Source organism: Herbiconiux ginsengi (assembly GCF_900107435.1).
GTDB classification, from domain to species: Bacteria; Actinomycetota; Actinomycetes; order Actinomycetales; family Microbacteriaceae; genus Herbiconiux; species Herbiconiux ginsengi.
Map to the genome: position 1 here is coordinate 1 of NZ_FNPZ01000002.1, position 56601 is coordinate 56601.

The following is a 56601-nucleotide window of genomic DNA, read 5'->3' on the forward strand; positions in this document are numbered from 1 at the left end:
CGACCGCGGAGAGGAGGACGGATGCGAGGGTGCCGTAGGCGAGCGAGGTCCAGAGCAGGAACGCGGCGGCGACCACGATGGTGACCACACCGGCGCGGGTCGCGAGCCTGCGTGCGCGGGCCCGGATGTCGCCGTCGGTCTTCAGCGACACGAACACGACGCCGTGGGTGAAGAACAGCAGCAGCGTCGTCAGTCCGCCCAGCAGGGCGTATGGGTTCAGCAGGTCGAAGAAGGTGCCGATGTAGTTGTGACCCTCGTCGAGCGGCACACCGCGCACGATGTTGGCGAAGGCGACCCCCCAGAGCAGGGCGGGCACGGCGGAGCCGATCACGATCATCCGGTCGAACCGCCGCTTCCACGCCGCCTCCGGCCGTTGGTGCCGGTACTCGAACGACACACCGCGGAGGATCAGAGCGACCAGGATGAGCAGCAGCGGCAGGTAGAAGCCGCTGAACAGCGTGGCGTACCACTCCGGGAAGGCAGCGAACAACGACGCCCCCGCCACGATCACCCAGGTCTCGTTGAGGTCCCAGACCGGGCCGATGGTATTGATCAGCACGCGCCGGTCGATGTCGTCACGGCCGAGGAAGGGCAGCGACATCCCGACGCCGAAGTCGAAGCCGTCGAGCACGAAGTAGCCGACGAACAAGAAGCCGACGATACAGAACCACAGAACAGTCAGATCCACCATGACTCCTAATAGACGGTCGAGGGCACGGCGGGGCCGTCGCCGGATGCGGGGGTGTGCTCGTCGTCGACCTCAGCGCCGGGTGAGAGTTCGGGGCCCTTCTGGGCGGCCCGCTTGATCAGCCCGAACTCGACGACGGCGAGGGCGCCATAGAGCAGCGTGAAGACGATGAGCGAGATCAGCACGTCGACGCCCGTGATGCCGGGTGACACCGCGTCGGAGGTCTTCAGCAGGCTGAACACGATCCACGGCTGCCGGCCCATCTCGGTGAAGATCCAGCCCATGATCATCGCCGCGAGTGGCAAGGGGAACGCCCAGATTCCCACTCTCCACAACCACCGCCGTTTCGGGCTGCGGCCTTTGCGGGTGAGGAACAGCCCCACGATCGCCGTGAGCACGGAGACGAGCCCGAGGCCGATCATCCAGCGGAACGCCCAGTAGGTGACCCAGATCGTGGGGGAGTAGTCGCCCGGGCCGTAGAGCTGCACGTACTGCGCCTGCAGGTCGTTGATGCCCTCGACCGTGCCGTCGAGCGTGTGCGTCGACAGGAACGACAGCAGGTAAGGGATGCGGATCGAGAACAGCTCGCTGGTGCCGTCGGGGGTGCCCAGTGTGAAGATCGAGAACGAGGCATCCGCCCCGGTCGAGGTCGTGTAGAGCGCTTCGGCGGCCGCCATCTTCATCGGCTGCGTCTGCACCATCGCGAGGCCCAGCTGGTCGCCGGTGAGCACGGTCAGGATGCCGGCGCCCACCATCGTCCACAGACTGAACTTCAGCAGGGGCCGCATGGTGTCGAGGTGCTGGTTGCGGTAGAGGTGGTAGCACGCCACGGCGATCAGGAGCGCGGCACTCACCATGAAGCAGGCGACGATCGTGTGCGGGAAGGCCGCGAGCGCCACTTTGTTGGTGACGACCGACCAGATGTCGGTGAGCTCCGCCCGGCCTTTGGCCTCGTTGATCTGGTAGCCCACCGGGTTCTGCATGAACGCGTTGGCCGCGATGATGAAGTAGGCCGAGAGGATCGATCCGACCGCCGTCACCCAGATGGTGACGAGGTGCAGCTTCTTGGGCAGTTTGTCCCACCCGAAGATCCACAAGCCGATGAAGGTCGCTTCGAGGAAGAAGGCCAGCAACCCCTCCATGGCCAAGGGGGCACCGAACACATCACCCACGAAGCGGGAGTAGTCGCTCCAGTTCATGCCGAACTGGAACTCCTGCACGATCCCGGTCACCACGCCCATGGCGAAGTTGATGAGGAACAGCTTGCCGATGAACCGGGTGAGCCGGAGGTACTTCTCCTTGTTCGTGCGCACCCACGCCGTCTGGAAGACGGCGGTGGTGGTGGCGAGCCCGATCGTGAGAGGCACGAACAGGAAGTGGTAGATCGTCGTGAGACCGAACTGCCACCGGGACAGGATGAGGGGATCGAGGAGATCGTGCACGAAGCCAGACTGGCGGGGCCGGCGCGAGTCGTTCGGGACTTAAGGCCTACGGGCGTCCGAGGGGCCCGAGCGCCCGGGAACACGGATGCACGAATTGCGCCGATAGCCTCGTCGCGGGAATCGTCGAGTCCCTGGGCCGCCTGAGCCGCGAGCAGGGCTACCGCCGCGCTCCGGTGGAGCGACGTCGGCGGAGGGCTACGAGCACGGCGCCGAGCGCGAAGAGGACGAGCGCCGCCTCGACGGCTGCGGCTGGATCCGACCCTGTCGCCGCCAGCGTGGCGGAGCCGCCGCTCGGAGTCGCTGCGTCGGCGGCTGGGGGAGCGGGCGGGTCCGCCGGAGGGTCGGGCACCGTGACCGGGCCCGCCGCGACCGACTGCGTCATGTAGATGCTCGCCACGACGGTGCCGTCCACTCGCCAGGTGGCGCCGAGTTCGTGGTCGCCGGGCGACAGGGGCCGAGGGAGCGTGCCGAGCACGAGGCCGTTCTGCACGATCCCCTCGAAGCGATTCGCGCTGTCGCCCGTCACCGTCACCAGCACCCGCCCGCCCTCGGGCAGCGCCGCACCACCGGGCACGAAGGCCTGCACGGCCACCACCGGCGAGGCGCCGTTCGGCGAGGGGTTCGCGCTCGACCGGATCAGCAGCTGCGGAATCGGTCGGTCCACCGTCGCGATGGAGGAGGTGAAACTGCCGCTGAAGTTCTCATCGCCCGAGTAGATGGCCCGCAGCCGGTGCTGGCCCTGCGGAACGATCTGCGTCGTGATGGATGCCGTGGAGGTGGCGACTCCCGGATGCACCTCGGCGCTTCCCAGCAGCGTCTCGCCGTCGTAGAAGGCGACGGTTCCCGTGGGTTTCAGGTCGCCGCTCGGGTAGGTGAGGGAGCCCGTGAGTTCGAAGAGCGAGCCCGAGTGGATGGGATCGGATACCGGCCGCACCACGATCGACGTGTCGAGCTTCTCGGTCGGGGCCGGGTCGGCGGGTGCCGGGTCGGCCGCATCAGCGCTCGGCCCCACGGCCGGAGCCGGGCCACTCGCCGGCTCGAGACCGCCCATCGACGTCGAACCGCTGCCCGTGAACACAGACCCGAGCGCATCCGTCGCCGGGCTGATCGTCTGGGTCGTGAACGCGCTGGCCACGACGACGCCGTCCACCTTCCAACTCGCGTCGATCTCGTGGTCTCCGGGTGAGAGCGGCCGCGCCAGGGCGCCGAGAACGAGACCGTCGTGCACGGTGCCTTCGAAACGGTTGGAACTGTCGCCGCCGTCAGTCACGAGCACCGTGCCGCCCTCGGGCAGTGTCGCCGCGCCCGCGTAGGCGGCCTGCACCGCAAACACGGGGCTCGATCCGGCTGCCGACGGGTTCGCGCTCGACCGGATGAACAGCTGCGGCAGAGCCGCCGCGACCTCGACGATCTCGAAGTCCTCGCTGCCGGCGAAGTTGTCGTCGCCCGAGTAGACGGCCCGCAGGCGATGCTGTCCCGGCGTCACGACCTGCGCAGAGATCGACGCGTTGTAGCTCGTGTCGCCCGGGTTCACGTCGCCGACTCCCAGCAGCGTCTCGCCGTCGTAGAACGAGACGGTGCCCGTGGGCTTCTGCGCGCCGTCGGCAAAACCGACGTAGCCCCAGAACGGGAACAGCGAACCGGAACGGATCGGGTCGGTCAGTGCCTTCGCCACGATGGAGGTCGCGGTCTTTCCGGGCTCAGGGTCGGGTGTCGGGGTGGGGGTGGGCGTCGGTGTGGGAGTCGGCGTCGGCGTCGGCTGCACCGGGTCGAGCCGCACGACGGTGGTGGCGAATCCGTAGATCGGCGGAGCACCCGAGGTGGTCGAGTGGGAGCTCAGAGCCCAGGTCTGCGGGCCCACCAGCTCGCTGCCCACGGCGATCGAGTACGAGTTCGACTCGTACTCGATGCAGCTCGGGACCTCGGGCACCTTCGCTCCGACGTTGCAGTCCGTCTGCGCCTCGACGATCACCGAACCGATGTAGGCCTTCGTCTCCGGCCGGTAGGCGTTGTAGACCGTGAACATCTGCGGTCCGTGATAGTTCGCCGAATTGGCGTAGGAGTAGATGGCCGTCTGGCCGCTCGTGATCGTCGGCGGTGGATCGACGCCGGCCGTGGTCGTGTGCCCCGAGAGCCAGGTGTAGCCGAGCTCGAGCGAATACGGGGTCTCGTTCTGCACGAACTGGCGCCACGCCCAGGGGACACCCCCGGTGCCGGGAGGCGGGGTGCCGGATGTCACGGGGTCCGGGTCACCCGCATCGGGCAGGTCGGCGGCGGGCTGATCGGAGTCGGGCCCCGTGACATCCGGCACCCTGCTGTCGGCGTCGGAATGCGGAATCCGCTGCAGAGTCAGGATCGTCCGCACCGCGTAGGCGTACGGCGTGCCGATGTCCAGCGCGTCGGCCACGAGCGCGTATTGGCTGTAGGCGCCGGCCAGCGGGCTCGTGTACGTGTGCTGCCACCGGTGGAAGTCGAGGCAGACCTTGATCGTGCGGGTGCAGTCGACTCCCGAGCTGAAGACCACCAGCCCTACATACGTGTCGTTGTCGTAGACGGCGTAGCTGAGCATCTGAGCCAGCCCGTGGCCGTAGGAGAAGCTCGCGCTGCGGATGTCGCCGGCGCTTTCTCCGCCGGGTGGGATCGTCTCCACCGGGCGGCGGATCCAATCCGTCATCTCGGTCTTCGACTGGTCGACCGGCCGCAGCTCGAACTGCGTGTGGTTGATCATCTGGTGCACGTTCTCCCAGTGCGTCTCGTCGCCCAGGGCCGTCGCGGGGGCAGCGGAGCCCAGGATCGCGGCCGCGGCCAGCAGCGAGACCACGGCGGACGCGGCGAGACGGATGAGGGGAACGCGCCGAGATCTCATCGGCCGCCTTCGGGGAAACGGCATGCGGGGGTGATCCTCTCGTCAGCTGCACTCTAGTGAGGAGGCCTCGCCACGCGTCACCCCCAGTACGGGCGCAGCGCTCGCCGTCGTTCGAGACGCGACGGCGGAGAGAAGCTCGCGACACGCCGACCGACCCCTGCACCCGGCGTTTAGACTTGGTACCCAAGCCGAGATAGCCGGAGAATCAGTGCCCTCGAACGACTCCTTCGTGCACCTGCACGTCCACAGCGAATACTCGATGCTCGACGGCGCGGCCCGGGTGAAACCCCTGATCGAAGCCGCGAAAGAGCAGGGCATGCCGGCCGTCGCCGTCACCGACCACGGCAACGTCTTCGGTGCCTTCGACTTCTGGAAGACGGCCACCGAGGCGGGTATCAAACCGATCATCGGCACCGAGGCCTACCTCACCCCGGGCACCCACCGCGGCGACAAGACGCGCGTGCGCTGGGGCAACGGCGGGGGCGACGACGTGTCGGGCGCCGGTGCCTACACCCACATGACGCTGCTCTCCGAGACCACCGAGGGCATGCACAACCTCTTCCGCCTGAGCAGCAAGGCGAGCATCGAGGGCTACTACTTCAAGCCGCGCATGGATCGCGAGCTCCTCTCCACCTACGGCAAGGGCCTCATCGCGACCACCGGATGCCCGTCGGGCGAGATCCAGACGCGCCTGCGACTCGGGCAATACGACGAAGCGGTCAAAGCGGCATCCGATTTCCGCGACATCTTCGGCAAAGAGAACTTCTTCTGCGAGATCATGGACCACGGTCTCGAGATCGAGCGTCGCATCATGGGCGACCTCATCCGCCTCGCCAAGCAGCTCGACCTCAAGCTCGTCGCCACCAACGACCTGCACTACACGCACGCGCACGACGCGACCTCCCACGCCGCGCTGCTCTGCGTGCAGTCGGGCTCGACGCTGAGCGACCCCAACCGGTTCAAGTTCGACGCCGACGAGTTCTACCTCAAGAGCGCCCAGGAGATGCGGCAGCTGTTCCGCGACTACCCGGATGCCTGCGACAACACGCTGCTCATCGCCGAGCGCTGCGAGGTCGCCTTCGACACCAGCGCCAACTACATGCCGCGCTACCCGGTTCCGGAGGGGGAGACCGAGGCCACCTGGTTCGAGAAGGAGGTCGAGGCCGGCCTCAAGGAGCGCTACCCGAACGGCATCACCCAGGAGGTGCGCGAGCGCGCCGACTACGAGGTGGGCGTCATCAAGGGCATGGGGTTCCCGGGCTACTTCCTCGTGGTGGCCGACTTCATCAACTGGTCGAAGCGCAACGGCATCCGCGTCGGCCCCGGTCGTGGATCGGGTGCCGGGTCGATGGCCGCCTACGCCATGAAGATCACCGACCTCGACCCGCTCGTGCACGGCCTCATCTTCGAGCGGTTCCTCAACCCCGACCGCGTGAGCATGCCCGACTTCGACGTCGACTTCGACGACCGTCGCCGCGGCGAGGTCATCAAGTACGTCACGGAGAAGTACGGCGACGAGCGCGTGGCGCAGATCGTGACCTACGGCACCATCAAGGCCAAGCAGGCGCTGAAAGACTCGGGGCGCGTGCTCGGCTTCCCGTTCAGCATGGGGGAGAAGCTCACCAAGGCGATGCCGCCGCCCATCATGGGAAAAGACATCCCGCTCTCCGGCATCTTCGACAAGGCCCACCCGCGCTACAAAGAGGCCGTCGACATCCGCACGGTCATCGAGATGGACCCGGAGGCCCGCACGGTCTTCGACACCGCCCTCGGCATCGAGAACCTGAAGCGGCAATGGGGCGTGCACGCGGCCGGCGTCATCATGTCGAGCGACCCGCTGATCGACATCATCCCCATCATGAAGCGGGAGCAGGACGGCCAGATCGTCACCCAGTTCGACTACCCGGCGGCCGAGTCGCTCGGCCTCATCAAGATGGACTTCCTGGGGCTGCGCAACCTCACCATCATCGACGACGCGCTCGACAACATCCGCTCCAACCGGGGTGAGAACCTCGTGCTCGAAGATCTCGCGCTCGACGACAAGGCGTCGTACGACCTGCTCGCCCGCGGCGACACCCTGGGTGTGTTCCAGCTCGACGGCGGGCCGATGCGGGGCCTCCTGCGCCTGATGAAGCCCGACAACTTCGAAGACATCTCGGCCGTGCTCGCGCTCTACCGGCCGGGCCCGATGGGCGCCGACTCGCACACCAACTACGCGTTGCGCAAGAACGGCATCCAGCCGATCACGCCCATCCACCCCGAGCTCGAAGAGCCGCTGCGCGAAGTGCTCGGCGGCACCTACGGCCTCATCGTCTACCAAGAGCAGGTCATGTCGATCGCGCAGAAGCTGGCCGGCTTCACGCTCGCCCAGGCCGACCTGCTGCGCCGCGCGATGGGTAAGAAGAAGAAGAGCGAACTCGACAAGCAGTACGAGGGCTTCTCGAAAGGCATGCACGACAACGGCTACTCCGAGGCCGCGGTCAAGACGCTGTGGGACATCCTGCTCCCCTTCTCCGACTACGCCTTCAACAAGGCGCACTCCGCCGCCTACGGGGTCATCTCTTACTGGACCGCCTACCTCAAGGCCCACTACCCGGCCGAGTACATGGCGGCGCTGCTCACGAGCGTCGGCGACTCGAAAGACAAGATGGCGCTCTACCTCAGCGAGTGCCGCCGCATGGGCATCAAGGTGCTGCCACCGGATGTGAACGAGTCGATCGGGTTCTTCACCGCCGTCGACACCGACATCCGCTTCGGCATGGGTGCGGTGCGGAACGTCGGGATGAACGTGGTCGAGCTGATCCGTCAGGCCCGGGAGGAGAAGGGCACGTTCACCTCCTTCGGCGACTTCCTGAAGAAGATCCCTTTGCAGGCCACGAACAAGCGCACCATCGAATCGCTCATCAAAGCGGGTGCATTCGACTCGCTCGGATCGACCCGCCGCGCCCTCATCGAGGTGCACGAGGCGATGATCGACAACGCGGTGTCGGAGAAGCGCAACGAGGCCAACGGCCAGGTGGGCTTCGACTTCGACTCGCTGTGGGATGCGCCCGAAGAGGTGCACGACATCCCGGTGCGACCCGAATGGGCCAAGCGCGACAAGCTCGCGTTCGAGCGCGACATGCTGGGGCTCTACGTGTCGGATCATCCGCTCGCCGGGCTCGAGATCCCCCTCGCGAAGGTCGCGTCGACCTCGATCCTCGATCTGCTCGAGAGCGAGCACACGCAAGACGGCGATCAGGTGACGGTGGCCGGGCTCATCACGAGCGTGCAGCACCGGGTGGCCAAGAACTCGGGCAACCAGTACGGCATGATCACGGTCGAGGACTTCAACGGCGAGATCACCGCGATGTTCATGGGCAAGACCTACCAGGAGTTCGGTCCGGCCCTCACGAACGACACCATCGTGGTGGTGCGCGGGCGCGTGTCGCTGCGCGACGACGGCATGAACCTGCACGCCTTCAGCATGTTCCAGCCCGATCTCGGGCAGGTGGGCACGGCGGGCCCGCTGCAGATCTCGCTGGCCGAGACGCGGGCCACCACCGACACGGTGCAGGCGCTGAACGACGTGCTCATCCGTCACGCTGGCGACACCGAGGTGCGGTTGAAGCTCATCAAGAACGACAACGTGCGCATCTTCGAGGTGCCGTTCGGCGTGAACGTGACGGCCGACCTCTACGGCGAGCTGAAGTCCTTGCTCGGGCCCAACTGCCTCGTGTAGGGATCGGAGCCGCCGGTCCGGAGACGGGCCGTCACCCGCCGCTCGTCAGCAGGTCGCGCACCGTGCGTGGTTCGCGGCCCAGCAGAGTGCCGAGCAGCGGATCGACCCCGGCGAAGAAGCCCTGGCCGGCGGCCTGGTACATGCCGAGGACAAAGCGCGACCGGAACTCCGGCTGACCCGAGGCGAGCTGTGCCGCGATCCACTCGTCCTCGCCCACGAGCACGTGCTCGACGGTCTTGCCGGTGACCTCCGCTGCCATCACCGCCACCTCGTCGAACGTCGGAGCGCTCGCGGCGGTGAGGGTGACCGGGCCCTCGTAGGCGCCGTCGGACTCCAGGATGATCGCAGCCGCCTCGGCCGCATCCTCCCGCGCCGTCCACGAGACCGGCCCGTCGGCCGGCACGGCGATCACGCCGGTCTCGCGCCACGGACCGGCCAGCCAGGTGAGGCTGTGGGCGTAGAAGCCGTTGCGCAGCGACGTCCAGGGGATTCCCGATTCGGCGAGCAGCTGCTCGGTCATCGCGTGATCGACGGCCGGGCGGAACGGCGTGTCGAGGGATGCGCCCTGATGGCTGGTGTAGAGGATGCGCCCCACGCCGACGGTGGCGGCCGCATCGATCGCTGCCCGGTGCAGGCTCACCGCGTCGGCGGCCGGGTCGCTCGACGACACGAGCAGCAGCTGCGACGCTCCGTCGAAGGCGGCCGGCAACGACGCGGGATCGGCGTAGTCGCCGTGGCGCACGGTCACGCCGAGATCGGCGAATCGCTCCGCACTCGCGACATCGCGCGCGACGACGACGATGTGGTTCGCCAGCATCCGCTCGAGCAGATGGTCGACAGTGGCGCCGTTGAGGGCTCCGGTGGCTCCGGTGATGATGATCATGACACGTGTCCTCTCCTGTGTTAGCAATGGAATCACGTAAAGGTTATCACTGGAAATTCCGATGGTATCAATTCTGCGTTAGCATTGGAAAATGAGCGAGACGATCAGTGGTCGAGTGGACACCCGGGCGAAGATCGTCGAGGTCGCCGCGCGGCTGCTCCAGGAACAGGGGACCGCAGCCGTCACCACGCGCAGCGTCGCGCACGGAGCGGGCGTGCAGGCGCCGACGATCTATCGCCTGTTCGGCGACAAGAACGGGTTGCTCGAGGCGGTGGCCGAGCACGTCATGGCGGGCCTGGTCGCCGTGAAGGCGGCGGTCGTCGAGGCGGCATCGGTCGACGGCGTCGATCCACTGGTCGATCTCCGGGCCGGATGGCAGTCCCAGCTCGAATTCGGCGTAGCCAATCCTGACCTCTTCCGGCTGTTGAGCGACCCGGATCGAGCGCAGAGTTCGTCGGCGGTCCGCTCGGGCCGGCGCGTTCTGGAAGCCCGCGTGCACCGGGTGGCCGAGACCGGGCGACTTCGCGTGAGCGAGGAACGCGCCGTCGGGCTCATCCAGGCCGCCGGCACCGGCGCGGTCCTGATGCTGCTGGCCACACCGGCCGAGCAGCGCGATCTCGGTCTCGCCGACGAGCTCTACGAAGCGGTGCTGGGGCAGATCCTCACCGACGCACCGGAACAGGGCGACGGGGGTGCGATCGCGACCGTGATCGCCTTCCGGGCGATCGCGCCACGCCTCGATGCCCTGAACGACGCCGAGCGGCAGTTGCTCGTCGACTGGCTCGACCGGGCCATCGGCTCTGGACTCGACCGGCGGGCAGGGGCATAGTCGGAGGCAGGCGGCGGCGATGGTGCCGCCCGGATGCGGAGCGACCATGGACCACAAGCCCGTCACCGAGGCGATCGAGAAGGCGCACGCCGCCCTGTCCGAATCCCTGCCCTTCGACGACACCGCCGACTTCGACGACGCCGAACGCGGCTTCATCGCCGCCCTCGATCCGGGCGTGATCAGAGCGGCCGACGGGCGGGTCGTCTACGACATCGACAGCTACGCGTTTCTCACCGGCGATGCACCGACATCCGTCAATCCGAGCCTCTGGCGGCAGTCGAAGCTCGTGGCCCGGCAGGGTCTGTTCGAGGTGGTCGAGGGCATCTACCAGGTGCGCGGCTTCGACCTCTCCAACATCACCTTCGTCGAGGGCGACACCGGTGTGATCGTGATCGATCCGCTGATCTCCACCGAGACCGCGGCCGCCGCGCTCGCACTGTATCGCGAGCATCGCGGCGACCGCCCGGTGGTCGCGGTCATCTACAGCCACAGCCACGTCGACCACTTCGGCGGGGTCTTCGGCGTCGCCTCGCAGGCGGATGCGGATGCCGGGCGTATCGAGGTGATCGCGCCCGAGGGCTTCGTGGAGCACGCCGTCTCGGAGAACGTGTACGCGGGCACCGCGATGTCCCGCCGCGCCGGCTACATGTACGGCGCCGCCCTCGACCGCGGCCCGCAGGGACAGGTGGGGGCCGGCCTCGGTCAGACCACCTCGGGCGGAGAACTCGGCCTCATCGTGCCCACCGTCGACATCACCACCACGGGTGAGACGCGCACGGTCGACGGGGTGGAGATCGAGTTCCAGATGGCGCCCGGCACCGAGGCCCCCTCGGAGATGCACTTCTACTTCCCCCGCTACCGCGCTCTGTGCATGGCCGAGAACGCCACCCACAACCTGCACAACCTGCTGACCCTGCGCGGCGCCCTCGTTCGCGATCCGCACGTCTGGTCGAGCTACCTCACCGAGGCGATCGAGACCTTCGGCGATCGCGCGGATGTGGTGTTCGCCTCGCACCACTGGCCCACGTGGGGCGCCGAGCGCATCGCGACGTTCCTCACGAACCAGCGCGACCTCTACGCCTACCTGCACGACCAGACGCTCCGCCACCTCAACCAGGGCTTCACCGGCGCGGAGATCGCCGAAGTGATCGAGTTGCCGCCCGCGCTCGTCGAGGCCTGGAACACCCACGGCTACTACGGGTCCGTGAGCCACAACGTGAAAGCCATCTACCAGCGCTACCTCGGATGGTTCGACGGCAACCCGGCGCGGCTGTGGCCGCATCCGCCCGCCGAACAGGCGAGCCGGTACGTCGCGGCGATGGGCGGGATCGACCGCGTCGTCGAGCTCGCGCAGACGGCCTTCGACGAGGGCGACTTCCGCTGGGCGGCGACCCTGCTCGACCACGCAATCTTCACCGACGCCGACCATGCCCCCGCCCGCGCTCTCTACGCCGACACGCTCGAGCAGCTCGGCTACGGGGCCGAGAACGGCACCTGGCGCAACTTCTTCCTCTCAGGGGCGACCGAGTTGCGCCACGGCAACTTCGGCAGCCCCGCCGTCACGGCAGCGCCCGCGATCGTGGCGCAGCTGACCGCGTCGCAGCTGTTCGATCTGATCGCGATCTCGGTGAACGGCCCGAAGGCGTGGCACCTGGACCTGGCGCTCAACGTGACCTTCACCGATCTCGGCTCGAATTACGTCGTGACCCTGCGGAACGGCGTGCTCATCGCCATCGAGAAGCCCGCGTCGGCGGACGCCTCGGTGACACTCGGCCTCAGCAGGGCCCGGCTGCTCGCTCTGCTCGGCGGCGACACGGATTCGGCGGGTATCGAGATCGCGGGTGATGCGACCGTGCTGCCCGCGCTGCTCGGTGTGCTCGATCGGGGCGATCCGTCGTTCGACATCGTGACGCCGTAACCGGCCAGGGGCGGCATCCGGCTGACCCTGGGACTAGTCGACCAGGGACTGTGTACCGAGAACGACCGCCAAGGCGAGCCGATCGGCATCCTCGGTTCCCGGCTCTGCCGTGTAGATCATGACCCGGAGGTCGTCGCCCGCCACCACGAGCGTGTCGCAGTCGAGTGTGATGCGACCGACGGCCGGGTGATCGATCATCTTGCGCCGCGCCGGATCGTGGCGTGGTGCGGTGTCACTCGATTCCCAGAGCGCCGCGAAGCGCGGGCTGAGCGCCGCGAGCTCGCGGATGAGGCGCCTGAGGGAGCGATCCGCGGGATACCGCGCCGCGGTCAACCGCAGCTCGGCCACGAGCCCCGTCTCGAATGCGTGCTTCTCCTCGGCGGTCATCACGGTTCGGGTGCCCGGCCCGACGAGGTTCCGCCAGATCGCGTTGCGTTCGATGCCGCGCGCGCTCGTGCTCACGCCCATCAACGCCTCGTAGGGCGGATTCGCCACGATGAGCGTCATGGCGGCGTCGTAGACGGCGAGCGGTGTGTTGGCGAAGCGATCCAGCAGGCGCTGCACGCTGGGGGAGATTCGGGTCGGCACCACGTCGAGACCGGGCGCGGTGTGACCCGCGAACCGGTAGAAGAGCTCGCGATCGGCATCGCCCAGGCGCAGCGCACGGGCGAGGGCCTCGACCACCTGAGCCGACGGCGAGGTCGCACGACCCTGTTCGAGGCGGGTCAGGTAATCGGCCGAGATGCCGGTGAGCGCGGCGAGCTCCTCACGGCGCAGCCCGGTCGCCCGGCGACGGCCGCTGGTGGGCAGACCGACGGACTCGGGCACCACCGCGTCGCGACGGCGGCGCAGCATCCGGCCGAACTCCCACGATTCCATGCCTCCAGTGTGCGCCTCGGCCGTGCCGTTGTCCTGGGTCTGCCGGTCCTACGACAACGGGACGACTGGCTGCCGGTGTTCCCGCGACCGAGACTCGAATCATCGACGAGGGGCCGGAGCGGCCCACCAAGGAGCGACCATCATGTCTCAGCACCGCGTTCTCGTGACCGGCGGATCGGGTTTCATCGCCGGGCACACCATCCTGCAGCTGATCGAAGAAGGCCATCTGGTGCGCACCACCGTGCGTTCGGCGGCGCGGGAGAGCGCGGTTCGTGGCGTGCTCGCGGATGCCGGCCTGGCGCATCCGGAGGCGCTCGACGTCGTCGTCGCCGACCTCGAGCACGACGCCGGCTGGGCCGAAGCCGTCGACGGGGTCGATTTCGTGCTCCATGTGGCGTCGCCCGTGCAGCCGGGTCACGTCGAGAACGAGGACGACCTCATCCGGCCCGCCGTCGACGGCGCCCTCCGGGTGCTGCGGGCCGCGCGCGACGCAGGCGTGAGCCGAGTCGTGCTGACCTCGGCGTTCCACGCCGTGAGCTGGGGCTATCCGCCGAGCGACCACGTCTTCTCCGAAGACGACTGGACCGTTCTCGACGGGCCGGATGTCGACGCCTATGGCAAGAGCAAGACCCTCGCCGAGCGCGCCGCCTGGGATTTCATCGCCGCCGAGGGGGGATCGATGGAACTCACCACGATGCTTCCGGTCGCCGTGATGGGGCCGGTGATGGGTTCGGAGATATCGGGCGCCAACCAGATCGTGCAGCGGATGCTCGCCGGAGCGCTGCCCGCCCTGCCGCCACTGTGGATTCCGGTGGTCGACGTGCGCGACGTCGCGAGGGCGCACCTTCTCGCGATGACGGCGAGCGGGGCGGCGGGAGAGCGCATCCTGCTCTCGAACGGGCCCGCGCTGGCCCTGACGGAGATCGCCGCGCTGCTGCGGGAGCGGCTCGGCGCGGCGGCCGCCCGCGTCCCCTCGGAGTCGATGCCGGGCGACCCCGGCCAACCCAAGCTGACGTCGAACGAGAAGGCGCACCGTGTGCTCGGCTGGGAGCCGCGCCCCGCCGCCGACGCCATCCTGGCCGCCGCCGAGTCCCTCCTGGCGAAGCACCTCGTCGACCCGCGTGCCTAGTTCGAAATCGCAAACGTGACGAGAACCTCGCCACATGCGGGGTCGGTCGGCGTCTCGTTTGCAGTTCTGGACGGGCTGTCACGCGCCCGATCGCGCGACGGGCACCGGAGCGCAGGAGCGACGGCGGGGCCATGCCGTCGAGCCCGGGTCGGTAGGCTGGACGGGCCATGATCCAGACGATTGACCTCCGCGGCCGCACCCTGTCCCGCTCCGAACTCGCCGCCGTCGTGCCGCGCGCCGACACCGACGTGTCGGTGGCCTCCGATGCCGCCGCCGCGATCGTGGAGGCGGTGCGCACCGACGGGCTTGTCGCCCTGCGCGACCAGGCCGAACGCTTCGACGGCGTCGTGCCCGAGCACGTCCGCGTGCCGGCCGAGCACATCGTCGAGGCCGTCGCCGGGCTCGATCCCGCGGTGCGCGCGGCACTCGAGGAGGCGATCGTGCGCGTGCGGCAGGCGACCGCGGCCCAGATCCCGGATGCGCGACTCACCACGCTCGCCGACGGCGCGGTCGTGGAGCAGCGCTGGCACCCGGTGCAGCGCGTCGGCCTCTACGTTCCCGGCGGCAAGGCGGTCTACCCCTCGAGTGTCGTGATGAACGTCGTGCCCGCGCAATTGGCCGGTGTCGGCTCGATCGCCATCTCCTCGCCTCCGCAGCAGGAGTTCGGCGGGCGCGCGCACCCGACCATCCTCGGCGCGGCGGGCCTGCTCGGCGTCGACGAGGTCTACGCCATCGGGGGAGCGGGCGCGATCGGCGCCCTCGCCTACGGCGTCGAGGAGATCGGCCTCGAACCGGTCGACGTCATCACGGGCCCCGGCAATGTCTTCGTCGCCGCCGCCAAGCGCGTGGTGCGCGGAACCGTCGGCATCGACTCCGAGGCCGGACCCACGGAGATCCTGATCGTCGCGGATGCCTCGGCCGATCCGTCGTTCGTCGCCGCCGACCTGGTGAGCCAGGCCGAGCACGACGAGCTCGCCGCCGCGGTGCTCGTCACTGACTCCGCGGCCCTGGCAGACGCGGTCGTCGTCGAACTTTCCGCCACGGCATCCTCCACGCGGCACGCCGAGCGCGTCGCCGTGGCTCTCGACGGGCCGCAGTCGGCCATCGTGCTGGTCGACTCGATCGCCGTCGCCGCCGCGTTCAGCAACGCCTACGGCCCAGAGCACCTCGAGATCCAGACCGCCGATCCGGATGCCACGCTCCGCGACATCCACGACGCCGGCGCGATCTTCCTCGGCGCCTACTCGCCCGTGAGCCTCGGCGACTACCTCGCCGGCTCGAACCACGTGCTCCCCACGGGCGGGCAGTCGCGGTTCTCGTCGGGTCTCGGCGCCTACACCTTCCTGCGCCCGCAGCAGGTCATCCGCTACGACCGCGCAGCGCTGGAGGCGGTGGCGGCGCGGATCGTCGCCCTGTCGTCGGCCGAGAACCTCCCGGCCCACGGCGAAGCGGTCACGGCGCGCTTCGATAGCTAGCCGAGGCGGCCGCCACGAGTTGGGCCGTGTAGGGGTGCGACGGCCGCGCCAGCACGGCCGACGTCAGGCCCTGCTCCACCACGAAGCCGTCTTTCAGCACCACGGTCTGACCGGCGACCTCCGACGCGAGCGCGAGGTCGTGGGTGATGAACACCATCGCCATGCCGAACTCCTCCTGCAGGTTCGACAGCAGCGCCACCACCTCGGCCTGCACCGAGAGATCGAGCGAGCTCGTGATCTCGTCGCACACCAGCACCTCGGGCCGGGCCACGAGAGCCCGCGCGAGAGCGGCGCGCTGACGCTGCCCGCCGGAGAGCCGCTGGGGCAGGGCGACGGCGTGGTCGGCGCGCAGGCCCACCGCCTCCAGCGCGCGCACCGCCGCCTCTTCGGCCTCGGCGCGGCCGAGACCCCGCAGCCGCCGGGCCACGATCGCGATCGAGGCGCCGATCCGCCGCCGCGGATTGAGCGACCCCCACGGATTCTGGAAGACGTATTGGATGTCGCGGCGCTGCGCCTGGGTGCGCGCGCTCACGTCGTGGGCGAGGTCGACGCCGTGCAGACGCACCGCCCCGCCGAAGTCGGCGTGCAAGCCGGCGATCGCCCGAGCCGTCGTGGTCTTGCCGCTGCCCGACTCGCCGACGATGGCCAGGCAGCCGCCGCGCGGCACCGAGAAGCTCACCTCGTGGGTCACCTCGACGCGGCGGTGCCGAGCCGACACCGCACTCACCTCCAACACCGCGGGAGCCGACTCGAGATCCGGCCGTTCCGGTCGCGCGGAGGCGGAGGGCAGCGATCCGATGAGCTTGCGGGTGTACGGATGCGTCGCGCTCGTGAGCAGCGCATCCGGTCTCCCCTCTTCGACGATCGCGCCGCCGTGCATCACCGCGATGCGGTCGGTGAGACCGAGCAGCAGCTGCAGGTCGTGGCTGATGAAGAGCACGCCCGCATCCCGTTCCGAGGCCAGCCGGCGCACCAGTTCGACCACGCGGTGCTTGGTGGTGACGTCGAGGCCGGTGGTCGGCTCGTCCATCACGACGAGGGCGGGGTCGAGGGCGAAGGCGATCGCGATCGCCACGCGCTGCTGCTGCCCGCCGGAGAGTTCGTGCGGGTACCGGCGTGCGAACTGCCCCTCCGCGCGCAACCCGACGGCGCCGAACAGCTCGGCGCAGCGCGCCTCCGCATCCGCCACGCCGTGGGCTCGCAGCACCTCGGCGAACGACACCCCCACGCGGATGCCGGGATTGAGGGCGGATCCCGGGTCTTGCGGCACGTAGCTCACGGTGCGGCCCCGCTCGTCGCGGAGCCGGGCCGGGTCGACGGGAGAGTGCGCGTCGAGGATCGGGCGACCGGCCACCACCGCGATGCCCGACTGCGCGATCAGCCCCGGGCCGAGGTGCCCGAGCATCGCGAGCCCGAGGGTGCTCTTGCCGCTCCCGGTCTCGCCGGCGAGCCCCACCACCTGACCCGGAGCGATCTCGATGCCGGTGCCGTCGAGCACGACCGAGCCGTGCCGCCCGACGGTGATCGTCAGATCACGCGCGAATCCGCCCCCCATCCGCCCGCTCATCGGGCGCTCCGTCCGGCGACGGCCCGCGCCAGGGCGTCGCGCACGAGGTTCATGCCGAGCAGGAAGACGGCGATCATGATGACGGGAGCGAACACCGCCAGGGGTTGAAGCGTGATCCCGCCCTGGTTCTCATGGATCATCGCGCCCCACGACACGGCCCCGCTGCTGAACCCCAGGTAGCTGAGCGAGGCGAGCGCCACGAAGCACACCGACAGGCGCACCCCGAACTCCACCAGCACCACGCCGATGATGTTCGGCAGCACCTCGCGGAACAGCAGGCCCGCCCGCCCCGCCCCCGAGGCGCGAGCCGCGCGGAAGTAGTCCTCCGTCACCACGCCCTGGGTGGCGGCGTTCACCACGCGGGCCGTGTACGCGATCTGGGCGAGGGCGACCGACACCGTCAACGTCACGGGGTTCGCCCCGAAGGCGGCGAGGATGATCAGCACGAGCAGGATCTGCGGGATCACCATGACGCTGTCGCTGAGGAAGAGCAGGAACCCGGCGGTGCGCCGCCCGCTGATGCCGATCAGCATGCCGAGCACCACCCCGACTCCGATGCCCAGCGCCGCGGCGATCAGGCCCTCGACGAGAAACGCGCCCCCGCCCACCAGAACCCGGCTGAGCACGTCGCGCCCCAGGTTGTCGGCACCGAGCGGAAGACCGGGAGCGGGCGCGGCGTAGGCACGTGCCACGAATTCGCCGGGCGGAGTCGGGGCGATCAGCGGGCCGAGGAGGGTCACCACGACGACCGCGACGACGGCCACGGCGCCGGCCCAGGCCCGCGGGTCGACCAGCATGGCCCGCAGCAGCGATCCGGTGTGCCGGTCGTGGATCGGCGTCGTGATGTCGGGCACGTCGAGCGAGGTCATCGGGTGCTCCTCAGTCGGGGGTCGGTGAGTATGCCGATCAGGTCGGCGAGGAGGAACGTCACGACGAGCACGGTCGCGACGCCCATGGCGATCGCCTGCACCACCACGATGTCGCGCCCGGCGACCGCGGCGACGAGCGCCGATCCGATGCCGGGGAAGGAGTAGACGGCCTCGACGGCCACGGTGCCGCCCAGCAGATAGTTGATGGTGACGCCGCCCACCTGGGCGCTCGGCCCGGCGACGTTCCGCAGCGCGTAACGGCCGAGGATGCGGGACTCGCGGATGCCGCTGAGCCGCGCCCAGCGCACGTGGTCGCCGGCCAACTGGTCGCGCACCAGGGTCTTGACCGATTCGGTGAGGTGCGGGGTGGCGATCAGCACCATCGTGGCCACCGGCAGCACCAGCAGATCGCCCTGCGCGAGGGCGGCCTCCCGCGGATCGAGGGGGGAAGTGGGAGGGACCAGCCCGAACAGCCCGGCGAACACCGCGACCAGCACGATGCCCACGACGAACTCCGGCAGCGCGAGGATGCCCTGCATGAGACTCGAGATCGAGACGTCCTGCCAACTCCCGGACCGCCGCGCGGCCAGGGTGCCGAGCAGAACTCCCAACGGCAGGGTGATCGCCGCCGAGATCGCGACCAGCGCGGCGGTGTTGGAGACCCGCACCGCGAGCAACTCGGACACGGGGGTGCCCGACGCGAGCGAATCGCCGAGGTTCCCCGTGACGAGGCCGGACACCCAGTCGAGATACTGCACGATGGCGGGGCGGTCGAGTCCCAGCTCCGACCGGATGCGGGCCAGCTGTTCCGGAGTGGCGGTCTGACCCAGGAGCTGCCGGGCGATGTCTCCGGGCAGCGCCTGGGTGGCGAAGAAGACGAGGAGGGAGACGACCGCGAGCATGCCGATCCCGATCGCGACCCTTCGCAGGATCATCCGGGCGATCAGGCCCGTGTCGCTCGTCGCGACCCTCTCCCTCGTCGTCATCAGCCCAGCGACAGGATGCGGAAGTTGTATCCGAACGCCCCATCCGAGTTGGGATAGGCGGTCGCGCCGCTCACGTCGTCCGACAGCCCCACCAAGGCGTCGAGGAACATCGGCACGATGTAGGGGCCGCTGTCGTATTCGATCGTCTGCATCTGTGCCACGAGATCCTTGCGCTCGGTGTCGTCGACCGTCTGGATGGCCTGGTCGAACAAGGCGTCGTATTCCGGATCGGTCCAGTGCGACGAATTGTACGGGGCGGTGGCCGTGATGGTGAAAGCGGCCTGGTCGAAGATGCCGAGGAAGCCCCAGAAGCTGAGCGACAGCGGATAGGTGCCGTAGGCGTCGCCGTAGAAGGTGGCGCTGTCGACGAACTCGTACTGGATGTCGAATCCGGCGGCCGCGGCCTGCTGCACCAGCACCTCGTTCTGGCGCTCGCTGGTGGGCTGGTTGTCGGTTCCGACCAGTTTCACGGCCAGCGGCAGCGTGTAGCCGGCGGCTTCGAGCATGGCCTTCGCCGCCTCCGGGTCGTATTCGCGCTGAGGCAGATCGGCGTCGTACATCGGGTCGTAGGGGTTGAAGACGTCGTTCCCGAGGGTGCCGTAGCCGTTGTAGACCTGGTCGATCAGCTGCTGCCGGTCGACCGCGAGGCGGAGGGCCTGACGCACGACCGGGTCGTCGAACGGCGCCTGCTGGGTGTTCATCACCCAGGTGAGCGTGCCGCTCGTGCCGTAGTCGAACACGGAGTAGCCCGTGGTGCCGTCGATCACGTCGACGATCGTCGGGTCGACGCTCGCATCCACGTCGATCTGGCCGGCGGTGAGGGCGGATGCCGCGCTGGTGGCATCGGCGAAGCTCACCACGTCGAGTTCATCCACTCCGGGGGCTCCCCGGAAGTAGTCCTTGTTGGCGGTGAAGGTGAGCTGCACGCCCGGGTCGTTGTCGCTCAGCACGAACGGACCGGAGCCGATCGGCTTGGCCGGGTCGAAGTCGGCCGGAACGATCGCGGTCGTCGGACTGGTGAACGCCTCGGGGAAGGTCACCGTCGGGTAGAGCAGCGTGAACTTCACCGTGTGCTCGTCGACGGCCTCCACCTGGTCGGGATCGATGAAGGGGAGCGATCCGCTCGGCGGCAGCTCCTCGGCGAACCACCGCTTCACCGTGGCCACCACGTCGTCGGCGGTGACGGGATCGCCGTCGCTCCAGGTGGCGTCGTCGGCCAGGGTCACGGTCCAGACGTCGGCGGTGTCGCCCGGTTCGACCGCGGTCGCCAGCTGGGGTGTCCAGTTGCCGTCGGGGCCGAATTCGGTCAGGGTGTCGAAGACCTGGCGGGAGATGACGTAGCCGCCGGTGGTCGTGGCTTCGGCCGGGTCGAGGGAATCGGCATCCGAGAGCGACGCGATGCCGACCGTGAGAACCGACGAGGTGTCGTCGTCGGTCGAACTGCTGGTGGTGCAGCCTGCGAGCAGGAGCACGAATCCGAGTCCGGCCGCGGCGATCGGGATGGAGCGGCGGAGCCCGCGGGGACGGGGGCTGTGGGTGGTGCCGAACATGACTTCTCCTTCCAAGGGGGTGGGTGGTGCAGGGTCTTCAGGCTGCGGCGGACTCCGTGTCGGTCTGGGTGTCGGTCTCGTCGAGCAGGGTGAGCCAGACCCGGGTGCCGGGCTCGAGCCAGGTCTTCATGCCGATGAGCTCCAGCTGGTCGGCGCCTTCGACGACCCAGCCGATGGCCGAGACGGGGAGCGGCTCGGCCGGGATGTCGTTCCCGTACATGATCGAGATCTGCTGGCGCGGGCCGTAGTACGACACCGCACCGCGGATCTCGGTGCCGCTCTCCGCGACCTCGGCGGCGAGGTCTTCGGGGTAGAAGATGTTCTCCCAGTCGGAGAGGAATTTGGTCTGCATGAGCAGCAGATCGCCGGTGAGCTTGCCGTGCTGGAGGTAGGTGGCGAACGGCAGCGACTCGCGGATGGTCTGCGCCAGCAGCGGCACCTTGTCTTCCCAGATCTCGATCACGGCGACGTCCTCGCCGGCCAGGTTGAAGTTGACCTTCATCGTGTTTCTCCTTGTCGTCTCGTCGGTCGATCAGGCGTTCGCGGCGTCGGCGATGCGCTGGATGGGGTTGACCCGCTTGAAGCCGTCCACCAGACCCCACGGGAAGGCGATGTCGACCCAGCCGTGCAGGCGGTTCATGTAGGTCATGATCGACTGCGTGAGGTCGGCGAACTCCTGCATGGTCGCGGCTTTGCGGATGCCACCGACGTAGAGCTTCATCACCTCGCCCGCCTCGGGGAGGCCGACGTAGATGTTCATGTTGGCCTTGTACTGGCCCATCTCGTCCATGTAGGCCACCAGGGTCTTCAGGTCGAGCTCCGGATGCCGCGTGGCCGTGGCCCAGGCGAACCAGAGGATCTCGTCGGTGAGCGTGCGCAGCTCGTTCTCGGCGAAGATCATGGTGGAGAGGTAGTTGTTCTTCGCGCCGGTTCCGAGCGGCACCTTGCCGACCGAGAGGTCGAGCACCTCCTGCGGGGGCTTCTCCCAGATCGCCTCGCGTGCTGCGTCGATCTCGGCGATCACGTCGTCGATCGTTCCCACTTCTCTGCGTACTTCTGCCTGTGCGACCACTGGATTCCAGCCTTTCTCGTCGGAGGTTCCTGCGACTCCGCCGTGGCGGCGCCTCACAGCCGACGATAGAACTTCGACCGCGAGTTTGTCACTAGATGCAAGCCATTTTCATTCAGCGGTAACAGAATTGAAACATTTGCTCATACAATGAAAAGAAAAGTCAGTCGATGAGGGGTGAAGGATGTCGGAAGACGAGGTGAAGCCGTCGACCAGAACGGTGGACAGGGCTTTGTCGTTGTTCGCGAACGTGCTGTCGGGGAGCAACCGCAACTCGCTCTCCGAGATCGCGCGCGCGGTCGACCTCTCGCCGGCCACAGCCTCGCGCCTGCTCGCCACGCTCATGGCGCACGGTCTCATCGCGCGGTCGGAAGACGGCAACTACGGCGCCGGGCCGCGGATGAAGCAGCTCGCCGCGGAGGCCCTGCGCGACGATCCGCTCTACGAGCTGGCCGGGCCGCACCTCGACCAGCTGGCCGAGTCGACGCAGGAGACGGCCTCGCTCGGCAGCGCGGTCGGCGACGACGAGGTGCTCTACCTGCGGCAGGTGTCGCCCGACGCCCAGCTGGTGCGGGCGGGAGGCTGGACGGGCCGCACGATCCCGCGTCACGACACCGCGATGGGCCAGGCTCTCTCGGGCGAGGTGCTCGCGGGCGGCTACGCCATCTCCAGCCGCGAGGAGAACGAGGTCGACGCGGTGGCGGTGCCGGTGTTCGGCCACCGCGGCACCATCCTCGGGGTCATCAGCATCAGTGCGCCGCGCTACCGCACGAGCTACGACGACCTCGAGCGCTTCGGCCGTCTGCTCCTCGTGCACGCCGCCCAGATGTCGGAGGCCCTGGGCGCGAAGCTGTCCGATCTCCGCCAGCGGGGCTTCTTTCCTGTTTAGCTGCCTCGGGCGCCGTGCTGCGCGCGGCGTCCTCAGGTCGCGCCGGTCCTTGCCCGGCGCTCCGCGACATGTTCGGCTGAGGTCGCTACCGCGGCCTCGGCCTCACCCTGTGTCGTCTAAGCGCGGCCCGCGGCCTGCGATCTCGTTTCCCCGGTGTTGGGAATGGGATACGAAAGTGACAGGCCTCTTTCGATGACCCAGGGTGAGCGCGCGGCCGCTTTGCGACCGCACGCGAACATGTCGCGCGGCGCCGGGCAGGGACCGGCGACGCCCGTGGACGCCGCGCGAAGCACGGCGTCCACGGCAGCTAAAGCAGCGCCCGGTGCACCGACGCCACCGCGCTCGAGCCCTCGCCGACCGCGGCCGCGACGCGCTTCATCGAGCCGCGGCGCACGTCGCCGGCGGCGAAGACCCGCGGAATCGACGTCTCGAACGGCAACGGCTCGCGCCCGAGGTTCTGCCAGGCGAGCGATTGGGCGGCGAGATCGGCGCCGGTTCGCAGAAACCCGTCGCCGTCGCGGTCGAGGGTCGTCAGCCAGGTCGTGGCCGGATCGGCGCCGATGAAGCAGAACAGGCCACGCGCATCCACGTCGCCCACGCTGTCGATGCGCACCCGTTCGAGCGAGTCGCCGCCCTCGAGCCCGATCACCCGCGAGCCGGTGTGCACCTGCACCCGTGACTCCTCCGTGAGCCGGTCGACGAGGTAGGCCGACATCCGGCTCCCGAGGTCGGTGCCGCGCACGACCAGGTGCACCGAGCATCCGTTCGCCGCGAGATAGAGGGAGGCCTGTCCGGCCGAGTTGGCCCCACCGACCACCACGACGGGGGAGTCGCTCACCTGCCGCAACTCGAGCTGGGTCGCCGCGTAGTAGATGCCGGCGCGTTCGAACTCCTCCCAGCGATCGAGATCGAGGGTGCGGTAGGCGGCTCCCGCCGTCACGATCGCCGTGCGGGCCCGGATGACCGCGCCGTCGGCCAGCGTGACCTCGAGCACGTCGCCACTGCTGTCGAGACTCACCGCCTCGCAGGGCGCGTAGACCCGCACCCCGAATTTGAGCGCCTGCAGGCAGGCCTGTCCGATCAGATCGCGGCCGCTCACCCCGAAGGGGAACCCCAGGAAGTTCTCGATGCGCGAGGTCGCCGCCGCCTGGCCGCCAGGGGCGATCGCGTCGACGAGCACCGTGCTGAGACCCTCGGATGCGCCGTAGATCGCCGCTGCGAGTCCGGCCGGCCCGCCGCCGATCACCACGAGGTCGGCGATCTCGTCGGCCTGCGCCCGATAGCTCAGCCCCAACCGCTCCGAGACGATCCCCGGCGTGGCGCGGGTGATCGGTTCGCCCTGGATGAAGGCGACCGGCAGGTCGTCGGCCTGGATGTCGTGGCCCGCGAGGGCGCCCAGCTCGCCGGGCGGGAGCTCGGCCGCGACGTGCACGAGATCGAGTCGCTCGGCGAAGCGGCGGAGGGCCAGGAAGTCGCGGTCTGCGCCTCTGCCGACGAACTTGAGGGTGAGCGCGGCCGGTCCGCGGCGGAGGTTCTCGCGCCGTGCCCACAGGGCATGGAGCACGATGTCCCCGAGCTCGTCGTCGTCATCCATGAGGGTGCGCACGGCGGTGCGCGACACCCGGAGGATGCTCCCGGCCTTGCTCGCGCGGGCGGAGAGAAAGGCGCCCTGGCCGTTCAGCAGTCCGAGCTCGCCCACGAACGAGCGCGGCCCCATCCGGGCAATGAGGGTCTCGTCGACCCAGCCCAGGGAATCCCGCACCACTTCGACCTCGCCCGACTCCACCAGGATGAGGTCGTAGTCGCGATCGCCCGAACGGAAGAGGTAGTCGCCCGCGGCGACGTCGTGCTCGGTGCCGAACGCGAGCAGGCGCGTCCATTGCTCGTCGGTGAGTTCGGGCTGCTGCACGGGGTCCAAGGCGGCGGGTTCTTCCATGGCTGACATGCTTGACATGCTAGTGAACGCGGACGTCGGAGGGATGTCTTCGGCCGACCAGGACCACGCGATGAGCCGATACCATGGAGATCGCCATGTACTGCCCTTATTGCCGCTACCCCGACTCCCGCGTCGTCGACTCGCGCACGACCGACGACGGTCTGGCCATCCGCCGGCGCCGCCAGTGCCCCGATTGCGGCCGCCGTTTCAGCACCACCGAGACCGCGTCGCTCAGCGTCATCAAGCGATCCGGCGTCGTCGAGCCGTTCAGCCGCGAGAAGATCGTGTCCGGCGTGCGCAAGGCCTGCCAGGGGCGACCCGTCACCGACAGCGACCTCGCGGTGCTCGCGCAGCGGGTGGAGGAGACGGTTCGCCTCTCCGGCGCCGCGCAGATCGAGGCCAACGACATCGGTCTCGCCATCCTCCAGCCCCTGCGCGAACTCGACGAGGTGGCCTACCTCCGCTTCGCCAGCGTCTACCAGGGCTTCGACTCGCTCGACGACTTCGAAGCCGCGATCACCCTGCTCAGAGTGGAGCACGACCAGGCTGCCTCCGGTGTCACCGCCGACGGCTCCGGCACCCCTGAGTAACGGCATGTACGACCTGCTCTTCCGGCACGTGCTGTCGAAGCTCGATCCGGAGCGGGCGCATCACCTCGCCTTCGACGTCATCCGGGCCATCCCGTTCTTCAAGCTCGACGGAATCGTGTCGCGATTCACGACGAGCCCGGTCGACCTCTCGGTGCACACGCTCGGCCTGCACTTCCCGACTCCGTTCGGGCTCGCGGCCGGTTTCGACAAAGACGGCAAGGCCATCCGCGGATTCGGTGCGCTCGGCTTCGGCCACGTCGAGGTGGGCACCATCACCGCGCGGCCGCAACCCGGCAACCCGCGGCCCCGGTTGTTCCGGTTGATCCCGGATCGAGCCGTCATCAACCGCATGGGCTTCAACAACGCCGGAGCCGCCGCCGCGTCGCTGCGACTGGCCCGCGTGCGGTCGCTCACGCATCCGCGACCCGTCATCGGTGTGAACATCGGCAAGAGCCGTGTGGTCGAGGTGGATGACGCGATCGACGACTACCGGCAGAGCGCCCGCGCCCTCGCCCCGATGGCCGACTACCTCGTGGTGAACGTCAGCTCGCCCAACACGCCCGGACTACGGGGCCTCCAGGAACTCGAGAAGCTCTCGCCCCTGCTCTCCGCCGTGAAGGCCGAGGCGGGAGCGACCCCCCTGCTCGTGAAGATCGCTCCCGATCTCACCGACGACGAGGTGCTGGCCATCTCGCGGCTCGCGGTGTCGCTGGGTCTCGACGGCATCATCGCCACGAACACCACCATCTCCCGGGAGGGTCTGAAGACGGATGCGGCCGTGGTCGAGGCGGCCGGTGCCGGCGGGCTGTCAGGCGCGCCGCTCGTGGCCCGCTCGCTCGAGGTGCTGAAACTCATCCGGTCGGCCGTGCCCGCCGAACTCTGCGTGATCTCGGTGGGCGGAGTCGACACCGCCTACGACGTCGACCAGCGGCTGGCCGCGGGGGCCACGCTGGTGCAGGGTTACACGGCGTTCCTCTATCGCGGGCCGCTCTGGGCGCGCAGCATCAACATCGGCCTCGCGCGCCTCCGCAAGACCCGACAGGGGGAGTGAGCCCGGCGAACCGGGCGGGTCTCAGCTCGGGTACTGGCCGCGCTTGACCTGCGGCTTCGGCAGGCGCAGGCGGCGGAACTGCAGGGCGCGCATCGTGGCGTACCAGCGCACCTTCTCCACCTTGTCGGCGCCGAACTTCTCGCGCATCTTCTTCATCAGCCGCATCCCGAGGAACAGGCTGTCGCCGATCACGATCACCACGAAGGCGTAGAGACCGAGCATCACGGCGGCCTGCATCTCGGGCATCGGCACCAGGGTGAGCAGGATGACGACGAACATCACCGGGATGAGGAACTCGCCCAGGTTGAAACGGGCATCCACGTAGTCGCGCACGTAGCGCCGCTGGACCCCCTTGTCGCGAGCGGGGAGGTACTTCTCGTCTCCGTTGGCCATGCCCACGCGCGCCTTGTCGCGCATCTCCTGCTGACGACGCTTGTAGTCGCGGCCCGCCTCCTTGCGGTCGGAGGGAACGAGGGGTCGCTTGTTGGCCGCCTCGCGCTCCTTGCGGGTGGGGGTCGCGTGACCCTTGCCCGTCTGCTCCTCCACAGGAGCTTCGATGGGCGCTTCGGTCGTGCTGGATTTCTTTGCCACGGTGTCCTCGCTCGTTCGTCTCTTAAGATTACCTGCATGACAGACAGCAGTGGCTCCTCGTTCGCCCAGAATCCGCCGCAGAGCGCTCTCGAGGCGGCCCTCGCCGAGACCGTCGAACTCGGGCTCCCCGCGAGCATCGCCGACCTCAGCGCTCTGGTGCGCATCCCCTCGGTCTCGTGGGCGGCGTTCGATCCGGCGCACGTCGAGGCCAGCGCCGACGCGGTGGCCGAGCTCTTCCGCTCGACCGGCGTCTTCGAGGCGGTCGACGTGCTGCGCGCCTCCACGGAGTCGGGTGAGCTCGGCCAACCGGCCGTGCTCGCCACCCGGCCGGCGAAGAACGGCAAGCCCACGGTGCTGCTCTACGCGCACCACGACGTGCAGCCCCCCGGTCAGGATGCCGACTGGGATTCACCGCCCTACGAGCCGACCGTGCGCGGCGACCGCCTCTACGGGCGCGGCGCCGCCGACGACAAGGCGGGCGTGGTCTCGCACCTCGCGTCGGTGCGAGCGCTGGCGGCGGTGGCCGGCACCGACTTCGATCTCGGTCTCGTGGTGTTCATCGAGGGCGAGGAGGAGTTCGGCTCCCGCTCGTTCGCGAACTTCCTCGAGACCAACCGCGAGCGGCTCGCCGCCGACGTCATCGTCGTGGCCGACTCCGACAACTGGAACACGGAGACCCCGTCGCTCACCATCAGCCTGCGGGGCAACGTCACGTTCAAGCTCACGGTCTCGACGCTGGCGCACGCCTCGCACTCGGGGATGTTCGGGGGCGCCGTTCCGGACGCGATGCTGGCCACCATCCGCTTGCTCAGCACCTTCCACGACGACAACGGGTCGGTCGCCGTCGACGGGCTGACGTCGCGGCCGATCTCGGCGCCGGAGTACACGGAGGAGACGTTGCGCGCCGAGGCGGGCCTCCTCGACGGGGTGCAGCCGATCGGCACCGGATCCATCCTGTCGAGGCTGTGGGCGGGGCCGTCGATCACGGTCACCGGCATCGACGCGCCGACCGTGGCCAACGCCTCGAACACCCTGGCGCCCACGGTGTCGGTGCGGGTGAGCGCCCGGATCGCACCGGGGCAGGCGGCGTCCGACGCGCTGGCCGCGCTCGAAGCGCACATCCGGTCGCACACTCCCTTCGGCGCCCAGGTCGAGATCAGCGATGTCGACACGGGTGACCCGTTCCTCGTCGACACCTCCGGCTGGGCGGTCTCCGCAGCGAAAGACGCGATGCGCGACGCGTGGGGCGCCGAGCCGGTCGAGGCTGGGGTGGGGGGCTCGATCCCGTTCATCGCCGATCTGGTGCGGGTGTTCCCGGAGGCGCAGATCCTGGTCACCGGCGTCGAAGACCCGCACACCCGTGCCCACAGCCCCAACGAGTCCCTCCACCTCGGCGTCTTCAAGCGGGCCATCGCCGCCGAGGCGTTGTTATTGCTCCGCCTGAACTCCCGGGAATAGTTGCGGCAACCGTCCCGTTGCCGGAGTTAGACTTCTTCCATACTTCCGAACGAATGGAGTGCACATGAGCGACACAACGCTGACCGCTGACGTCGAGGCGCCGGCGCACAAGGTGGGCATCACGCCCGCCGCGGGCCAGAAGGTGCGGAGCCTCCTCGAGCAGGAGGGTCGCGACGACCTGCGTCTGCGCGTGGCCGTGCAGCCCGGCGGCTGCTCGGGTCTCATCTACCAGCTCTACTTCGACGAGCGGATGCTCGACGGAGACGGCGTGGTCGACTTCGACGGCGTCGAGGTCATCGTCGACAAGATGAGCGTGCCCTACCTCGAGGGCGCCACCATCGACTTCGAAGACACGATCCAGAAGCAGGGCTTCACGATCGACAACCCGAACGCCTCCGGAAGCTGCGCGTGCGGAGACTCGTTCCACTGAGTCGCGACGCGAATCCCCGGATTCAGGGGCCGTTCCTTCGGGAACGGCCCCTTTTTCGCATCCGAAGCACGCGCATCCGGTGTGCCTGTGGCAACGGCGGCGACCGCGACCCAGTAGGCTATGAAAAGGTCAAATACACTGTGGTGTAGCTTCCCGAAAGGTCTGTGGTGCGCTCTAACCGACGTCTCCGATGGGCCGCGATTCCTATCGCGGCGCTACTGTCCGTTGTCTTGGCCGGGTGCACCCAGGAGCAGCTGCAAGGCTGGCTTCCCACCGAGCCCGGCACCACCAACAACGTCGACCGGGTCATCGGGCTCTGGGTCACGTCGTGGATCGTGCTGCTGGTCGTGGGTGTCATCACCTGGGGCCTCACCATCTGGGCGATCGTCGTCTACCGGCGGCGCAAGGGGCAGACCGGTCTTCCGGTGCAGCTGCGCTACAACATGCCGATCGAGATCTTCTACACGATCGTGCCGCTCATCCTCGTGCTCGGCTTCTTCGCCTTCACGGCCCGCGATCAGAGCGAGATCGAGGCGAAGTACGACAGCCCCGACGTGAAGATCCAGGTCTTCGGCAAGCAGTGGGCGTGGGACTTCAACTACGTCGACGAGAACGTCTACTCGCCCGGCATCCAGGGTCAGGACAACCCGGATGACGCGAACGGCTCGCTCGTCGAGTCCGAGATCCCGGTGCTCTACCTGCCCGTCGGCAAGAAGGTGGAGATCGAGCTCCAGTCGCGCGACGTCATCCACTCCTTCTGGGTCATCGACTTCCTCTACAAGAAGGACATGCTGCCGGGCAAGACGAACTACATGTACGTCACGCCCGAACGCGAGGGCACCTTCAGCGGGAAGTGCGCCGAGCTCTGCGGCGAATACCACTCGATGATGCTCTTCAACGTGAAGGTCGTCTCGCAGCAGGAGTACGACGACTACATCCAGTCCCTGAAAGACGCCGGTCAGGAGGGTCAGCTGGGCCCGGAGTACAACCGCAACCAGAACCTCCCGGGCATCGGCACGCCCGCGCACGAAGAAGAGTAGGAGCGCGCCATGACAGCAACAGTGGCGGTATCGCCCGGCGGCACGGCCCCGGCCCCCATCCCGACTCCGTCGAAGTCGGTGGGCCGCAAGGGCAACATCTTCATCAAGTGGATCACCTCCACCGACCACAAGACCATCGGGTACATGTACCTGATCGCCTCGTTCCTCTTCTTCTGCCTCGGTGGCGTGATGGCCCTGGTCATCCGCGCCCAGCTGTTCGAGCCGGGTCTCGAGCTGCTGCAGACCAAAGACCAGTACAACCAGCTCTTCACGATGCACGGCACGATCATGCTGCTGATGTTCGCGACGCCGCTGTTCGCCGGCTTCGCCAACGTCATCATGCCGCTGCAGATCGGTGCTCCGGATGTCGCGTTCCCGCGTCTGAACGCGTTCGCCTTCTGGCTGTTCCTCTTCGGCTCGCTGATCGCGGTGTCGGGCTTCCTCACCCCGCAGGGTGCGGCGTCGTTCGGCTGGTTCGCCTATGCGCCCTTGTCGAGTACGACGTTCACACCGGGTGACGGCGGAAACATGTGGGTGTTCGGTCTGGGGCTCTCGGGCTTCGGCACCATCCTCGGCGCGGTCAACTTCATCACCACGGTCATCACGCTGCGCGCGCCGGGCATGACCATGTTCCGCATGCCGATCTTCACCTGGAACATCCTGGTCACGTCGATCCTCGTGCTGATGGCCTTCCCGGTTCTCGCCGCTGCGCTCTTCGCCCTCGGTGCCGACCGTGTCTTCGGAGCCCACGTCTACGACGCGGCGAACGGCGGCGTGCTGCTCTGGCAGCATCTGTTCTGGTTCTTCGGGCATCCGGAGGTGTACATCATCGCGCTGCCGTTCTTCGGCATCGTCTCCGAGGTGTTCCCTGTCTTCAGTCGCAAGCCGATCTTCGGCTACAAGACCCTGATCTACGCCACGATCTCGATCGCGGCGCTCTCGGTCACCGTCTGGGCGCACCACATGTACGTCACCGGATCGGTGCTCCTCCCGTTCTTCGCGCTGATGACGATGCTCATCGCCGTGCCGACGGGTGTGAAGATCTTCAACTGGATCGGCACCATGTGGCGAGGCTCGGTCACGTTCGAGACACCGATGATCTGGGCCATCGGCTTCTTGATCACCTTCACCTTCGGTGGTCTGACCGGTGTCATCCTGGCGTCGCCGCCGCTCGACTTCCACGTCTCCGACACCTACTTCGTGGTGGCGCACTTCCACTACGTCGTGTTCGGAACCGTCGTGTTCGCCATGTTCTCGGGCTTCTACTTCTGGTGGCCGAAGTGGACGGGCAAGATGCTCAACGAGCGGCTCGGCCACTGGCACTTCTGGTTGCTGTTCATCGGCTTCCACACCACGTTCCTCATCCAGCACTGGCTGGGCGTCATCGGCATGCCGCGTCGCTACGCGACGTATCAGCCCGAAGACGGATTCACCTGGATGAACCAGCTCTCGACGATCGGCGCCTTCATCCTCGCCGCGTCGATGATCCCGTTCTTCCTGAACGTGTACATCACAGCCCGCAAGGCGCCGAAGGTCACCGTGAACGACCCGTGGGGCTACGGCCGCTCGCTCGAGTGGGCCACGTCGTGCCCGCCGCCGCGGCACAACTTCACCTCGATCCCGCGCATCCGTTCGGAATCTCCGGCGTTCGATCTCAACCATCCGGAGGCCGGCGTGCCAGTCGGCGTCGGGCCCGCGAAAGACGCCCCGGATGCTCCCACGTACGACCTCTCGCAAAGCAAGGTGAAGTAAGGCATGAGAGCCAATACCAATCTCTTCTGGATCCTGGCCATCTTCATGCTGTTGGCCGACGCGGTCTACACGGGCTGGTCGCTGATCTGGTACGAAGGTCAGCTGGAGCCCGTCGGCACCGTGGCCATCGGCCTCTCGGCCATCCTGGCGGCGTTCCTGGCCTTCTACCTGGGCCGTGTGCACAAGGCCCAGGGCGCGGAGCTGCCGGAAGACCTGCTCGACTCGAACATCGACGACGGCGACCCTGAGATGGGCTTCTACAGCCCGTGGAGCTGGTGGCCGATCATCCTCGCCGGTGGCGGTGCGCTGATGGTGCTCGGCCTCGCGGTCGGCTTCTGGATCTCGTTCATCGCGGGGGCCTTGCTGCTCGTCGCGATCGTCGGCTGGGTCTTCGAGTACTACCGCGGCTACTTCGCCCGCTAGGCTCCGCGACGACAACCGCCTGACTCCTCGGCTTGCCCGATCGGACCCGCGCTCCTCGAGAGCGCGGGTCCTTTCGTTTGTGCTCCCTCGGTCGAGGCCGCACCACGCGGGGCGCCGTTGACACCTCGGGAGGCCGCAGCGGCCTCCCCGATCGTCCGTCGACCACTCGTGGCCTCCCGACCACCGGCCAGCGCCGCCGCGACCTCGGGCGCCGTGCCGTTCGCGGCGGTGATGTGGGCCGAGACGAAGAGGCGGTCGAAGCAGTCGGTGCGCGTGCGCCGGTCACCGTCTTGACGTCGGGGGACACTGCCGCGGAAAGGGTGTCTTCACCGCCGAAGACGGTGCCGTTGGTGACGCCACGTGACATGAGGAGAACCTTCTCATCAGCGGTCAGCGCGGTGGCCTCGCCGTTGACGGGCCGCACGGGTGCCCTATTCCGACGAGTTCAGTAGTTCTCTCCGCCGGCTCTGTCGACCAGCGGCGCCTGTGGCGGACGCTGTCATCGGCAGCGAGGCTCTCAAGGGCACCCCGACGTGATCGATGCGTCGAAGGCGGCAACGACGAAGGGCCCGGCACCGCAAGGTATGCGATGCCGGGCCCTGGGGCGGGGGAGGGGAGCCTAGTGGTGGCCGGGGCCCTCGATCTCGTCGTGCGCTGCAGCGCCGTGGCCGTGACCGGCTTCGAGCTCCGTGCGGGAGGCCGGCGCGATGCGGTCCTCGAAGAACCACTTCGAGAGACGCACCCGCAGGCGCGCGCTGCCCGTGATCTTGCCCTGGCTGTTGGGGCGCAGCATCAGCGGCTCGTAGACCTCGTAGTCGACCAGCTTCCAGCGCTCGTAGTCATCGACCTGCTCGTGCACCTCGATGTACTCGCCACCGGGCAGACGCACGATACGGCCGGACTCATAGCCGTGCAGCACGATCTCGCGATCCTTCTTCATCAGACCGATGCAGACGCGCTTCGCGACGAAGTAGGCCAGGAACGGCCCGAGGATGACCCAGGCCTGGATGGCATGCGTCACGCTCTCCAGCGAGAGCTGGAAATGCGTCGCGATGATGTCGGAACTCGCCGCGGCCCAGAGGCCGGCGTAGAAGGTGACACCGGCCGCACCGATACCCGTGCGGGTCGGAGCATTGCGCGGGCGGTCGAGGATGTGGTGCTCGCGCTTGTCGCCCGTCACCCAGCCTTCGATGAACGGATAGACGGCCACCAATCCGAGCAGCACCAGCAGCGCCAGAACGGGCACGATGATGTTGAACGACCAGGTGTGGTCGAGCCAGACGAACTCCCAGCCCGGCGGGATCAATCGGAGCGCACCGTCGGCGAATCCGATGTACCAGTCGGGTTGCGTACCCGCCGAGACCGGCGATGGGTCGTAAGGACCGTAGTTCCAGATCGGGTTGATCGTGAAGAACGCGGCCATCAGCGCGACGACACCGAACACCAGGAAGAAGAACCCGCCGGCCTTCGCGGCGTACACCGGGAGGATCGGGTAGCCGATCACGTTCTTCTGTGTGCGACCGCCACCGGCGAACTGCGTGTGCTTGTGCACCACGACGAAGACCAGGTGGAGCGCGATGAACGCGACCACCAACGCCGGCAGCAAGAGGATGTGCAGGGTGTACAAACGCCCGATGATCGCCGTGCCCGGGAACTCCCCGCCGAACAGCAGGAACGAGATCCAGGTGCCGACGAAGGGGATGCCCTTGATCAGGCCGTCGATGATGCGAAGACCGTTGCCCGAGAGCAGGTCGTCGGGGAGCGAGTAGCCGGTGAAGCCTTCGGCCATCGCCAGCACGAACAGCGTGAAGCCGATGACCCAGTTGAGCTCACGCGGCTTGCGGAACGCACCCGTGAAGTAGACGCGCAGCATGTGGATGCCGATGGCGGCGATGAACAGCAGGGCCGCCCAGTGGTGGATCTGGCGAACCAGCAGACCACCGCGGATGTCGAACGAGATCTTCAGCGCCGAATCCATCGCCGCCGACATCTCCATGCCCTTCAGCGGCGCCCAGGAGCCGTTGTAGGTCACCTCGGCCATCGAGGCCTGGAAGAAGAAGGTCAGGAAGGTTCCGGACAGGATGATGATGACGAAGCTGTAGAGCGCCACCTCGCCGAGCATGAACGACCAGTGGTCGGGGAAGATCTTGCGGCCGAACTCCTTGACGACGCCCGAGATGCTGGTGCGCTCGTCGATGTAGTTCGCTGCCGCCGCCGTGAAGCCGCCGCTCTTGGCGGGAGCCGGAGCCGGAGCCGCGACCTCGGCCGGGGCATCCGATCTTTCTATCGTGGTCATGAACGCTCCCAGAAACTCGGACCGACGGGCTCGTTGAAGTCGCTCTGAGCAACCAGGTAGCCCTCGGAGTCGACCTCGATCGGCAGCTGCGGCAGCGGGCGCTTGGCCGGGCCGAAGATCACCTGGCACTCGTTCACCACGTCGAAGGTCGACTGGTGGCACGGGCAGAGCAGGTGGTGCGTCTGCTGCTCGTAGAGGGCGACGGGGCAGCCGACGTGCGTGCAGATCTTCGAGTACGCGACGATTCCGTCGTACGACCAGCTTTCACGCCCGGGGCTGATGTTGAGGTCGTCGGGGTTGAGGCGCATGAGCAGCACGGCTGCTTTGGCCTTCTGCTCCAGACGATCGGGGGCCTCGTTGAGACCCTCCGGGATGATGTGGAACACCGAGCCGATGGTGACGTCGGACGCCTTCACCGGAATGCCCGAGGGGTCGAGCGTGAGGCGCGCACCCTTCTTCCACATCGTGTGGCTGAGCAGCATCGCCGGGTCTTCGCTCTGCGGGGCGAGACCGCGGAACAGCACGAGGCCGGGCAGCGGGAACGCGATCAGCGCACCGATCAGGCTGTTGCGGATGAGGGTGCGACGCCCGAAGCCCGACTCCTGGTCGGCCTCGTGGAAGATCTCGACCGCGCGGGCGCGCGTCTCGTCGGTTCCCCGAACGGGGTGACGGATGTCGATGCCTTCTTTGTCGTACATGATGGCCTTGGCCCAGTGCACGGCTCCGAGACCGATCCCGAACAGGGCCAGCGCGATGCCGATGCCCATGAAGAGCGTGTTCAACCGGACGGATCCGACGTCGTCGTTCTCGATGGGGAAGGCCATGTAGGCGGCGACCGCGAAGACGCTGCCCGCGATCGAGAGGTAGAAGAGCGTGTAGACCGACCGCTGAGCACGCTTCGCGGCCTGGGGGTCGGTGTCGGTGACGCGCTGGCGGTGGGCGGGCTCGCCAGGGTTTGCGACGTCGGACGCAATGACCGCGGTGCTGGTCGATGCCGTTCGACTCGTCTCGACGGCCGACGAATCGGAAGCGGGGGTCTCTGCCCCGCTCACCTCGTCATGTGCCATTGTTGTCCCTTTCGAGCTGTGCTGGTGTGTGCTGTGCCGGTGTTCACGAGATCCGGGCGGCTAGTTCGACTTCGCGGTGAGCCAGACCATCAGGCCGATGATCGCGCCGAGTCCGAAGATCCACGCGAACAGGCCTTCGGCGACCGGCCCGAGCGACCCGAGCTCGACGCCGCCCGGAGACGGGTTGTTCTCGAGGTACTTCAGGTAGGTGATGATGTCGCGCTTGTCTTCGGGCGTCAGGTTGTCGTCGTTGAAGACGGGCATGTTCTGCGGGCCGGTGAGCATGGCCTCGTAGATGTGCGTCGCCGCGACACCCGTGAGCTCGGGCGCGAACTTGCCCTCGGTGAGAGCGCCGCCCGCTCCGTGCACGTTGTGGCACATGGCGCAGTTGATGCGGAACAGCTCGCCGCCGTTCGTGGCGTCGCCGTCGCCCTGCAGGAGGCTCGGGTCGGGGATGGCCGGGCCGGGGGAGATGGAGGCGACATAGGCCGCGAGAGCTGCGGTCTGCTCGTCGGTGAACTGCGGCGGCTTCTGCATGGCCTGCGGCCCCTGCATGGCCATGGGCATCCGCCCCGTTCCCACCTGGAAGTTGACGGCCGCCGCGCCGACGCCGATGAGGCTCGGCCCGTCGGCGGTGCCTTCGAGGCTCATGCCGTGGCAGGTGGCGCAGTTGGCGGCGAAGAGCTTCTGGCCCTCCTCGATCGTCTCCTGGCTGGTGGCGCTCGTGTCAGCGGTGGCGGTGGTCGTGCTGCTGAGGAGCGCGTACCCACCACCCGTGACGACCAGGCCGATAGCAATCAGCAGTACAGTCGCCAGCGGGTGGCGTCTGTTCGCTTTCCTGCTCGTGCGGGCCATTCTCTCTACTCTCTGTTCGGGGCGACGTCGGTGGAACATGACGGAGGCGCTACTTCAGCACGTAGATCACGAGGAACAGGCCGATCCAGACCACGTCGACGAAGTGCCAGTAATAGGAGACCACGATGATGCTCGTCGCCTCTTTGTGACCGAAGTTCTTGACCGCGAAGACACGCCCCAGCATGAGGAGCATCGCGATGAGGCCGCCGGTTACGTGCAGGGCGTGGAAACCGGTGGTGAGGTAGAAGGCCGAACCGTAGGCGCTGCCGTCGATCGTGATGCCCTCGGAGACGAGGGTCGCGTACTCGAGCACCTGGCCGCTGACGAAGATGGCGCCGAAGGCGTAGGCGAGGAACATCCACTCGGTGATTCCCCAGTCGACCGGCTTCCAGCTCGTGCGCTTGGTCTGCCCGCGCTCGGCGGCGAACACCGCGAACTGGCACCAGAACGATGAGATGACCAGGATGATCGTGTTGACGAGCGCGAACGGAACGTTCAGCGTGTTGGCCTGCTCGGCCCAGGCGCCGGGGTTCGTCGACCGCAGCGTGAAGTAGATCGCGAAGAGGCCGGCGAAGAACATGACCTCGCTGCCCAGCCACACGATGGTACCCACCGCCACGATGTTGGGGCGCTGGACCATGGGGGCACTCTGAGAATGGGTCAATGAGCTGCTCGTCACAGGTCCATTATGTCCGAAATCGTCAGGTGATTTTGCATTTGGGGGACTAGGGCGCGAGGTTGTCGGCGTGTCCCGGCAGGGATACACGTCGGTGTTCGCCGAGCGGCGCCCCATAAGATCGCTGGTATGGCGAACACGCAATCCTGGCCCGGAATGATCGCTCACCTCCTCGCCGGTGAGGATCTGTCGATCTCCGAGGCGACCTGGTCGATGAACAAGGTCATGGAGGGCGACGTCACCGAGGCTCAGTTGGCCGGATTCCTGGTGGCGTTGCGGGCCAAGGGCGAGACCGTCGACGAGATCGTGGGCTTTCGCGACGCCATCCTCGAGCACTCGCTGCCGCTCGAGATCGACCCGTTCGCGCTCGACATCGTGGGCACCGGCGGCGACAGCTTCGGCACCGTGAACGTGTCGACGATGGCGTCGATCGTGGCCTCGGCGAGCGGAGTGCCGGTGATCAAGCACGGCAACAAGGCCGCGAGCTCGCTCTCGGGGTCGTCGGACGTGCTGCGGGCCCTCGGGCTCGACATCGACCTCGAACCGGCGCGCGTCGCCGAGGTGTTCCTGGAGACCGGGATCTCGTTCGCCTTCGCCTCGAAATTCCACCCCGGCTTCAAGAACGCAGGTGTGGTGCGGGCGGATCTCGGCGTGCCCACCGTCTTCAATTTCCTCGGCCCGCTCTGCAACCCGGCTCGCGCAGAAGCCTCCGCGGTCGGCGTGGCGCACCTGGACCGGGTGCCCCTGATCGTGGGTGTGTTCCAGACGCGTGGCGCCACCGCGCTGGTGTTCCGTGGCGACGACGGGCTCGACGAGCTGACGACCACGGGGCACAGCCACATCTGGGAGGTGTCGCGCGGTTCGGTGAAGGAGCACGACCTCAACCCTCGTGATCTCGGCATTCCCCGCGCCTCGATCGAAGACCTCCAGGGCGGCGACGCGGCGCACAACGCCGACGTCGTGCGGCGGGTGATGAACGGCGAACAGGGCCCGGTGCGCGACATGGTGGTGCTGAACGCGGCCGCCGGGCTCGTGGCCTTCGAGCTGGTCTCCGACCCCTCCGAGGTCGACCGCGGCATCGTGGAACGGCTCACCGAGAAGATGGCGATCGCGTCAGCCGCGATCGACTCGGGTGCGGCCGCGAAGAAGCTCGCCGCCTGGATCGACGCGACGAATAGGCGCTAGTCGTTGTGGGGTACCGATCCGCCCCTTCCGGGCTCGCCCGGCCTTCGGCAGGGCGGGCCCTTATTGCTCGCGCCGCCGCTTCTGCGGCGCGAGGCGACATGTTCGCGTGAGGTCGCTGACGCGGCCTCGCGCTCACCCTGGGTCGTCGAGAAAGGCCCGCAGCTTGCCGTCTCGTCCCGATGTCTCTGGGCGGTTCAGCGGGCTGCGGGCCCTGTCATTCGACGTTGCGGTATCAGTTCACATCCCCGTCGACCCAGTCGAAGGTCTTCGTGACGGCCTTCTTCCAGTTGCGGTAGAGGCGGGCCCGCTCCGCTTCATCCATCTTCGGCTCCCAACGGCTGTCTTCCTGCCAGTTGGCGCGCAGCTCGTCGAGATTGGCCCAGAAGCCCACCGCGAGGCCGGCCGCATACGCGGCGCCGAGCGCCGTGGTCTCCGCGACGACCGGGCGCACCACGGGCACACCGAGGATGTCGGCCTGGAACTGCATGAGGAGGTTGTTCGCGATCATCCCGCCGTCGACCTTCAGCTCCGTCAGCGGCACGCCCGAGTCGGCATCGACCGCATCCAGCACCTCCTTGGTCTGGAAGGCGGTGGCCTCGAGAGCGGCCGGGGCGATGTGGCCCTTGTTCACGAAGCGGGTGAGGCCGACGAGCGCACCCCGCGCGTCCGATCGCCAGTAGGGCGCGAAGAGACCTGAGAACGCGGGCACGAAGTAGGCGCCGCCGTTGTCGTCGACGGATGCCGCGAGCTCCTCGATCTCGGGCGCACTCGCGATGAGCCCCAGGTTGTCGCGCAGCCACTGCACCAGCGATCCGGTGACCGCGATGGAGCCCTCCAGCGCGTAGTGCGGCACGTCGTCCCCGAGCCGGTAGCCGAGCGTGGTGAGCAATCCGTTCTTCGAGTGCACGATCTCGGTGCCCGTGTTGAAGATGAGGAAGTTGCCGGTGCCGTAGGTGTTCTTCGACTCTCCCGCGTCGAACGCGGCCTGGCCGAAGGTGGCGGCCTGCTGGTCGCCGAGGATGCCGGCGACCGGCACCTCGCGCAGCAGCGACGAGGTGTGCACGGTGCCGTAGACCTCGGAGGACGACTTGATCTCCGGCAGCATCGACTTCGGAACCCCGAACACCTCGAGGATGTCGTCGCGCCAGGTCAGCGTCGTCAGGTCCATGAACAGGGTGCGCGAGGCGTTCGTGACATCGGTGATGTGCACTCCGCCGTCGACGCCGCCGGTGAGGTTCCAGGTGACCCAGGAGTCGGTGGTGCCGAACAGCAGCTCGCCCGCCTCCGCCTTCTCGCGCGCGCCCTCGACGTTCTCGAGGATCCAGACGATCTTGGTGCCGGCGAAGTACGTCGACAGGGGGAGGCCGACGATGTCCTTGAATCGCTCGACACCGCCGTCGGCGGCCAGGCGGTCGACGATGTCCTGCGTGCGGGTGTCCTGCCAGACGATGGCGTTGTAGACCGGCTCACCGGTGTTCTTGTCCCACACCACCGTGGTCTCGCGCTGGTTGGTGATGCCGACAGCCCTCACGTTGTGCCGCGTGATGTTGGCCCGCGAGAGAGCCTGTCCGATGACTTCGCGCGTGTTGTCCCAGATCTCCTTGGGGTCGTGTTCGACCCATCCGGCCTTCGGGAAGATCTGCTTGTGCTCGAGCTGCCCCTGACTCACGATCGACCCCGCGTGGTCGAACACGATCGCCCGGGTGCTGGTGGTTCCCTGGTCGATCGCGATGATGTAGTCCGTCATGACACTCCTTCGTAGCGGGACGGCCGTGCGGCGTGAGCGCACAAAAAAGCGGGCCGGTCTACTTCACTGTGGACCGGCCCGCTGGGTGCTAGGTGAGGATCGGGAGCAACCAGAGCGCCGCCCATCCGGCGATCAGTCCGCCGATGATCGGACCCACGACCGGAACCCAGGAGTACGACCAGTCGGAGGTTCCCTTGCCCCGGATGGGCAGGAACGCGTGCGCGATGCGAGGCCCGAGGTCACGGGCCGGGTTGATCGCGTAACCGGTCGGGCCACCGAGCGAGGCGCCGATCGCGATCACGAGGAGCGCCACCGGCAGTGCGCCGAGGGCCGCCAGGCCGCCGTCGCCCTGGCGCCCGCCGCCGAACGCGATAACCACGAACACCAGCACGAAGGTGCCGATGATCTCGGTGACGAGGTTCCAGGCGTAGGAGCGGATGGCAGGCCCCGTCGAGAACACGCCGAGCTTGGCCGCCGGCTCGGGCTCCTCGTCGAAGTGCTGCTTGTACGCCAGCCAGACGACGACCGCACCGATGATGGCACCGATCATCTGCGCGCCGATGTAGGTGATGACCGAGAGGAAGTTGACGTCGACCTGGGTCGCTTCCGATCCGAAGGTGGTCGCGCCGTTGGCGACGAGCCCGAGGGTGACCGCCGGGTTGAGGTGGGCCCCTGACGCGTAGGCGACGATGACACCGGAGAAGACCGCGAGGCCCCACCCGATGGTGACCATCAGGAAACCGCCGTTGAAGCCTTTCGTCCTGATGAGAGCGACGTTGGCGACCACGCCGGTGCCGAGGAGGACCAGTAGGGCTGTGCCCACCAGCTCCGAGACGAAATCGATACCAAGATTGTCCACGATGACCTTCCTTCGCACTGTTCGGTCACCCACTGTGACCCCCGGGGTGATCGGGTTTGCCCCAACGATATCCCCAGGAACTTGCCAGGTATATCCCCTAAGACCCCGGGCGTGGCGTGGCGGGGTCTACCGGAGCGCGCGGCGAACGGCGTAGATTTGCACCGGATGGCCCGGTTCGGGCTCCCGTCGCGGGCGACGAACGTCCGATCGAAGGGATTTTTCAATGAAGAAGCTCATCAACGATCCGAAGAACGTCGTCGAAGAGGCGGTCGCCGGATTCGAAGCAGCGCACGGTGACCTGGTCACCGTCTCGCACGACCCGATCTTCATCGCCCGCAAAGACGCCCCCGTGTCGGGCAAGGTGGGCCTCGTCAGCGGCGGTGGCAGTGGCCACGAACCGTTGCACGGTGGCTTCGTCGGCTACGGGATGCTGGATGCCGCGGTTCCCGGCGCCGTGTTCACCTCGCCTACACCCGACCCGATCCTCGCCGCCACCAAGGCGGTCGACGGGGGAGCGGGCGTGCTCCACATCGTGAAGAACTACACCGGCGACGTGCTGAACTTCGAGACCGCCGCCGATCTCGCCGGAGCCGACGGCATCGAGGTGCGCACGGTGATCGTCGACGACGACGTCGCCGTGAAGGACTCGCTCTACACCGCGGGCCGTCGCGGCGTGGCGGGCACGGTCTTCGTCGAGAAGATCGCCGGAGCCGCCGCCGAGCGCGGAGACGACCTGGCCGCGGTGGCCGACGTCGCCGAGAAGGTGAACGCGAACGTGCGCACGATGGGCGTCGCCCTGACCCCCTGCGTCGTGCCGCACGCGGGCGAGCCGAGCTTCGAGCTGGCCGACGACGAGATCGAGATCGGCATCGGCATCCACGGCGAACCCGGCCGCGAACGGATCAAGCTCGAGCCTGCCGACAAGATCGTCGACCGGTTGCTCGGGCCGATCCTCGAAGACCTGCCTTTCGCATCCGGGGACAAGGTCGCGCTCATGGTGAACGGGATGGGAGGCACCCCGCAGGTCGAGCTCTACATCGTCTACCGGCACGCCGCCCAGGTGCTCGCCGACAAGGGCATCGAGGTGACACGCTCACTGGTGGGCAACTTCGTGACCTCGCTCGAGATGCAGGGCACCTCGATCAGCGTGCTGAAGCTCGACGACGAGCTCACGGAGCTCTACGACGCACCCGTACAGACGGCAGCCTTGCGCTGGGGAAGGTAGACGAATGAGTTTGGGCATCACCTGGACGACGGACTGGATCAGGGAGAGCGCACGGGTCGTCGCGGAGCACCGTGTCGAACTGATCAACCTCGATCGAGCGATCGGTGACGGCGACCACGGCGAGAACCTCGACCGGGGGTACACCGCGGTCATGGCCAAGCTCGACGACCTGCCGCCGGATGCCACTCCGGGTGATGCCCTCAAGCTGGTGGCGACGACGTTGATCTCGACGGTCGGCGGCGCCTCCGGTCCGCTGCTGGGCACCGCCTACCTCAAGGCCGCCGGTGCCGCGGGCGCCGAGAAGGAGCTCGACGGAGCGGCCGTCGTGGCCCTGCTCACGGCGGCGCGCGACGGCATCGTGCTCCGCGGCAAGGCCGAGTCCGGCGACAAGACGATGATCGACGCCTGGACTCCCGCGGTGGACGCCGCGGCCGCCGCGCTGGCAGCGGGCAAGACGGAGGCGGAGATCCTGGATGCCGCCGCGACCGCCGCCGAGGCGGGTGCCGTGGCCACCGAACCGCTGGTGGCCCGCAAGGGGCGGGCGAGTTACCTCGGCGAACGGGCCATCGGGCACCGCGACCCCGGAGCGCAGTCGTCGTCGCTCCTGCTCCGTGCGGCGGCCGACGCCGCGAAGGGCGCCTGAGGTGCCGGGCACGCCCGGCCGCGTGGGAGTCGTCTTCGTCTCGCACAGCTCCCTGATCGCCGAGGGGCTGGTGCAGCTCGCGCGTCAGATGGCCGAGGGTGCGACCCTGGTCGCGGCCGGTGGCACCGACGAGGGCGGCATCGGCACGAGCTTCGAGAAGGTGACCGCGGCGATCGCCGACGCCGATTCGGGTTCCGGCGTCGTGGTGCTCTGCGATCTGGGGTCGGCGATTCTCACGGCCGAGACCGCGCTCGACTTCCTCGACGACGAGGTTCGCGCGCGGGTGCGGATCGCGTCGGCTCCACTCGTCGAGGGTGGTGTCGCCGCTGCGGTGGCCGCTGAGACGGGCGCCGATCTGGCGGGCGTCGTCGCGGCCGCGGAGTCGGCGAACGAGACGGCGGATGCCGCCTCGGCGCCGGATGCGGCGGAGGCGGGTGCCCCGGCGACCGTGACGGCCTCCGGGGAGCCGGGCGGCGCATCCGGAACCCTGTCGCGCACGGTGACGATCGTCAACAAAGACGGACTGCACGCGCGGCCCGCCGCCGAATTCGTGAAGCTCGCCAACACCTTTCCCGTGAAGGTGACCGTGAACGGCAAAGACGCGAAGAGCCTGCTCGGCATCATGTCGATGGGCCTGGTCAAAGGGTCGACCGTAGAGGTGGCGAGTGCCGATCCGGAGGCGCGGGAAGCCGTCGATGCGCTGGCCGACCTGATCGAGACCGGGTTCGGCGAGGCCTGAGAGCGGGCGACAGGGCCAGGGGTCGACCCCGGCCGCCTCGCCGCCCGCCCGCCTCGACTCAGTCGACGTCGATCGGGCTGAGCACGAAGACGGGGATCTGCCGATCCGTCTTCGTCTGGTAGTTCGCGTAGTCGGGGTAGGCCTGCACCGCGCGCTCCCACCAGACCGCCTTCTCGGCGCCGGTGACCTCGCGGGCCAGGTAGTCGCGTTTGACCGGGCCGTCCTGCAGTTCGACGTGCGGGTTCGCCACCAGGTTGTAATACCAGACCGGATGCTTCGGAGCGCCGCCCAGGGAGGCGACGACCGCGTACTCCCCGTCGTGCTCGACCCGCATCAGCGGATTCTTGCGCAGCTTGCCGCTCTTCGCCCCCACGGAGGTGAGGATGATGACGGGCATACCCCGGAGCGTGGTGCCTTTCGTGCCGCCCGAGCCCTCATAGGTCTCGAGTTGCTTGCGCGCCCAGTCCGACGTTCCGGCTTCGTATTCTCCTGACAACGGCATAGTGCTGACCAACGTACCGCGGGTCAGCACTATTCCGAGGGGCTATCGGGCGGCCGGTTCGAGGTTCGTGCGGGTGGCCCCGTCGATCTCGAGGGTCTCGGGCACGATGTCGCGCTCGATCGTGGTGGCCAGCGGCTTCTCCTTCACGAAGACGAGCAGCACCACCGCCACCAGCACCAGCGGCACCATGTAGAGGAACACGGGGGTCAGGGCGTCGTTGTAGGCGCCCACGATGATGGAGCGCACGGCATCCGGCAATCCGTTCACCATGGCTGGGGTGAAGGAGTTGCTGTCGCCGGCCGTCGCACCGCCGGATGCCGGCATCCGCTCGGCCAGCAGCGCGGTGAGCCGCGACACGAACAGGCTGCCGACGATCGCGGAGCCGAGGGAGGCGCCGATCTGACGGAAGTAGTTGTTCGAGGCGGTGGCCGTGCCGACCTGGCTGACCGGGAAGGCGTTCTGCACGATCAGTATGAGGATCTGCATGCTCATGCCGAGCCCCAGGCCCATGACGGCCAGATAGGAGCAGAGGATCCAGATCGGCAGCGTCGGGGTCATCGTCGACAGCAGCACCAGGGCCACCGCGACGATCGCCGTGCCGGTGATCGGCAGCCACTTGTAGCGACCGGTGCGGCTCACGAGTTGGCCGGAGACGATCGAGGTGACCAGCAGAGCGGCCATCAGCGGGATCATCAGTAGTCCTGCGTTCGTCGCGTTCACGCCGGTGACCATCTGCAGATAGGTGGGCAGGTAGGCGAGCGCTCCGAACATCGCGATGCCGATGATGAGACCGGCGATCGTGGTGAGGTTGAAGTTGCGGTCCTGGAACAGATGCAGCGGCATGATGGGTTCCGCCGCGCGGCGCTCCACCATCACGAAGAGCACTCCGGCCACGACGGTGCCCACGATGAGGCCCAGGATGACGGGGGAGTTCCAGTCGTAGGTGGTGCCGCCCCAGGTGGTGACGAGCACGAGGCAGGTCGACGCGATGGCGAGCAGGCCCATGCCGGCGAAATCGAGTCGCGGGCGGCGTTGCGCGTGCCGGGGGAGGCGCAGGAACAGCACCGCCGAGGCGATGGCCAGGATGCCGAGCGGGATGTTCATCCAGAACGCCCACCGCCAGCCGATGCTCTCGGTGAACCAGCCGCCGAGCAGGGGGCCGGCGACGCTCGACAGGGCGAACACGCCGCCCATGATGCCCATGTACTTGCCGCGCTCGCGGGCGGGCACGACGTCGGCGATGATCGCCTGGGAGAGGATCATCAGTCCGCCGCCACCGAGGCCCTGCACGGCGCGGCCGGCGATGAGCCAGGTCATGTCCTGTGCCATGCCGCCGATGACGGAACCCAGCATGAAGAGGGCGATCGCTCCGATGAACAGGCCCTTGCGGCCGATCAGGTCGCCGAGCTTGCCGTAGACGGGAAGCATGATCGTGGAGGCCAGGATGTAGGCAGTGGTGACCCAGAGCATGTGGTCGACGCCGTCGAGCTCGCCCACGATGGTGGGCAGCGCGGTGCTGAAGATGGTCTGGTCGAGGGAGGCGAGCAGCATCGTCACCATGAGTCCGGCGAAGACGAGGAGGATGGTGCGTCGCGCGGCGCCGGGTGCGCTTTCGGCGGTGCCGGCGGTCGCCGGCGCGGGGAGTGTCTGGGTCATCGGAGTCTTTCGATTGCCTCTCTGACGAGTGCGATGGCTCGCGACTCGAGTACGTCGGATGATTCGGTGCTGCCGCCGGCGATCCAGTCCTTCACCGTGAGGCGCACCGCCGCGCCGCAGAGGGCGAGGACGGGTTCGGACCAGGACGGGGAGCTGGGGCGGGAGTCTGTGGGGGTCGTGGTTTCGTCGGCGGAGGATTCACCGGCCAGGGTGCGCACCGCCGCGGAGAGCTGTTGCATCATCCGGCCCATCTGGGCCATGTGGCGCTCGAGCAGTTCCGGGTTGCGGCGGAGGATCTCCATGCGGATCTCCTTCAGCGACGAGTCGGGGAGTGCCGTGCCCCACACCTCGAACAGCAGCCGGACGGTCGAGCCGACCAGATCGTTCTGCTGCTCCTCGCGGGCGAGGTGGGTGGCGATGGTCTCGGTGGTCTCGTCGAGCCCGTGCAGGCCGACGATCGCATCCTCTTTGCTCTCGAAGTAGTTGAAGAAGGTGCGCGGCGAGATCTCGGCGGCCTCGCTGATCGCGTCGACGGTCACACCGGGCAGGCCGTGGGCGAGCACGAGTTCGGCGGCCGCGCGCTCGATGCGGGCACGGGTCTCTTGACGCTTGCGGTCGCGAAGACCGGAGGGGGTCGATGTCACTCCGTAATTATTGCGCGTTCTGCATAATTGCGCAAGTGCAAACATGCGGTCATGCAATGTTGCGAGACTGCATGTTTGTGCGGCGATTCGGTGAATCCTCGGTTGCCGTCGGGTGAGAGCTGAGGGCGGCGGTGCGGGGTGCATCCGATCCGTGCGAAAATCGAGTCTCGGGGGATGTCGCAATCAGCCGATCGAAAGGGTCGAAAGCCACCATGGCCAGCAGTGCAGGAACGAAATGCCCGGTCTGTGGAAAATCGGTCGCCGTGGGGTTGGTGTCGCAGACCCTCATCCAGCACGAAGACAAGACGGGCCAGCGCTGCTCGGGCAGCGGGCAGGCGCCCGTGGTCTCGGCGGCGCGCGCGGCGGCCGCGACCCGTTCCGCCGGCCGGCCGTCATCCGGTTCGTCGACGACGCGCTCGTCGGGCGGGTCGGGTGCCAAGCGGTCCAGCCCCGCCACCCGGGGATCCCTCACGGTGCGCAAGGTCGAGGTCGACCCGGAGGCGCTGCGGGAGCGGCAGGAGCGCTCCGAGCGGCTGCGTCAGGAGCGCGCCGCAGCGGCCCGCGAACGCAACGAGGTCAACGTGTCCTACTTCGACGAGCCCGGCGTCTGATCCCGTCCCTTCGGGCGACGCGTGGTCTTCGCGGGATCCTCGCAGGCTGCCCGGCCGCGGCGGTCAGTTGAGCCGGTCGCGCCAGTCGGGCGGCACGGCGCCGTCGGGACCGGGCGCGGGCTGGCTCGCGGGGTGCGAATCGGGGGCAGCCAGCTGCGGCCCCTCCGCGTAGTCGGCGGTCTCGTAGTCCCAGAACCAGTCTTCTCCTGGTTCGAACGACTGGATGACCGGATGTCCGGTCTCTTCCGCGTGCCGTCGCGCGTGCTGACTGACCGAGGAGTCGCAGCAGCCGATGTGACCGCATTGGGCGCAGCGACGGAGGTGGAACCACCAGCCGCTGCTCTCGGTGCATTCGACGCAGCCCGTTCCGGACGGCGGGACCTCGGGCCTGATCGCGGTGTCGCTAGTCATGCACCAAGCATCCCCTGCAGCACCGACCTGTGCAATTCCTCGAGTCGTGCACATTCCCGGCCGGCTCTGGCACGACGGCGGCGCCTCCGATAGCTTCAGAGCCAACCTGCACGGTCGGAAACGGAGAAGGGGAGTTCGGATGCGCGAATTGGAGGGCAAGACCGCTCTCGTCACGGGGGCGAGCAAGGGCATCGGGTTGGCGATCGCCCGAGGTCTCGTCGATGCCGGCGCCGTCGTGGTGGCGGCGGCGCGATCGTCGTCCGCCGAGCTCGACGCACTGGTCGCCGGGGGCGCCGCGCGGTTCGTGGCGGCCGATCTGTCCTCAGCCGACGCGCCCGCGGCGTTGGTGTCGGCCGCTGGCGGGGTCGACATCCTGGTCAACAATGTCGGAGCGGCCACCACGCGCGTCGATGGCTTCCTCTCGGTCACCGACGAGCAGTGGCAGAATTCGCTGACGCTCAATCTCCTGGCTGCCGTGCGCACGACGCGGGCGGTGCTGCCGGGCATGCTCGAGGCCGGCCGCGGCACCATCGTCACCATCGCCTCGGTGAACGCGCTGCTCCCCGACCCGGCCGTGATCGACTACGGCGCGGGCAAGGCCGGGTTGCTGAATGTGATGAAGTCGCTCTCGAAGGAGTACGGCGGCCGGGGCATCCGCGTCAACTGCGTGAGCCCCGGTCCGGTCGAGACCGATCTGTGGCTCGGTGGAGGGGGTGTCGCCGAGACGGTGTCGCGGGCCAGCGGGCTCGCACCCGCCGAGGTGGCGAGCGCGGCGGTCGCGGGCTCGGCGACCCAACGATTCACGCATCCGGAGGAGGTGGCCGACCTCGTGGTGTTCCTCGCCGGCGACCGGGCCGCCAACCTCACGGGTGCGAACATCACGATCGACGGGGGATTGGTGCAGGGTCTCTGATGGTGGAGCAACGGTTCGCGTCGGTCGACGACTACATCGATTCCTTCCCGGATGAGGTGCAGCTCGTGCTCTCGGAACTGCGTCAGACGATCCGGGCGGCGGCGCCCGGCGCCCGCGAGGGCGTGAGCTACCACATGCCCACACTCACGCTCGGCGACCGAACGCTGGTGTACTTCGCAGGGTGGAAGACCCATGTCGCTCTTTACGCCGTCCCGGCGTTGGACGATGCGCTCGAGGCCGAACTCACGCCGTATCGCGGCGCCAAGGGCACGCTCACGTTCTCGTTGCGCAAACCCGTTCCCTATCCGCTCGTCGGCCGGGTGGTGGGGGAACTCGTGGCACGTCAGGGCCGCTCGTGAGCCCTGCCGACACCGTCGCGCCGGCCGCCGGACTGACCGCCGCCGAAGTCGCCTCCCGCACCGCAGAGGGGCGCACCAATGCCTTCGTGCCCGACAGCAGCCGCAGCATCTGGAGCATCGTGCGGGCCAACGTGCTCACGCTCTTCAACGGCATCGTGGTGGCCTGCTTCCTCGTGCTGCTCGTGATCGGCCGTTGGCAAGACGCGCTGTTCGGGGTGAGCGCGCTCGCCAATGCCGTCATCGGCACCGTGCAGGAATACCGGGCGAAGCGGGCGCTCGACCGGCTGGCCCTGGTGAACGCGCCCCACGCGCGTGTTCTGCGCGACGGCCAGGAGCAGGAGATCGTGATCGGAACGGTGGTCGAAGGCGACGTGGCCGTGCTGCGGGCCGGCGACCAGATCGCGGCCGACGGAGAGGTCTTCTCGTCGCTCGGCCTGCAGGTCGACGAATCGATGCTCACCGGGGAGTCCGAGCCGGTGGAGAAGAGCCCGGGCGACGACGTGCTCTCCGGATCGATCGTGGTGGGCGGCGAAGGGCGGGCCGTGGTCGTGCGGGTCGGCGCGGCCTCGTTCGCCAACGCGCTCGCCCAGGAGGCGAAGCGGTTCTCGCTCGTCGCGTCCGAGCTGCGCTCCTCGATCGACCGGGTGCTGCGCTGGGTGGCCTGGATCATCGGTCCGATCTTCCTGCTGGTGCTGAATGCGCAGATGGTGGCCCAGGGCGGCTGGGGGCCCGCGATCGAGAGCGGCACCTGGCGTGACGCCGCGGTCGCGACGATCGCCTCGGTGGTCGCGATGATCCCCCTCGGACTGGTGCTGATGACGAGCATCACCTTCGCCGTGGGGGCGGTGAAGCTGTCCCGCCAGCAGGTGCTGGTGCAGGAGTTGCCCGCGGTCGAGGGGCTGGCCCGCGTCGACCTCATCTGCCTCGACAAGACGGGCACGCTGACGCAGGGCGACATCGTGTTCGACGGAGCGCATCCGCTCGTGACGCGTTCGGGCTGGGAGCAGGTATTGGGCTGGTACGGCGTGCAGAACGACGCGAACGCCACGGCGCGCAGCCTCGCCGGGTCGTTCGCGACGCAGCCCTCCGAAGCGCCGTCGGGGCGGGTGGCGTTCTCGTCGGACCGTAAGTGGAGCGCCGTCGTGTTCGACGACGGCATGTGGATTCTCGGCGCGCCGGAGATGGTGTTTCCGCACGGCGGCACCGCGCTGTTGTCCCGCGCGTCGGCGCTGGCGGCATCCGGGCGCCGCACACTCGTGCTCGCGCACGGTTCACCCACCGACGACGAGACGGTGCCGCCCGATGCCGAGGCGGTGGTTCTGCTGACCTTCCGCGAGAACATCCGTGCGGATGCTCGGGAGACGCTCGACTACTTCGCCGAGCAGGGCGTGAGCGTGCGGGTGATCTCCGGCGACAACCCGCAGACCGTGGCGGCGATCGCCCGTGACGTGGGTCTCGACGCGCCCACCGGGTTCGATGCCCGCAACCTGCCCGATGACCAGGGCGACCTGATCCGGGTGCTCGACGAGAACGTGGTGTTCGGGCGGGTGACGCCCGAGCAGAAGAAGCGGATCGTGATCGCGCTGAAGACGGCGGGGCACGTGGTGGCGATGACGGGCGATGGTGTGAACGATGCGCTCGCCATCAAGGAGGCCGACATCGGGGTGGCCATGAACTCGGGGGCCGCTGCCACGAAGGCCGTCGCACGACTGGTGCTGCTCGACGGAAAGTTCTCGCACCTGCCCCGGGTGGTCGCCGAGGGGCGGCAGGTCATCGCGAACATCGAGCGGGTGTCGATGCTGTTCCTCACCAAGACGGCCTATGCGACGTTCCTCGCGGTGGTCTTCGGTGCGTTGATGCTGCCGTTCCCCTTCTTGCCCCGGCAGCTGTCGGTCATCGACGGACTGACGATCGGGGTGCCCGCCTTCTTCCTGGCTCTGCTGCCGAACAAGCAGCGCTACGTTCCCGGGTTCCTGCGGCGGTCGTTGACGTTCGCGGTGCCGGCCGGCGCCGTGGTGACGCTCGGTCTGGCGCTGTATGCGCTCGCCGGCTCGGCCTGGACGATTCCGGAAGCCGAGATCCGCACGGGCGCGACGTTGATCCTCACCATCGTGGGGCTGTGGATTCTCGTGGTGCTGTCCCGCCCGGTCACCCGGTTCAAGTCGTTCGTGATCGGGGCGATGATGATCGGGTTGGTGCTGGTGTTCTCGATCCCCCTCGTGCGGGACTTCCTGCAGCTCGTCGATCCGACCCTGCCGACCGCACTGCTGGTGCTGGTGGTCTCGGCCGGGTCGATCGGGCTGATCGAGATCGTGCGGTTCGTGCATCGGCGCGTTGCGGCGCGGGATTCCGTGCGCGCGACCGCGGCGCGCGCAGCCGCGGTCGATCGAACGGAGGGCTGAGCGGGCGAGCAGGCCGATCGGGCGCGTGGCGGGTCGGGAGTGCCGCGACTCAGGCGCGCGGGCGGGCGAAGAAGCGGCCGCCCGGTCCGATCCACAGCGGGAGGGCGACGATGACACAGGCGATCGCCTGAGCGATGAGGCCGGAGGGGCCGCTGTCGGGGTCGAGCACGAGGGCGACGACGTCGATGACGAGCCCGAGCAGCAGCAGGATCGTGATCGCAGCGCGCCCGAAGCGGCTGCCTCGCGCGACGCCCGACGCCACCGAGACGACCGCCAGGCCGATGATGATCATCGCCGCGCCCAGCACCGTCACCGGGAAGGCCACGCCGTCGGCCTGGGCTTCGGGCAGGTAGCGCACGAAGATGGCGCCGATGCCCACCAGAACCTCGGCGATGCCGGCGATGTAGATCAGCACCACCACGAAGGTGACGAGTCCCGGTCGTCTGCGGGGCGCGACGGCATCCATGGGCCGATCATACGGTTTCGTGGTCGCTCGCGTCCTTCGGCACCGGGGGGATTCCGCGGCGACCGCCCGGAGACCTCATCGTGGTGAGACGAAGCCGACCGTGGGGGCCGGTGAGGCCGGCGTCGGTGGGTGGGCTGAGGGCACCAGGACGACCTTGCCGCGTGCTCGACCCTCGGCGACGTGGTTCACGGCCGCCGCAACCTGCTCCAGGGGGCGGACCGCGTCGATCGCCGGGATGACCGCACCCGATGTCACAGCGTCGGCCAGCGCCTCGAAGTCGGCCGCGTTCTCGCGGGAGACCAGGCCGCGCAGGCGCTGTCGGGTGAACGCGTTGAGCAGCGTGGCGCCGAGCACGCGCTCCATGCCGCCGAGTACCGGTCCGCCGTTCTCTCCGCCGACCAGCACGAGCGTGCCGCGCGGGGCGAGGATGCGACGCAGCCGCGACAGCCGGCGGTTCCCCGCGATGTCGATGATGACATCCCAGCGGCGATCGAGGGCGGTGACATCCGCGCGGGTGTAGTCCACGATCTCGGACGCGCCCAACCGCTCCACGAACGCCGCCTTCGATCCGCTGCACACCGCGGTCACGGCGGCACCGGCCGCCACCGCGAGCTGCACGGCGAAGCTGCCGACCCCGCCCCCGGCGCCGATCACGAGCACGTTCTGACCCGCGTGCACCTCGCCCGCATCGCGGACCGCTTGGATGGCGGTCACCCCCGACACCGGAAGGGTCGCTGCGGCCTCGAAACCGAGGCCGGCAGGCATCCGGGCCAGCATCGATTGCGGAGCACAGACGAACTCGGCGAACGCACCGCCGCCGGATCCGAACACCCGGTCGCCCGGGCTGAACGCGGTGACGGCGGTGCCGACCGCTTCCACCTCGCCCGCGAAGGCGAGGCCCAGCGTGCCGGAGCGCGGCCCGCGCAGCCCGAAGCCCATGAAGCGCATGAGATAGGGCTTGCCCGTGACCAGGTGCCACGTGCCCGCGTCGACGCCGGCGGCACGGACGCGCACACGCACCTCGCCGGGCCCCGGCTGCGGCACCGGACGGACGGACACCCGGAGAGCATCCGGAGACCCGTATCGCGATTGCGTGACCGCCCGCATGGTGGAGGGCGTGGTGGGGGCCGCCGAGCGCCGCGAGGCGGATGTCGCGGCAGACGCTGCCGACGGGATGCTGCTGTTCGTGTCGCTGCTCGTCATGATGACCTCTCCCTGCCGAGGCAGGTGGTTAGTGCGGTTCGGGGTAGTGGAAGACGTCGTCGAGGGGAACCCCGAAGGCGTGGGCGATCTGGAACGCCATCTCGAGCGAGGGGGAGTAACGACCCTGCTCGATGGCGATCACGGTCTGGCGAGTGACTCCGATGCGGTCGGCCAGGGCCGCCTGCGTCATCTCGCCGTGGGCGAAGCGGAGGGAACGGATGCTGTTCGTGACCCGAGTGGGCTTCACCACGGCTGGAACCCCCGACGGTAGGCGACGAGTTTCGCGATCGAGCCGAGCAGGGCCGAGAGCACGAAGGCGAGGTACACGGCGTTGGCGATCCAGAAGTAGTCCACCCGCACGATCGCGAACAGCAAGGCGACGACGCCGCCGATCACCACGAAGGCCTGGCCCACGTGATCGCCGAAGCGGCTGATCTCCTTGTCGCGCTGATCGGACTTGCCCGCGCCTTTCGGCCAGATCACCGAGATGGCGATGGTGCCGAGGATGCCGGCCACGATCGCACCGCCGATGGTGGAGAGCATGACGGGCCCGTAGTCCACCTCGACGAGCGCTCTGCCGCCCGCGCTCACCAGCACGATCGTGACGTAGCAGGCGTAGGCGACGATCGCGATCACCAGGAACACCCAGGTGTTCCTCTCTTCGAACGACATCCGGACTCCGATCTGATGTGAAACAAAGCTGACATCTCGAGAGTAAAGATGATCTGACTTCGTGTCAATCATTCTTTACACGCGCGATGTGACCGGCGTCGAATGGGCCGGCGGAGGCGCGGCATGATGGAACGGTGACCCCACCCGCGCGGCGCATCCCGGCGCCCTATCTCGAGAGCCCGCGTCGGCGTCGCGTCGGCGGGTTCCTCGCGGCAGCCGCACCCGACGAGATCCGCGGCTGCTTCGTTCCGTTGCTGGACGGCGGGACGGCGGCCATCGCGCTGCTGCAACGCCATCCCGAGGGCTGGTTCGGCTTCAGCAGCCCGAACGCCGACGTCGTGGCGGTGTGGGAGGGCGTGCGCGACGACGTCGACGGCGTGATCGCCGGCATCCAGGAGCTCGCCGCCGGTCACAGTGCGACCGCGTTCGCACGCGTGCGCGATCAGCCGGCGGAGTCGGTCGAGCGGATGCCTCGAGCGGCACGAGCGGCGCGCTTCGTCTACCTGCGCGGCGCTGCCCGCTCCGACGCGGACGGGGAGCCGGTTCCGCACGTCGCTGAGGCGGAGTACGGTCGCGACACGGTGGCATTCGACGCGGCCGGCCTTCGTGAACTCGCGAACCTGCTGCGCGCTCGCGACATCGCCTTTGCCGTGCGGGGACTGTTCGAGGTGCTTCCCGAGGTGGGGGAGGACGACCTGGTCGTGCTCGATCCGCCCGCACCCGAACCGGATGCGCGGGAGCTGCGCAGTTTCGTCGGAGCCCTCGCGGCCAAGGGCGCCGGGGTGCTGGCCCGCGACCTCGGCGACGGGTTCTACGCGGGTTGGCCGGGAATGGTGCGCATCGCGGAGTCGCCGGGCGACGAGCCCGTCTGGGTCAACACGGTGCTGCAGCGTGCTCGTTCGGCCGCCGCGCGTCGCGATCGATGACCATGCGCCCGGCACCTCAGGCGCGTCGGGCGATCCCGGGCGCGGTCGACGGATCGAAGGCTCGCCGCCGATCGGGGCGCAAGGCGAATCGGCTGGGAGCCGCGGCGTCGTCGGCGAGCCCGGCGAGCAGCCGCCCGATCGCCGGCGCGAGTCCGGCACCGGCTGCGCCGAACCCGGCGCCCACGATCACCGGGCCGATCCGGTCGATCACGAAGTCACCGTGGTGCGCCGAGGTGCGCACGCGGGAGATGGGCGTCGGAAGGCCGGGATCGGCGCCGGGCAGCCATTCCCGCGCATAGCGCAGCAGCGCGGCGAGTTCGCGTGCGGGAAGACCGTTGGACCGCGTCGACGGTGCGCTCGCCGTTGCGCCATCGCGCCAGCCCACCACCACCGATCCCTCGCCGCCGAGAACGGCCGCATCCCCGCGCCAGTAGCGCTGTCCGGGAGCGGAGGGGTCGGGCAGGTGCACAACGGCCGGAACGGACCCCGACCGGATCGGCAGCACGATCGAGGAGTCGCGCGTCGAACTGAGCCGGGGGAGGGCCACGAGTCCGCGCAGCAGTTTCGCCGTCGACGGGCCGAGGGTCACCACGAGCCGGCGGCAGTCGATCTCCCGCACCTCGCCGATCTCCGTCTCGCCACCGGAAGCGGCCGAAGCGGCGGAAGCGGCGGCACCATCTCCGGCGCCCGACCCCGGAGCCGCACCCGACCCCGCCGCGACCGGCGTGCGCACCTCGAGCCGCGCGAGGTCGTCGCCCAGGATGCGGATTCGTGTGACGGTCGTGCCGGTCATCACCCGCGCTCCGTCGTCCACCGCCGCCGCACGCAGGGCCGCGATCGCCGCACCCTCACGCAGTCGTCCGCCCTCCGGGGCGAACAGCACGTTTCCAGCGAACCGGAGCCCCGGCCACCGGGACTCCGCATCCGCTGCCGAGAGGATCTCGTGCGCGAGCCGCGCCCGGGCGAGCGACTCGCCCGCCGCCTCGAGCCGTGGCGCGTGGCCGTGCAGCACCGATCCGGTGCGGTCGAGCAGTGGCGACGCGACACCGGTCGTCGCCGAGGGGAGTGCGGCCCACAGCGCCACCGATTCCGCCGCCAGTGCCTGATACACCGGATCGGCGTATGCGAGCTCGAACGCGCGGTCGGCGCTCTCGTCGATCACGGGGTGCGCCTCCAGTAGCAGCACCTCGGCTCCGCGTCGGGCGAGGTGCCAGGCCGCGGCCGAGCCGGCGGTGCCGCCTCCGGCGACGATCGTGTCGACGATCTCGGTCACCGGGGAGCCGCCTCCGCAGCGCCGGCGGGAAGGGTGTCCACGGCGCTCGGGCCGCCCGGCCGGGCGGTCGAAGCGCCGGGGTCCTCCAACGTCGGCAGCGACCGCACGAGCTCCTGCGTGTACGGATGCCGCGGCCGGAGGAAGACGTCGTCGGCCGTTCCCCGTTCCACGACCCTGCCGTCTTTCATCACGAGCACCGTGTCGCTCATGTGGTGGATCACGCCGAGGTCGTGGGAGATGAAGAGGTAGCTCAGCCCGATCCGGTCCTGCAACTCGACCAGCAGGTCGAGGATCTGCGCCTGCACCGAGACGTCGAGAGCCGACACCGCCTCGTCGAGCACGATGATCGAGGGTTCGGTGGCGAGGGCGCGGGCGATCGCGACGCGTTGCCGTTGCCCACCCGAGAGCTTGAGCGGCAACCGCGAGAGCACCTGCTCCGAGAGCCCGACCTGGCGCAGCAGATCGCGCGCGCGTTCCGAGCGGGCGGCGGCCCCGGTGGTGGGCCTGTCGGCTTGTGCCACGGCGTCGACGAGGATGCGCTCGACCGTCCAGCGCGGGTCGAACGAACTCAACGGGTCTTGGTACACCACGGCGATCCGGTTGCGCAGGTGGCGGCGCCGTGACTCCGTGACGCTCGTCCACTCCTGACCGAGCAGCTTCGCCCATCCCTCGTCGGCTGAGGTGAGGGCCAGTGCGATCCGCGCGGTGGTGCTCTTGCCCGATCCCGATTCCCCGACGATTCCGAGGGTGGTGCCGCGGTCGAGCGTGAACGACACGTGGTCGACCGCCGTGCTCTGCGCGCCTCCCGGCCCGCGGAAGCGCTTCACGAGATCGCGTGCCTCCAGCACCGGGCCGTCGCTCGGCGCGAGCGGCGCCCGCGTGTCGGGGGCGGGGAGGCTGGCGTCGAGCGCCGGCCCGAGCCGTTCGCCGCGGGTGTGCCCCCCGGGCACCGCGTCGATGAGCGCCTGCGTGTACTGGTGGGTCGGGGCGGTGAGCACCTGGTGGGCCGAGCCGCTCTCCACCACCGAACCGCCCTTCATCACGAGGATGTGGTCGGCGAGCCGCGCCACCACGGAGAGGTCGTGGCTGATCAGGATGACCGAGACGCCCCGCTCTTTCATGCCCGCGATGAGGTCGAGCACCTGCGCCTGCACGGTGACGTCGAGGGCTGTGGTGGGTTCATCGGCGATCACCAGTTCGGGTCCGAGCGCGAGCGCCGAGGCGATGAGGGCGCGCTGGC

51 protein-coding genes (1 of these 51 only partly in view) are annotated in these 56601 nt (G+C 68.5%); 22 read left to right on the forward strand and 29 right to left on the reverse strand.

All coding sequences use genetic code 11. From position 1 onward, the window contains the following. The 3 genes from cydB to BLW00_RS08295 form a co-directional block, all read right to left on the reverse strand. A partial coding sequence (gene cydB, locus BLW00_RS08285) for a cytochrome d ubiquinol oxidase subunit II (protein WP_139256664.1) occupies window positions 1–688 on the reverse strand: 688 nt, incomplete at its 3' end. An 8-nt stretch (window positions 689–696) separates the two neighbouring features. Further along, entirely contained in the window at window positions 697–2130 is a 1434-nt protein-coding gene (locus BLW00_RS08290; protein WP_092552224.1) for a cytochrome ubiquinol oxidase subunit I, read from the reverse strand. Window positions 2131–2287: 157 nt separating this feature from the next. Then, window positions 2288–4996, reverse strand: coding sequence for an Ig-like domain-containing protein (locus tag BLW00_RS08295; RefSeq protein WP_092552227.1), 2709 nt, complete (start codon window positions 4994–4996; stop codon window positions 2288–2290). Between the two features lie 259 nt (window positions 4997–5255). Here BLW00_RS08295 and dnaE point away from each other — a divergent pair, with 259 nt between their 5' ends. Further along, complete coding sequence (gene dnaE / locus BLW00_RS08300; RefSeq protein WP_245741552.1) at window positions 5256–8717, forward strand: DNA polymerase III subunit alpha; 3462 nt, start codon at window positions 5256–5258, stop codon at window positions 8715–8717. Between the two features lie 31 nt (window positions 8718–8748). Here dnaE and BLW00_RS08305 read toward each other — a convergent pair whose 3' ends face one another. Next, window positions 8749–9600 carry an NmrA family NAD(P)-binding protein gene (locus tag BLW00_RS08305; RefSeq protein WP_092552233.1) on the reverse strand — a complete coding sequence of 284 codons (852 nt, stop codon included), beginning with the start codon at window positions 9598–9600 and terminating at the stop codon, window positions 8749–8751. Window positions 9601–9691: 91 nt separating this feature from the next. On the opposite strand from BLW00_RS08305, the gene BLW00_RS08310 reads away from it, so the two are divergent. Further along, window positions 9692–10429, forward strand: a complete 738-nt coding sequence (locus BLW00_RS08310; RefSeq protein ID WP_092552236.1) for a TetR/AcrR family transcriptional regulator — start codon at window positions 9692–9694, stop codon at window positions 10427–10429. A 46-nt stretch (window positions 10430–10475) separates the two neighbouring features. Then, complete coding sequence (locus BLW00_RS08315) at window positions 10476–12347, forward strand: alkyl/aryl-sulfatase (RefSeq protein WP_092552239.1); 1872 nt, start codon at window positions 10476–10478, stop codon at window positions 12345–12347. Between the two features lie 33 nt (window positions 12348–12380). Here the strand turns inward: BLW00_RS08315 and BLW00_RS08320 are convergent, their stop codons facing one another. Further along, the gene (locus BLW00_RS08320) at window positions 12381–13226 is read right to left on the reverse strand and encodes a helix-turn-helix transcriptional regulator (protein WP_092552242.1); all 846 of its coding nucleotides are present in this window, start codon (window positions 13224–13226) and stop codon (window positions 12381–12383) included. A gap of 142 nt (window positions 13227–13368) precedes the next feature. On the opposite strand from BLW00_RS08320, the gene BLW00_RS08325 reads away from it, so the two are divergent. Together BLW00_RS08325 and hisD are read left to right on the forward strand one after the other, a co-directional pair. After that, a complete protein-coding gene (locus BLW00_RS08325) occupies window positions 13369–14355 on the forward strand; it encodes an SDR family oxidoreductase (protein ID WP_092552245.1) in 987 nt (328 codons plus the stop codon). Between the two features lie 167 nt (window positions 14356–14522). Beyond that, window positions 14523–15830 (forward strand): histidinol dehydrogenase, encoded by a 1308-nt coding sequence (hisD, locus tag BLW00_RS08330; protein ID WP_092552248.1) that lies wholly within the window; start codon window positions 14523–14525, stop codon window positions 15828–15830. On the opposite strand, the gene BLW00_RS08335 is transcribed toward hisD, so the two are convergent. Genes BLW00_RS08335 through BLW00_RS08360 form a run of 6 tightly spaced genes read right to left on the reverse strand, consistent with a single transcriptional unit; the run spans window position 15808 to window position 21844 of the window. Then, complete coding sequence (locus tag BLW00_RS08335; protein ID WP_092552251.1) at window positions 15808–17397, reverse strand: ABC transporter ATP-binding protein; 1590 nt, start codon at window positions 17395–17397, stop codon at window positions 15808–15810. The genes hisD and BLW00_RS08335 overlap by 23 nt on opposite strands. After that, window positions 17394–18266 (reverse strand): ABC transporter permease, encoded by an 873-nt coding sequence (locus BLW00_RS08340; RefSeq protein ID WP_092552254.1) that lies wholly within the window; start codon window positions 18264–18266, stop codon window positions 17394–17396. The genes BLW00_RS08335 and BLW00_RS08340 overlap by 4 nt, the downstream gene beginning before the upstream one ends. After that, on the reverse strand, window positions 18263–19252 hold the full coding sequence (locus BLW00_RS08345; RefSeq protein WP_092552257.1) for an ABC transporter permease: 990 nt from the start codon (window positions 19250–19252) through the stop codon (window positions 18263–18265). Before BLW00_RS08345 ends, BLW00_RS08340 begins: the two co-directional genes overlap by 4 nt. After that, on the reverse strand, window positions 19252–20802 hold the full coding sequence (locus BLW00_RS08350) for an ABC transporter substrate-binding protein (protein ID WP_092552260.1): 1551 nt from the start codon (window positions 20800–20802) through the stop codon (window positions 19252–19254). Before BLW00_RS08350 ends, BLW00_RS08345 begins: the two co-directional genes overlap by 1 nt. Before the next feature lie 37 nt (window positions 20803–20839). Next, a complete protein-coding gene (locus tag BLW00_RS08355) occupies window positions 20840–21304 on the reverse strand; it encodes a hypothetical protein (RefSeq protein WP_092552263.1) in 465 nt (154 codons plus the stop codon). Window positions 21305–21334: 30 nt separating this feature from the next. Continuing rightward, window positions 21335–21844, reverse strand: a complete 510-nt coding sequence (locus tag BLW00_RS08360; RefSeq protein ID WP_092552266.1) for a cucumopine synthase-related protein — start codon at window positions 21842–21844, stop codon at window positions 21335–21337. A gap of 211 nt (window positions 21845–22055) precedes the next feature. Here BLW00_RS08360 and BLW00_RS08365 point away from each other — a divergent pair, with 211 nt between their 5' ends. Then, window positions 22056–22760: an IclR family transcriptional regulator gene (locus BLW00_RS08365; RefSeq protein WP_092552269.1), complete on the forward strand. Its 705-nt coding sequence runs from the start codon at window positions 22056–22058 to the stop codon at window positions 22758–22760. 307 nt (window positions 22761–23067) lie between these two features. Here the strand turns inward: BLW00_RS08365 and BLW00_RS08370 are convergent, their stop codons facing one another. Further along, on the reverse strand, window positions 23068–24705 hold the full coding sequence (locus BLW00_RS08370; protein ID WP_245741466.1) for an FAD-dependent oxidoreductase: 1638 nt from the start codon (window positions 24703–24705) through the stop codon (window positions 23068–23070). 86 nt (window positions 24706–24791) lie between these two features. Between BLW00_RS08370 and nrdR the strand changes: the two genes are divergently transcribed. Further along, entirely contained in the window at window positions 24792–25286 is a 495-nt protein-coding gene (gene nrdR, locus BLW00_RS08375) for a transcriptional regulator NrdR (RefSeq protein WP_092554590.1), read from the forward strand. A 4-nt stretch (window positions 25287–25290) separates the two neighbouring features. Beyond that, on the forward strand, window positions 25291–26337 hold the full coding sequence (locus tag BLW00_RS08380; RefSeq protein WP_092552275.1) for a quinone-dependent dihydroorotate dehydrogenase: 1047 nt from the start codon (window positions 25291–25293) through the stop codon (window positions 26335–26337). A gap of 21 nt (window positions 26338–26358) precedes the next feature. Here BLW00_RS08380 and BLW00_RS08385 read toward each other — a convergent pair whose 3' ends face one another. Further along, window positions 26359–26928 (reverse strand): DUF3043 domain-containing protein, encoded by a 570-nt coding sequence (locus BLW00_RS08385; RefSeq protein ID WP_092552278.1) that lies wholly within the window; start codon window positions 26926–26928, stop codon window positions 26359–26361. Between the two features lie 36 nt (window positions 26929–26964). On the opposite strand from BLW00_RS08385, the gene BLW00_RS08390 reads away from it, so the two are divergent. The 5 genes from BLW00_RS08390 to BLW00_RS08410 all read left to right on the forward strand — a co-directional run bounded on the left by BLW00_RS08390 (window position 26965) and on the right by BLW00_RS08410 (window position 32031). Beyond that, window positions 26965–28386, forward strand: a complete 1422-nt coding sequence (locus BLW00_RS08390) for a dipeptidase (protein ID WP_092552281.1) — start codon at window positions 26965–26967, stop codon at window positions 28384–28386. A gap of 64 nt (window positions 28387–28450) precedes the next feature. Further along, window positions 28451–28816 (forward strand): HesB/IscA family protein, encoded by a 366-nt coding sequence (locus BLW00_RS08395; RefSeq protein WP_092552284.1) that lies wholly within the window; start codon window positions 28451–28453, stop codon window positions 28814–28816. A gap of 167 nt (window positions 28817–28983) precedes the next feature. Further along, complete coding sequence (gene ctaC, locus BLW00_RS08400; RefSeq protein WP_092554592.1) at window positions 28984–29856, forward strand: aa3-type cytochrome oxidase subunit II; 873 nt, start codon at window positions 28984–28986, stop codon at window positions 29854–29856. Window positions 29857–29865: 9 nt separating this feature from the next. After that, the gene (ctaD, locus tag BLW00_RS08405) at window positions 29866–31608 is read left to right on the forward strand and encodes an aa3-type cytochrome oxidase subunit I (RefSeq protein ID WP_245741469.1); all 1743 of its coding nucleotides are present in this window, start codon (window positions 29866–29868) and stop codon (window positions 31606–31608) included. Between the two features lie 3 nt (window positions 31609–31611). Then, complete coding sequence (locus BLW00_RS08410) at window positions 31612–32031, forward strand: cytochrome c oxidase subunit 4 (RefSeq protein ID WP_092552287.1); 420 nt, start codon at window positions 31612–31614, stop codon at window positions 32029–32031. Window positions 32032–32650: 619 nt separating this feature from the next. Here BLW00_RS08410 and qcrB read toward each other — a convergent pair. The 4 genes from qcrB to ctaE are packed head-to-tail and all read right to left on the reverse strand — an operon-like array spanning window position 32651 to window position 36889. Next, on the reverse strand, window positions 32651–34327 hold the full coding sequence (gene qcrB, locus BLW00_RS08415) for a cytochrome bc1 complex cytochrome b subunit (protein WP_092552290.1): 1677 nt from the start codon (window positions 34325–34327) through the stop codon (window positions 32651–32653). After that, window positions 34324–35394, reverse strand: coding sequence for a cytochrome bc1 complex Rieske iron-sulfur subunit (gene qcrA, locus BLW00_RS08420; RefSeq protein WP_092552293.1), 1071 nt, complete (start codon window positions 35392–35394; stop codon window positions 34324–34326). Before qcrA ends, qcrB begins: the two co-directional genes overlap by 4 nt. Window positions 35395–35454: 60 nt before the next feature. Beyond that, window positions 35455–36249 carry a cytochrome bc1 complex diheme cytochrome c subunit gene (qcrC, locus tag BLW00_RS08425; RefSeq protein ID WP_092552296.1) on the reverse strand — a complete coding sequence of 265 codons (795 nt, stop codon included), beginning with the start codon at window positions 36247–36249 and terminating at the stop codon, window positions 35455–35457. Between the two features lie 49 nt (window positions 36250–36298). After that, window positions 36299–36889, reverse strand: a complete 591-nt coding sequence (gene ctaE, locus BLW00_RS08430; RefSeq protein WP_092552299.1) for an aa3-type cytochrome oxidase subunit III — start codon at window positions 36887–36889, stop codon at window positions 36299–36301. Between the two features lie 165 nt (window positions 36890–37054). On the opposite strand from ctaE, the gene trpD reads away from it, so the two are divergent. After that, on the forward strand, window positions 37055–38110 hold the full coding sequence (gene trpD / locus BLW00_RS08435) for an anthranilate phosphoribosyltransferase (RefSeq protein ID WP_092552302.1): 1056 nt from the start codon (window positions 37055–37057) through the stop codon (window positions 38108–38110). Window positions 38111–38342: 232 nt separating this feature from the next. On the opposite strand, the gene glpK is transcribed toward trpD, so the two are convergent. After that, window positions 38343–39857 (reverse strand): glycerol kinase GlpK, encoded by a 1515-nt coding sequence (gene glpK, locus BLW00_RS08440; protein ID WP_092552305.1) that lies wholly within the window; start codon window positions 39855–39857, stop codon window positions 38343–38345. A gap of 88 nt (window positions 39858–39945) precedes the next feature. Beyond that, window positions 39946–40716: an MIP/aquaporin family protein gene (locus BLW00_RS08445; protein WP_092552308.1), complete on the reverse strand. Its 771-nt coding sequence runs from the start codon at window positions 40714–40716 to the stop codon at window positions 39946–39948. A gap of 223 nt (window positions 40717–40939) precedes the next feature. On the opposite strand from BLW00_RS08445, the gene dhaK reads away from it, so the two are divergent. From dhaK to dhaM, 3 genes are read left to right on the forward strand one after another with little or no spacing between them, the layout of a single operon-like run. After that, window positions 40940–41941, forward strand: coding sequence for a dihydroxyacetone kinase subunit DhaK (dhaK, locus tag BLW00_RS08450; RefSeq protein ID WP_092552311.1), 1002 nt, complete (start codon window positions 40940–40942; stop codon window positions 41939–41941). Between the two features lie 4 nt (window positions 41942–41945). Next, window positions 41946–42584 (forward strand): dihydroxyacetone kinase subunit DhaL, encoded by a 639-nt coding sequence (dhaL, locus tag BLW00_RS23765; protein ID WP_092552314.1) that lies wholly within the window; start codon window positions 41946–41948, stop codon window positions 42582–42584. 1 nt (window position 42585) lies between these two features. Further along, complete coding sequence (gene dhaM / locus BLW00_RS08460) at window positions 42586–43323, forward strand: dihydroxyacetone kinase phosphoryl donor subunit DhaM (RefSeq protein WP_245741471.1); 738 nt, start codon at window positions 42586–42588, stop codon at window positions 43321–43323. 58 nt (window positions 43324–43381) lie between these two features. Here the strand turns inward: dhaM and BLW00_RS08465 are convergent, their stop codons facing one another. From BLW00_RS08465 to BLW00_RS23770, 3 genes are read right to left on the reverse strand one after another with little or no spacing between them, the layout of a single operon-like run. Next, window positions 43382–43825: a nitroreductase family deazaflavin-dependent oxidoreductase gene (locus BLW00_RS08465; protein ID WP_092552317.1), complete on the reverse strand. Its 444-nt coding sequence runs from the start codon at window positions 43823–43825 to the stop codon at window positions 43382–43384. Between the two features lie 42 nt (window positions 43826–43867). Next, window positions 43868–45481, reverse strand: a complete 1614-nt coding sequence (locus BLW00_RS08470; protein ID WP_092552320.1) for an MDR family MFS transporter — start codon at window positions 45479–45481, stop codon at window positions 43868–43870. Further along, on the reverse strand, window positions 45478–46125 hold the full coding sequence (locus BLW00_RS23770) for a TetR/AcrR family transcriptional regulator (RefSeq protein WP_217634344.1): 648 nt from the start codon (window positions 46123–46125) through the stop codon (window positions 45478–45480). The genes BLW00_RS08470 and BLW00_RS23770 overlap by 4 nt, the downstream gene beginning before the upstream one ends. Window positions 46126–46337: 212 nt before the next feature. On the opposite strand from BLW00_RS23770, the gene BLW00_RS08480 reads away from it, so the two are divergent. Next, on the forward strand, window positions 46338–46736 hold the full coding sequence (locus BLW00_RS08480) for a hypothetical protein (protein ID WP_139256665.1): 399 nt from the start codon (window positions 46338–46340) through the stop codon (window positions 46734–46736). 63 nt (window positions 46737–46799) lie between these two features. On the opposite strand, the gene BLW00_RS08485 is transcribed toward BLW00_RS08480, so the two are convergent. Beyond that, complete coding sequence (locus BLW00_RS08485; RefSeq protein WP_092552329.1) at window positions 46800–47147, reverse strand: UBP-type zinc finger domain-containing protein; 348 nt, start codon at window positions 47145–47147, stop codon at window positions 46800–46802. 139 nt (window positions 47148–47286) lie between these two features. Between BLW00_RS08485 and BLW00_RS08490 the strand changes: the two genes are divergently transcribed. The 3 genes from BLW00_RS08490 to BLW00_RS08500 are packed head-to-tail and all read left to right on the forward strand — an operon-like array spanning window position 47287 to window position 50821. Next, window positions 47287–48060 carry an SDR family NAD(P)-dependent oxidoreductase gene (locus tag BLW00_RS08490; RefSeq protein WP_092552332.1) on the forward strand — a complete coding sequence of 258 codons (774 nt, stop codon included), beginning with the start codon at window positions 47287–47289 and terminating at the stop codon, window positions 48058–48060. After that, window positions 48060–48419, forward strand: a complete 360-nt coding sequence (locus BLW00_RS08495) for an iron chaperone (protein ID WP_092552335.1) — start codon at window positions 48060–48062, stop codon at window positions 48417–48419. Before BLW00_RS08490 ends, BLW00_RS08495 begins: the two co-directional genes overlap by 1 nt. Continuing rightward, complete coding sequence (locus BLW00_RS08500; RefSeq protein WP_092552338.1) at window positions 48416–50821, forward strand: HAD-IC family P-type ATPase; 2406 nt, start codon at window positions 48416–48418, stop codon at window positions 50819–50821. Before BLW00_RS08495 ends, BLW00_RS08500 begins: the two co-directional genes overlap by 4 nt. 49 nt (window positions 50822–50870) lie before the next feature. On the opposite strand, the gene BLW00_RS08505 is transcribed toward BLW00_RS08500, so the two are convergent. From BLW00_RS08505 to BLW00_RS08520, 4 genes are all read right to left on the reverse strand, one after another. Further along, a complete protein-coding gene (locus BLW00_RS08505; RefSeq protein ID WP_092552341.1) occupies window positions 50871–51287 on the reverse strand; it encodes a DUF7144 family membrane protein in 417 nt (138 codons plus the stop codon). A gap of 75 nt (window positions 51288–51362) precedes the next feature. After that, window positions 51363–52490 carry an NAD(P)-dependent alcohol dehydrogenase gene (locus BLW00_RS08510; protein ID WP_245741472.1) on the reverse strand — a complete coding sequence of 376 codons (1128 nt, stop codon included), beginning with the start codon at window positions 52488–52490 and terminating at the stop codon, window positions 51363–51365. 28 nt (window positions 52491–52518) lie between these two features. Beyond that, window positions 52519–52740: a helix-turn-helix transcriptional regulator gene (locus tag BLW00_RS08515; RefSeq protein ID WP_092552344.1), complete on the reverse strand. Its 222-nt coding sequence runs from the start codon at window positions 52738–52740 to the stop codon at window positions 52519–52521. Further along, the gene (locus BLW00_RS08520) at window positions 52734–53162 is read right to left on the reverse strand and encodes a hypothetical protein (RefSeq protein WP_092552347.1); all 429 of its coding nucleotides are present in this window, start codon (window positions 53160–53162) and stop codon (window positions 52734–52736) included. The genes BLW00_RS08515 and BLW00_RS08520 overlap by 7 nt, the downstream gene beginning before the upstream one ends. A gap of 134 nt (window positions 53163–53296) precedes the next feature. Between BLW00_RS08520 and BLW00_RS08525 the strand changes: the two genes are divergently transcribed. Then, window positions 53297–54088, forward strand: a complete 792-nt coding sequence (locus BLW00_RS08525; RefSeq protein ID WP_092552350.1) for a hypothetical protein — start codon at window positions 53297–53299, stop codon at window positions 54086–54088. Between the two features lie 16 nt (window positions 54089–54104). On the opposite strand, the gene BLW00_RS08530 is transcribed toward BLW00_RS08525, so the two are convergent. Both BLW00_RS08530 and BLW00_RS08535 read right to left on the reverse strand, forming a co-directional pair. Further along, entirely contained in the window at window positions 54105–55361 is a 1257-nt protein-coding gene (locus BLW00_RS08530; RefSeq protein ID WP_092552353.1) for an NAD(P)/FAD-dependent oxidoreductase, read from the reverse strand. Then, on the reverse strand, window positions 55358–56601 hold the 3' portion of the coding sequence (locus BLW00_RS08535; RefSeq protein ID WP_092552356.1) for a dipeptide ABC transporter ATP-binding protein. The gene runs 571 nt beyond the window's last position; the window shows 1244 of its 1815 coding nt (coding positions 572–1815); the start codon falls outside the window, past its right edge — the gene reads right to left on this strand; the stop codon is at window positions 55358–55360. Before BLW00_RS08535 ends, BLW00_RS08530 begins: the two co-directional genes overlap by 4 nt.

Excerpts from the sequence above, each read along its gene's own strand:
- BLW00_RS08480 (WP_139256665.1), top strand. The coding sequence starts at position 46,338 with ATGGCCAGCAGTGCAGGAACGAAATGCCCGGTCTGTGGAAAATCGGTC.
- BLW00_RS08325 (WP_092552245.1), top strand. The coding sequence starts at position 13,369 with ATGTCTCAGCACCGCGTTCTCGTGACCGGCGGATCGGGTTTCATCGCC.
- BLW00_RS08350 (WP_092552260.1), bottom strand. The coding sequence starts at position 20,802 with ATGTTCGGCACCACCCACAGCCCCCGTCCCCGCGGGCTCCGCCGCTCC.
- dhaK (WP_092552311.1), top strand. The coding sequence starts at position 40,940 with ATGAAGAAGCTCATCAACGATCCGAAGAACGTCGTCGAAGAGGCGGTC.
- qcrB (WP_092552290.1), bottom strand. The coding sequence starts at position 34,327 with ATGACCACGATAGAAAGATCGGATGCCCCGGCCGAGGTCGCGGCTCCG.
- BLW00_RS08340 (WP_092552254.1), bottom strand. The coding sequence starts at position 18,266 with ATGACCTCGCTCGACGTGCCCGACATCACGACGCCGATCCACGACCGG.
- BLW00_RS08310 (WP_092552236.1), top strand. The coding sequence starts at position 9,692 with ATGAGCGAGACGATCAGTGGTCGAGTGGACACCCGGGCGAAGATCGTC.
- BLW00_RS08320 (WP_092552242.1), bottom strand. The coding sequence starts at position 13,226 with ATGGAATCGTGGGAGTTCGGCCGGATGCTGCGCCGCCGTCGCGACGCG.
- BLW00_RS08365 (WP_092552269.1), top strand. The coding sequence starts at position 22,056 with ATGTCGGAAGACGAGGTGAAGCCGTCGACCAGAACGGTGGACAGGGCT.
- trpD (WP_092552302.1), top strand. The coding sequence starts at position 37,055 with ATGGCGAACACGCAATCCTGGCCCGGAATGATCGCTCACCTCCTCGCC.
- dhaL (WP_092552314.1), top strand. The coding sequence starts at position 41,946 with ATGAGTTTGGGCATCACCTGGACGACGGACTGGATCAGGGAGAGCGCA.
- BLW00_RS08510 (WP_245741472.1), bottom strand. The coding sequence starts at position 52,490 with ATGACGAGCAGCGACACGAACAGCAGCATCCCGTCGGCAGCGTCTGCC.
- BLW00_RS08485 (WP_092552329.1), bottom strand. The coding sequence starts at position 47,147 with ATGACTAGCGACACCGCGATCAGGCCCGAGGTCCCGCCGTCCGGAACG.
- hisD (WP_092552248.1), top strand. The coding sequence starts at position 14,523 with ATGATCCAGACGATTGACCTCCGCGGCCGCACCCTGTCCCGCTCCGAA.
- ctaD (WP_245741469.1), top strand. The coding sequence starts at position 29,866 with ATGACAGCAACAGTGGCGGTATCGCCCGGCGGCACGGCCCCGGCCCCC.
- BLW00_RS08520 (WP_092552347.1), bottom strand. The coding sequence starts at position 53,162 with ATGTCGTTCGAAGAGAGGAACACCTGGGTGTTCCTGGTGATCGCGATC.
- BLW00_RS08335 (WP_092552251.1), bottom strand. The coding sequence starts at position 17,397 with ATGAGCGGGCGGATGGGGGGCGGATTCGCGCGTGATCTGACGATCACC.
- BLW00_RS08315 (WP_092552239.1), top strand. The coding sequence starts at position 10,476 with ATGGACCACAAGCCCGTCACCGAGGCGATCGAGAAGGCGCACGCCGCC.
- BLW00_RS08380 (WP_092552275.1), top strand. The coding sequence starts at position 25,291 with ATGTACGACCTGCTCTTCCGGCACGTGCTGTCGAAGCTCGATCCGGAG.
- BLW00_RS08495 (WP_092552335.1), top strand. The coding sequence starts at position 48,060 with ATGGTGGAGCAACGGTTCGCGTCGGTCGACGACTACATCGATTCCTTC.
- BLW00_RS08295 (WP_092552227.1), bottom strand. The coding sequence starts at position 4,996 with ATGAGATCTCGGCGCGTTCCCCTCATCCGTCTCGCCGCGTCCGCCGTG.
- BLW00_RS08370 (WP_245741466.1), bottom strand. The coding sequence starts at position 24,705 with ATGTCAGCCATGGAAGAACCCGCCGCCTTGGACCCCGTGCAGCAGCCC.
- BLW00_RS08505 (WP_092552341.1), bottom strand. The coding sequence starts at position 51,287 with ATGGATGCCGTCGCGCCCCGCAGACGACCGGGACTCGTCACCTTCGTG.
- BLW00_RS08395 (WP_092552284.1), top strand. The coding sequence starts at position 28,451 with ATGAGCGACACAACGCTGACCGCTGACGTCGAGGCGCCGGCGCACAAG.
- BLW00_RS08390 (WP_092552281.1), top strand. The coding sequence starts at position 26,965 with ATGACAGACAGCAGTGGCTCCTCGTTCGCCCAGAATCCGCCGCAGAGC.
- BLW00_RS08410 (WP_092552287.1), top strand. The coding sequence starts at position 31,612 with ATGAGAGCCAATACCAATCTCTTCTGGATCCTGGCCATCTTCATGCTG.
- BLW00_RS08490 (WP_092552332.1), top strand. The coding sequence starts at position 47,287 with ATGCGCGAATTGGAGGGCAAGACCGCTCTCGTCACGGGGGCGAGCAAG.
- qcrC (WP_092552296.1), bottom strand. The coding sequence starts at position 36,249 with ATGGCCCGCACGAGCAGGAAAGCGAACAGACGCCACCCGCTGGCGACT.
- nrdR (WP_092554590.1), top strand. The coding sequence starts at position 24,792 with ATGTACTGCCCTTATTGCCGCTACCCCGACTCCCGCGTCGTCGACTCG.
- dnaE (WP_245741552.1), top strand. The coding sequence starts at position 5,256 with ATGCTCGACGGCGCGGCCCGGGTGAAACCCCTGATCGAAGCCGCGAAA.
- BLW00_RS08305 (WP_092552233.1), bottom strand. The coding sequence starts at position 9,600 with ATGATCATCATCACCGGAGCCACCGGAGCCCTCAACGGCGCCACTGTC.
- ctaE (WP_092552299.1), bottom strand. The coding sequence starts at position 36,889 with ATGGTCCAGCGCCCCAACATCGTGGCGGTGGGTACCATCGTGTGGCTG.
- BLW00_RS08345 (WP_092552257.1), bottom strand. The coding sequence starts at position 19,252 with ATGACGACGAGGGAGAGGGTCGCGACGAGCGACACGGGCCTGATCGCC.
- BLW00_RS08470 (WP_092552320.1), bottom strand. The coding sequence starts at position 45,481 with ATGACCCAGACACTCCCCGCGCCGGCGACCGCCGGCACCGCCGAAAGC.
- glpK (WP_092552305.1), bottom strand. The coding sequence starts at position 39,857 with ATGACGGACTACATCATCGCGATCGACCAGGGAACCACCAGCACCCGG.
- BLW00_RS08355 (WP_092552263.1), bottom strand. The coding sequence starts at position 21,304 with ATGAAGGTCAACTTCAACCTGGCCGGCGAGGACGTCGCCGTGATCGAG.
- qcrA (WP_092552293.1), bottom strand. The coding sequence starts at position 35,394 with ATGGCACATGACGAGGTGAGCGGGGCAGAGACCCCCGCTTCCGATTCG.
- BLW00_RS08465 (WP_092552317.1), bottom strand. The coding sequence starts at position 43,825 with ATGCCGTTGTCAGGAGAATACGAAGCCGGAACGTCGGACTGGGCGCGC.